Genomic DNA, 57,118 nt, shown 5'->3' with positions numbered 1-57,118 from the left:
TGGCCTCGGCGGCCAACCCCGGCTCCCGGCTGGTCCGAGACAGGGCCGAGTGGGTGGACACCGGTGTCGCGGCGACGGTGCGGGTCGTCGAGGGCCACTCGCTGACCTACCCCGGGCTGGAGAACGACCCCGTCCTCAACAGCCCGATGGGTCCGACGCCCGACCGCACCTGCGAGGTCCTGCTGCTCACCGCGGATCCGGTCACCATCGTCTTCCGCGTCTTCCACGGCGTGATGGACGGCATGGGCATGCGCATGTGGGTGGACGACGTGTTCCGCGCGCTGCGCGGCGTCGAGCCGTTCGGTGCGCCCGACCCGGTCGCGGACGCGGAACTGGTCGCGCGCGTCGGCGCCCCAGGCAAGCCCTCGGTCCTGCTGCCGATCTATCCCTCCGCGGCCGGCCGTGGCAAACAGGATCCGGCGGAGTCGCCTTGGTTGCTGCGGCACCGCACGGTCGCGGCGACCGGCCGGGGCATCGTCGCGCGGGTCGCCGCCGTGCTGGCCGACGCCGCACAGGCCAAGTCGCGCTTCATGATTCCGGTCGACCTGCGCAGGCACGACCCCGCGCTGCGGTCCACCGCCAACCTGGCGCTTCCGCTGTTCCTCGACGTCGCCCCCGGTGACACCTGGGAATCGGTGAACGACCAGCTGCGCGCGGGCCTGAAGGAGAACCGCGAACTCAACCAGATGGACAACGGCGGGCTCACCGCGTTCCCGCCCGCGGTGGTGCGGGCCGTACTGCGCGCGGGCAACTGGGTCGGCGCGCGGCTCGGCCGGAACCTGGTGTCCGCCACCGTGTCCCACATGGGCATCTTCGATCTGCCCGAGATGGCGGTGCCCGGTTTCACCCCGGTGAGCGTCCGGGTGCTTCCGCAGCACAGCGGGATGATGCCGCTGCTGTTCGGCATCGTGGAATCGGCGGGGCGGCTGGAGATCACGGTGTCGTGCCGCAACGGCGAGGGGGTCGAGGCGCGGCTCGAGGCGCTGCTGGATCGCATCGCGTCCACGTTGGAACGCGAACTCGCCGCGTCCCCCACACGCTGACACGGCATTCCCGGCACAACCACTGCGGCACAGGAGTTTCCGATGATCGATCCGGCCACCTCGGGGGACGACCGTTCGGCGGGTCCGCGATGATCGCGTGGGCTCGGTTCGTGATGGCGCGGCCGCGCACGGTGCTCGGCGTCGCGGTCCTCGTCATGGGCTTGTGCGGGTTGTTCGGTGCGGGGGCCGCCGAGCAGCTCAGCGCGGGCGGGTTCATCGATCCGAACAGTGAGTCGGCGCTGGTCGACCGGCTCGTCACCGAGCACTTCGGCCCGCAGAATCCCGACGTGGTGGCGATCTACACGGCACCGGAGGGTCAGACGCTTGCCGATATCGGGCCGCGGGTGCGCGCGGCGATCGCCGCCATCGATCCCGCGCTGCTGGCGCGGCCGGTCGAAAGCTATTGGAACAGCGTCCCGCCGCGCACCACTTTCCTGCGCTCGCCCGACGAGCGGCAGGCGCTCGCGGTGGTGTTCACCGCGGGCGACGACACCGAGCGCGTCGCCGCCTATCCGAAACTCGAAGCGGCGCTACGCGTTCCCGGCATCGACACCGAACTGTCCGGCTACAGCGCGGTGTCCACCGGGATCACCGCCCAGTCGCAGCGGGATCTGCTGGTGGCGGAATCGATCTCGCTGCCGGTGACGCTGCTGGTGCTTGTCCTGGTGTTCGGCGGGGTCGCGGCGGCCTCGCTGCCCGTCGTGGTCGGCATGCTCGCGGTCGCCGGTGCGATGGGCGCGATCCGGGTCCTCAGCGAAGTGACCGAGGTGAGCACCTTCGCGGTCAACATCGCCTCGCTGCTCGGGCTCGGTATGGCGATCGACTACGGGTTGTTCCTGGTCAACCGATTCCGCGAGGAGATGGCCGACGGGCGTGACGTGCCGAGAGCGATCGAACGCACCTGCGCGACCGCCGGCCGCACCGTCGCGTTCTCCGCGCTGCTGCTGATCTGCGCCTTCGCGGGGACCTTCGTCTTCCCGCAGGCGGTGTTGCGCTCCTTGGGTTTCGGCGCCATCGCGGCCGTCGCGCTGGCCGCCGCGCTCTCGCTGACCGTGCTGCCCGCGATGCTCATGCTGTTCGGCCCCCGCATCGGTCGCGCGCGGACATCCGAACGCACCGAACGGTTCTGGGGTCGTGTCGTCGGGGTCGTGCTGCGCAGACCCGGCGTTGTCACGATCGCGGTGGGCGCGGTATTGCTCGCACTGGCCGCGCCGCTCAGCGGCATTCGGCTCGGCGACATCGATCACCGGGCGCTGCCCGACGGCCACCCGATGCGCGAGACGGTCGAACGACTCACCGCCGACTTCCCCGCCGCGAGCAGCGGTGTCACCGCGGTGCTGCGCGGGGTGGACGGCTCGGTGCCCAACGCGGCCGCGGTCGACGAGACGCTGCGCTCGCTCGGCGAGGTGCCCGGCGTGCGCTCGGTGCTGCAAGTGGGGCGGGCCGAGGATTTCGTCGTGCTGCACGTCTTCCTGACCGCCACCGACCGCAGCGAGGCCGCCACGGCCGCGGTGCTCGACATCCGAGCCATGGAACCACCGCCGGACACCGTGATTCGGGTCGGCGGCGACACCGCGGCCACCCGCGACAGCGTCGACTCCATCGTGGCGCGGATGCCGCTGATGGTGCTCGCCATGGTGTTGGCGACCATGGGCCTGTTGCTCGCCGCCTTCCGCTCGATCATGTTGCCGCTCAAGGCCGTCGGTATGGCGTTCCTCAGTCTCGCGGCGACCTTCGGCGTGCTCACCTGGATCTTCGCCGACGGCCACCTCGCCGGTCCGCTCGGCGTCAGCGTCGGGCCGATCGCCGCCGGCATGCTGGTGCTGATCATCGCGGTGGTCTTCGGACTGTCCACCGACTACGAGGTGTTCCTGCTCTCGCGGATGGTCGAGGCGCACAACGCGGGCGCGGACACCGCCGAGGCGGTGCGCGTCGGCACGATCAAGACCGCGCGCGTCATCACGGCGGCCGCCGTGCTGCTCGTCCTCGTCACCGGCGCGTTCACGCTCTCGCCGCTGACGCCGATGCGGTTCCTCGGTCTCGGCATGATCGTCGCCCTCGTCATCGACGCGACCTTGGTGCGGATGCTGCTCGTTCCCGCGCTCGTGCAGCTGATGGGCGAGGCCAACTGGTGGGTACCGGGTGCGAAGCGTCCGCGCCGCCACGTCGCCACCGTGCTGGAGAAGACCGAGGCGCCCGCGACCACGTCCATCTGAGCGCGAGCTTCCGACACCTGATCATCGACCGTCCCGCGCGGTATCGTCGCGGGAGGTGGCCCCGGCCCACCGCGGCTTTCTCGAAGTCAGGCGGACGAGAGGAGACGGTCCCATGGCCAGTCCTGCGGTCCTGGTGGGCGTGGACGGTTCCGCGGGGTCGACGGCGGCGGTGATCTGGGCGGCGCAGACGGCCGCGCGGCATCGTGCGCCGGTGCACCTGCTGCACATCGTCGACGTGGTCGCCGACTACGGTCCCGGCGCGGCGGAGCCGCTCACCGCGGTCGATTACGCGCGGCTCACCGAGCACGGCCGCGCGCTGCTCGACGCCGCCGCGAGGGAGGTGGAGAAGGCATCCGCGGAATTCGGTGGTGTCGAGCTGCGGGCCGAGCTGATGCAGGCGGTGACCACGCCGAGCCTGCTCGAGCGCACCGAAGGCGCACGGATGGTCGTCGTCGGCACCAGGTCGCGCGGGACCTTGCAGCGGGCGCTGCTCGGTTCGGTCAGCTCGGCGCTGGCCCGGCGCGCGCACTGCCCGGTCGCGGTCGTGCGCGAGGGCATCGAGTTCTCACCCGAGGTGCGGGCACGGCCGGTGATCGTCGGCGTGGACGGCACCGAGGTGAGCGAGCCCGCGATCGGCATCGCGCTTGCCGAGGCGGCGGCGCGGCAGGTCGACCTCGTCGCGTTGCACGTCTGGACCGGGGTCGAGCTGCCGGAACGCTACGGAGTCGACCCGGACGCGACCGCCGCCGACTTGCACTACGTGCTGGCCGAGAGCCTGGCGGGTTGGCAGGAGCGCTTTCCCGGCGTTCGCATCCACCGGGAGGTGGTCAAGGATCGACCGGAACGGGCGCTGCGCGAACGTTCCGAGGGGGCGCAGTTGCTCGTGGTCGGAACGCGGGGACGCGGCGGGTTCGCCAGTATGGTGTTCGGCTCGACCAGCCAGTCGCTGGTGCTCTCCGCGAACTGCCCGCTGATCATCGCCCACTGACGCGTTGTTTCGGACTCACCGAGGCGAATCCGTGTTTCGATGGAACCGGTTCCGGTGCCCGCGCGTCTGAATCATCGACGGAACCAGTGGAAGGGGCGACCGCTATGGCCGTGGCAAGCCCGTTCGGGGCATTCATCGAGAACGCCGAAGCCGGTGCGCTACAGGTGCGTCTGGAACCGCAGGTCTTCCTCGACCTGGACCGCGCCTGCCGGGAACTGGTCGACGCGCTGACGGCCGCGCGGCACGACGCACGGGCGCTCGGCGAACTCGGCGGCTGGGGGCTCGGCGAGGACGATCCGCGGCTCTGGTCGGCGATCGAGCTGGTGAAGCTGTTCCGGGAGAAAGCTTTCGGCGGACCGGGCAGCGCCTACGACACGCTCGGCGAATACATCGCGGTGGTCGGTGAGATCCAGACGTTGTTCGGCGTCATCCGCGAGACCTTCGAGCGCACCGACGCGGAGTTCGCCGCGCGTATCCGGGAGCTCACCGGATAGGGACGCCAGCCCGGCCAACGGGTGCCCGCCGCCTCCGCTGGGATCCGACGGCAAGCCCCTGCCTCCGCCGCTGGGTCCCGACGGTACGCCGCGGCCGCCGCCGCTCGATGCCGAGGGCAAGCCGTGCCCGCCGCCGGTTGGTCCCGACGGCAAGCCGCTCCGCCGCAGGGCACCACTGATTTCGTCGCGCTCAGGCGGAATTCGGTGCCGAGGTCGTTCTCGCCTCGGCACCGCTTCTCACGCCGCGGCGACGGTGAACCTGGCGCCGCCGTGCGCGGGGCGCTCCACCTCGTCCAGCAGCGCGACGGCGAAGTCCTCCATGGAGATTCGGGAGACGCCGTTCGCATCGCTGAGCAGTTCGTCGCCGCCGAGGCGGTATTCGCCGGTCCGCTCGCCGGGCAGCAGCTCGGCGGGCGGGCTCAGGTAGGCCCAGTTCACGGTCGACGCCGCGCGGCACACGGCGAGCTGCTCCTCGCACGCCCGGGCGATCGGGCGCAATTCCGCTGGGAAATCGGGCATCTCGTGCAAGGTCATCCCGTCGGCGCCGGGAACGATCAATGTCGCCGCGCCGCCGACCACCAACAGTCGCGCCCCGGTCCGCGCCACGCCCGCGAGGATCGCCGCCGTCACCTCCGGCAGCTCGGCTTCCCGGCCGGGCGCGGGGCGGGTGGCGGTGATCACCAGATCCTGTCCCGCGCTGAGGGATTCGACATCGTCCACGTTGGCGGCGTCACCCGTGCGGACCTCGACTTCAGCGGGCAGATTTGTCGCCCGTTCCGGGTTGCGCACCACCGCCGTCACCTCGTGGCCGCGGGCGAGCGCCTCGGCAACGACCCGGCGGCCCACTTCGCCCGCCGCTCCGAACACCGTGATCCGCATCGTCAGAACCTCCTCGTCGCAAGAATCTCTTAGCGCTAAGTAATTTATCTCAACGCTAAACTATTCCGCCACTCGGCCGGGCGATCCTGCTCGAAGAGTCAGCCGCTTCCCGTAACAACAAGGCGGGCACCGGATTTCGGTGCCCGCCTCGGTTTGTCAGGACTACTGCGCGGTGGTCTGCCGCTTGGGCAGCTTCCAGCCGGGACGCGGGAAGTGGCAGGTGTAACCGTCCGGGTAGCGCTCCAGGTAGTCCTGGTGCTCCGGCTCCGCCTCCCAGAACTCGCTCGCCTGCGTCACCTCGGTGACGACCTTGCCCGGCCACAGCCCGGAGTCGTCGACGTCGAGGATGGTCTCCAGCGCCGTCCGCCTCTGATCCTCGTCCAAATAGAAGATGGCCGACCGGTAGCTGGTGCCGATGTCGTTGCCCTGCCGATCCTTCGTCGTCGGATCGTGGATCTGGAAGAAGAACTCCAGCAGCGCCCGATAGTCGGTCCGCTCCGGGTCGTAGACGATCTCCACCGCCTCCGCGTGTCCGGGATGATTGCGGTACGTGGGGTGATCGTTGCGCCCACCGGTGTAGCCGACCCGCGTCGACAGCACCCCTGGCTGCTTGCGAATCAGATCCTGCATGCCCCAGAAGCATCCGCCGGCCAGAATCGCCTTCCGCGTGTCGGTCACGCAACCTCCTCAGCAGGTCGTACTTCCCGAAAGCCATTATCGGCCCAACGTACAACCCACACCACCGCCGGAAAAGTCCCCGCCTCGCCGGTCGGCGTGGCCGTCGCGCACCGGATGCACGAAGGCTCAGCTCGAATCCGATCGCACGTTCGACCGAGCTGTGCACGCTCACCGCGCACCGAGCCGCACGAGCGGGTGGACGCGGCGATCAGGCCATTTGCGAACCCACCGCGCCGCCGATGAGCCCACCGACCGCGGCGGCGGGGATACCGAGCGCGGCCGCACCGACCGCGGCGCCGACCGCGCCACCCGCGGCCGTCCCTACGCCGCAGGCCGCGAATCCGACACCGGCGCCGATCAGCCCGCCGCCGACACCGCCGACCACTGCCGCGGGGACGCCGGCGATCGCCGCGCCGACCAGCGCGCCGCCCGCGATGTTGCCCGCCCGGCGCGAGTCAACGCCGAAGCCCTGCGACGCCGCCGCCACCTGGGCCTCGAACTCCGCGACACCGTGGTTCACTCCGGCGAGCACGTCGGCGGGCACCTCGTGCGGAACCGGTGTGCTGAACGAGCCGACCTTCAGCGTGGGCGCGGGCGCGACCTCGGGCGCCTGCGGCGCTTCCGGCTCGATCGCCGCGCTCTGCGGAACCGGCTCGGGCTCCTCGACCGGGTCGGCGTACTCGAGTCCGGGTTCGGTCTCCGGCTCGGGGGACGGCTGCTCCGGCGCGGGCGGCACGACCGGTTGGACCGGTTCGGTGGTGACACCGGGCTGGATGGGCGTCCCCGGCGCGACCGCGGGTTGCACCGGCTGCTCGGATTGGGTGATTCCCGGCGAGGTCGGCGCGCCGGTCGGGTCGGCGGTCGCAGTCCCGGCGCAGACCACGGCTAGCGCGATCGGCACCGCGCCGACCATCGGTCGGACCGCATTGCGCGCGCCGGAGTTCTGTACCCGTCGATGCCGACCTGCCACGGCAAATACTCCCACTGCTCGAGATGAACCACTCGGAGAGCGCTGTTCGCTACCGCGATCGAACGCTGTTCCCGGGCAGTAAGTTACAGCACAATCGCCCCGGCCGACATCCCACCGGAAAGACACTTGGTACCCGCCGTTAAACGCCTGGTAGAAGCGTCGATGCCAGCCCCAGGCAGTCGAACCTCGCCGCCGACGACGTGGGGCTGGTCTAGGGTGGGGTGCGCGGCGAGGCCCGCACAGTCAGTGATGCGTGAACAGCGGTACGTTCCGTGGTTTTTCTCCACCGAATCGAAAGGCGCTGCATGGCAAGGAACTTGACGCAACTCGAACTTCTGATGGAACTCGAACCGGTGGTCGCGGCCAATATCGACCGGCATCTGGCGACGGCCAAGGAATGGTGTCCGCACGACTACGTTCCGTGGGACGAGGGCCGCAACTTCGCGGCCATGGGCGGCGAGGATTGGGATCCCGGGCAGTCCCGGCTCTCGGAGGTCGCCAAGGTCGCGATGATCACGAACCTGCTCACCGAAGACAATCTGCCCTCCTACCACCGCGTGATCTCCGAGAACTTCGCGCGCGACGGCGCGTGGGGCACCTGGATCGGCCGCTGGACCGCCGAGGAGAACCGGCACGCCATCGCCATGCGCGACTACCTCGTCTGCACCCGCGCTGTCGATCCCGTCGCCTTGGAGAACGACCGAATGGTGCATCTGACCCGCGGTGTGCACACGCCGCCGGGCTTCGGCGGTGTGTGCGATCAGATCGCGTACGTGACGTTTCAGGAGTTGGCCACCCGGGTCAGCCACCGCACTACCGGACAAGTCTGCGACGACCCCGTCGCCGACCGGATGTTGCAGCGCATCGCGGCCGACGAGAACTTGCACATGATGTTCTACCGCAACGTCGCCGGTGCCGCGTTCGACATCGATCCGGATCAGGCCATGGAATCGGTGACCATGGTCGTGAAGAACTTTGCCATGCCGGGCGCAGGAATGCCGAACTGGCGGCGCAACGGTGTGTTGATGGTCAAGCACGGGATCTACGATCTGCGCCAGCACCTGGACGAGGTCGTGATGCCGGTCCTGCGCGTCTGGAAAGTCTTCAAGCGCGAGGACTTCACCGCACGTGGTGAACGCAGCCGCGAAGAACTCGGCGAGTACCTCGACAAACTCGCCCGCGATGTCGTCCGGTTCGAAGAACAACGCGAGCGCATTCTCGCTCGCGAAGCGGCGCGGGTCGGCTGAACAGCGGAGCGCGCCAACGGGTTCCGCCTCAGCGGGTCGTCCGCGCGAGCCGGGCGAGGACCGCGTCGAGCGCGAGATCCATCGCGTAGTCGTACTCCGCCTGGCTGTCGAACCGCGCGAGGTACGGTGCGGCCTCGGCGACGGCGGGAAGTCCCGACTGCTCGAGCGCGGCCCGGCGCGCGGCGATCCCCGCCGCGTCGTCGGTGCCGTAGGTCGGGCCCGCGTTCACCTCGCGCAGCAGGGTTCCGATGAGTGCGGCGAGCACGGTCCGCAGCATGTGGACGGCTTCCTCGGGGTGACAGCCCGCGGCGCGCAGTATCGCCAAGACGGATTGGATCGGCGCCAGGCCCTCGAACGAGGCGAGTTGCCGGGTGAGCACCAGGGCGGCGGCTTCCGGGTGCAGTAGGGCGCGGTCGCGGAACGCGTCGGCGATCGCGCGCAAATCCGCTCGGTGGTCACCGGTGCGGGCGGGCAGCTCGATCGAACCCAGGAGGTGCTCGGCGACCGCGTCGAGCAGTCCGTCCTTGCCGTCGACGTGGTTGTACAGGCTCTTGGGGTCGACGCCGAGCACCCTGGCGACCGCCCGCATGCCCACCGCGCCGACACCCTCTTCGTCGATGACTTCGAGGGTCGCGTCGACGATCGCCGCTCGGGTGAGCTGACTGGCGCCTTTGGGCGGTCGTCCGCGGCGGGCGGTGGGGGCTTGGGCCATGGCGTCATTCTTCCGCACCCTCTTGCATTAATCCACACCGTGGGTATAAATTCGCGGCAGCAGTTAAACCCACAGCGTGGATTTTGGAGTTCCGAATGCGTTTTCCGTGGGGCGACGTCGCCGACCTTCCGAGCGTCGGGGACCGCATCGACACGTTCGCCGACATCCGCGACGAGCTCGCCGCCGTGGCCGAACTGCATCCGCTGCAAAAGCCGTGGTATCAGCCCGCGGCGTACCGCGACGTCCCCGCCGAGGCGTTCCTGCCAATCGAGGGTTCGATCGTGCTCGGCCCCGGCGTCGCCGTCGTCAAGACGCCCGGCCACGTGTTCGGCAACCAGAGCCTGGTGATCAACCACATCACCCACGCATCGAGCCTTTGAGGAGGACCCTGTGCTGTCACGATTCCACCTGCCGCCCGAAGATGTCTTGCGGGCCCGCGAGAAACTCGTCCTCGATCATTTCCACGACGAGGTCCGCCAGGATTGGGACGCGACCTTGTCGACGTTCCCGCACCCGCACTACGAGCTGATCGCGCAGCTGCTCGTCCACGACGGCGACCGCGAAGTCCGCGACTACTACCGCGACACCCGCCTCGCCTTCCCGGACCAGGACCACGAGATCATCGCGTTCCGGCACAGCCACGACGCCGTCGTCGTCGAATTCTGGCTGCTCGGAACACATCTCGGACCACTCGGCAAGATCCCACCCACCGGTTCCGAGCACCGCACCAGGATGACGGCGTACTTCGTCTTCGACGAACACGAGAACCTCGTCACCGAGCGCATCTACTTCGACCAGCTCACCATCCTGAAACAGCTGCTCGGCGGAATCGACAAACGCAGTCCCCGTGGACTTCTGACACTCGCCCGAGCCATTGCCGGAGCACTCGCCATGACCGGATCCGAACCCGACCCCCGCCTACTCTCCCCCACCCCACCCGACCTCACCGATTGACCGCACCACCGGCAACGGATCCGCCCCGCACCTACGACGACGGCCTCATACACTGCCCGGGTGATGGAGAGCAGCGAACGCCCGTGGGGCGCCTACCGGGTACTTTCCGACGAGACGACGTTCAAGGTCAAGACGATCACCGTCCGGCCGGGCCACCGGCTGAGCTATCAGCGCCACTCCCGGCGCGCCGAGCACTGGTTCGTGGTGGCCGGTGAGGGTGTCGTGACCATCGACGGCCAGGATCGCCCGGTTCGCGCAGGCGACAGCGTCGACATTCCGGTGGAGACGGCACACCGCGTCGCCGCCGAGGGGCGCGAGGATCTCGTCTTCGTCGAGGTCCAGACCGGCACCTACTTCGGCGAGGACGACATCGTCCGGCTGGACGACGACTACGGTCGCGAGAGCTGATCTCCCGAAACACCCGGAGGGGCGGAGCGAAACTAGTCGCCGGTGGTGTCGAAGGCGTCGAGGATTTCCTCGGCGGCCAACGCCGCGGTCAGCGTGCCGTCGCGCACCTGCTTTTCCACTTGGGCGCGAATGGCTTTCACGTTCGGGTTGTCGGCCAACCTGCGCAGCAACTGGTCGTGCACCATGGTCCAGGTCCAGTCGACCTGCTGGCGGCGGCGCTTCTCGTCGAACTCGCCCGCGTCGGTGAGCACCCGCCGGTGCTTCAGCACGGTGTCCCAGAACTTGTCCAGGCCAAGGCCTTCCAGACCGCTCATGGTGAGCACCGGTGGCCGCCAGAGCGCGTCGTGCGGGTGGATGAGGCGCAGCGCACCGGCCAGCTCGCGCGCGGCCGCCTTGGCCTCCACCTCGTGCTTGCCGTCGGCCTTGTTCACCGCGACGAGGTCGGCGAGCTCGAGCACGCCTTTCTTGATGCCCTGCAACTGATCTCCGGTGCGGGCCAAGGTCAGGAAGCAGAACACGTCGACCATGTTGGCGACCGTCACCTCGGACTGGCCGACGCCGACGGTCTCCACCAGGATCACGTCGTAACCCGCCGCTTCCAGCAGCACGATGGTCTCGCGGGTCGCCTTGGCGACGCCGCCGAGCGTGCCCGCCGTGGGCGAGGGTCGGATATAGGCGTCGCGCTCCACCGAGAGTCGCGCCATCCGCGTCTTGTCGCCGAGGATGGAACCGCCGGTGCGGGTCGAGGACGGATCGACGGCGAGCACCGCGACCCGATGCCCCTTGCCGATCAGGTACATCCCGAGCGCGTCGATGAACGTCGACTTGCCGACGCCGGGAACGCCGGTGATGCCCACCCGATTCGACAGCACCGCACTCGCCGAACCCTGCGCCTCCGGCGTCAGCTTCAGCAGCAGCTGCTGAGCCAGCGCCCGGTGGTCGGCCCTTGTCGACTCGACGAGAGTGATGGCCCGCGCCAGGGCGGCCCGCTCGTTGTTGCGGACCGCCGTGGCGAGTGCGTCGACATCGATGGTGCGGCGCGCCGCTCCCCCACGCGGAGAACCTGCGTCACTCATTCGGCGGCGGACTCCGTAGCGCCGCTGCCGATTTCGTGACCGAGCTCGGCCGCGAGCTTCTTCAGCAGATCGATCGCTGCGTCGGCGATGACGGTGCCGGGCGGGAAGATCGCGGCGGCGCCTGCCTGGTAGAGCTCGTCGAAATCACCGGGCGGGATGACACCGCCGACGATGACCATGATGTCGGGGCGTCCGACATCGGCCAGCGCCTGCCGCAGGGCGGGCACCAGCGTGAGGTGGCCTGCCGCCAGCGAGGACACACCGACGACGTGCACGTCGTTGTCGGCCGCCTGCTGCGCCACCTCCTCGGGGGTCTGGAACAGCGGGCCCACGTCGACGTCGAAGCCGAGGTCGGCGAAGGCGGTGGCGATCACCTTCTGTCCTCGGTCGTGCCCGTCCTGACCCATCTTGGCGACGAGGATGCGCGGCCGACGACCTTCGGCCTCGGCGAATTCCTCGACGAGTTCGCTAGCCGTGGTGATGTTGGTGACCTTCCCTGCCTCGTCGCGGTAGACGCCGGAGAGGGTGCGGATCTCGGCCTGGTGGCGGCCGTACACCTTCTCCAGCGCGTCGGAGATCTCGCCGACGGTGGCCTTGGCGCGCGCGGCATTGATGGCGAGCGCCAGCAGGTTGTTCTCCATGCCGCCTTCGGAAGACGCTGCGGCGCGGGTCAATTCGTTCAGCGCCCGCTCGACCGCGTCGGGGTCGCGGTCGGCGCGCAGCTGCCGCAGTTTCTCGATCTGCTCGGCGCGCACCCGCGAGTTCTCGACCTTGAGGACCTCGACCTCGTGGTCCTCCTCCACCTGGTACTTGTTGACGCCGATCACCGGCTGCTGCCCGGTGTCGATGCGCGCCTGGGTGCGGGCGGCGGCCTCCTCGATGCGCAGCTTCGGGATGCCCTCCGAAATCGCCTGCGCCATACCGCCGTGCGCCTCCACCTCGGCGATGTGCGCGCGGGCGCGGTTGGCCAGCTGGTGGGTCAGCCACTCGACGTAGTACGAGCCGCCCCACGGGTCGATGGGCCGGGTGGTGTTGGACTCCTGCTGGATCAGCAGCTGGGTGTTGCGGGCGATGCGGGCGGAGAAGTCCGTCGGCAGCGCCAGCGCCTCGTCGAGGGCGTTGGTGTGCAGCGACTGGGTGTGGCCCTGGGTCGCGGCCATCGCCTCGATGCAGGTGCGCGCCACGTTGTTGTAGGCGTCCTGCGCGGTCAGCGACCAGCCCGAGGTCTGCGAATGGGTGCGCAGGGACAGCGATTTCGCGCTCTTGGGCTCGAACTTGGCGACCAGCTCGCTCCAGAGCAGCCGTCCCGCACGGAGTTTGGCGACCTCCATGAAGAAGTTCATGCCGATGGCCCAGAAGAACGACAGCCGCGGCGCGAACTTGTCGACCTCCATGCCCGCGTCGATGCCTGCCCGGATGTACTCCACGCCGTCGGCGAGGGTGTAGGCGAGCTCCAGATCGGCCGTGGCTCCGGCCTCCTGGATGTGGTAGCCGGAGATGGAGATCGAGTTGAACTTCGGCATCTTCGAGCTGGTGTAGGCGAAGATGTCGGAGATGATCCGCATCGAGGGCTTGGGCGGGTAGATGTAGGTGTTGCGGACCATGAACTCCTTCAGAATGTCGTTCTGAATGGTTCCGGCCAGCTGCTCGGGCGCGACGCCCTGCTCCTCCGCCGCGACGACGTAGAGCGCCAGGATCGGCAGCACCGCGCCGTTCATCGTCATCGACACACTCACCTGATCGAGGGGAATGTGGTCGAAGAGCTGGCGCATGTCCAGGATGGAGTCGATGGCGACGCCAGCCATGCCGACATCGCCCTGCACGCGCGGGTGATCGGAGTCGTAGCCGCGGTGCGTCGCCAGGTCGAACGCGACCGACAAGCCCTTCTGGCCCGCCTGCAGGTTGCGGCGGTAGAAGGCGTTCGAGTCGGCGGCGGTGGAGAAGCCCGCGTACTGGCGGATGGTCCACGGCTGGTTGACGTACATGGTCGGGTACGGACCGCGCACGAACGGCGCGACGCCGGGCACGCTGTCGAGCGGATAACCCTCCGCGGCGACGGCGTCCCGATCGGCCTTGGTGAACACCGGCGGCACGTCGATGCCCTCGGGGGTCGACCACACCAGCTGCTCGGGCGTGTAGTTGTTGGCCGCCGCCGCGCCCGCCACATACGCCTCGACCTGCGCGGCGTCGACCGCGGCAGGCTCGGGCGCGTGCTCGTCGAGCGGCACCTCGGCGAAATTGCCGATCACGTGCTTGATCTCACGCGTAGTCATCAGGCTCCCACCTTCTCCAGCAGGCCGGACAGCGCCGCCACCGCGTCGATCTTCGCGGCGAGGAATCCGTCCGGGCGCCGCGTGCCGCTCAGTTCGGCGACGGCCTTCGCCGCACCCGCCAGCAGCACCGTTTCCACACCCGCCGCGCGCAGCGCCTCGACCGCGGCGCCCGCCTCCGCGCCGTAGCGCGCGTCCGAACCACACAGCACCGCGATGCGGGCGTCGGCTTCTTGTGCGGCGGAAGCTATTCCGGCCACGTCCAGCGGGCCGGGGTTGATCGACTCGATACCGCCGGAGGCCAGCAGGTTCGCGATGAAGGTGACCCGCACGTTGTGCTCGGCCACCGTGCCGAGCGGCACAAGCAGCGCCTTCGGCCGGGACCCGTTGGCCGCCAGATACACATCCGAGCGGTCGCGCAGCGCCTCGAAGGCCGCGCCGTAGCGGGCGACCCGGCTCGGCGTGCGCGCTGCCGCCGAGAGCGGCCGCTCGGCCAGGTTCGGGAACTCGTTGACACCTGTCACCGCGGTCTTGCGGTGCGCGACGTCGGAATCGCGGGCGGCCTTGGTGGCGGCGATGCGTTCGGCGAGCAGACCCGAGTCCAGCGCGGCGAGGTAGCCGCCCTCGGCTTCCAGCTCCTGCATGAAAGCCCAAGCCTTGGCGGCCAATTCGGCGGTCAGGTCCTCGACGTACCAGGAGCCGGCGCCCGGATCCTGGACATGGCCGAGGTGCGACTCCTCCAGCAGCAGCAGCTGGGTGTTGCGGGCCATGCGATCCGCGAACGACTTCGAGACGCCCAGCTCACCGGCGGGCAGCGCCGAGTCGAACGGCAGCACGGTGACGGTGTCCGCGCCACCCACGCCCGCACCGAAGGCGGCGAGCGTGGTGCGCAGCATGTTCACCCAGGGGTCGCGCTGGCTCATCATGGCCGCGGAGGTGACCGCGTACTGCGGTGCGCCGCCGAAGTCCGGGGCGCCGCAGGCGTGCGCGACGCGGGCCCAGAGCTTGCGCGCGGCACGGAATTTCGCGATCGTCGCGAACTGGTCGTCGGTGGCGGCGAACCGGAATTCCAGCTGGCCGAGCGCGTCCGCGATGTCTTGGCCCTCGGTCAGCGCGCGCAGGTACTCGAGGCCCGCGGCCACCGCCGCGCCGAGCTCCTGCGCGTCCGAGGCGCCCGCGTCGTGGAAGACGGTGCCGTCCACGGTGATCGCGCGCACCGTCTCCGCACGGGCGACGGACTGGGCGGCCAGCGCGACGGTCTCCGACAGCTCCGCGTCCGCGACGCCCGCGAAACGGCTGGTGAGCGGCGCAGCGCCGAGAGAAAGCCGAATATCCGCGCGCTGCGGCGCCTGGTAGCCGTCGAGCACCGTGAAAAGCGCCGCGGCGGCGGACGACACCTGCGCGCCGGCGTCGAGGGTCAGCGGCGCCAGCTCGAAGAGCAGGCCGTCCAGCGCCGCGGGCAGCTCGGCCAGCGGAACGCCCCGCTCGCCGACCCCGAGCCAGACCGCGCTGATGCCGTTCTCCAGTCCGGCCAGGATCTCGCGCTTGGCCGCGGCGCCGTCGCCGGGACCGACGAAGGCGCTGACATACCAGCCGCGGTGCACGTCGCGCGCGGCGTCGCGGCCCCGCACGAAGGGGAAGGCGCCGGGCAGCGGCAGCTCGGGCCGCTCGTCGCGACGGGTGTAGAGCGGGGCGACGGTGAGCCCGTCGTAGGTGGTCTGCGCGAGCAGCTGCTCCGGCTCGTCCGGCAACTCGGCGATGTCGACCCTGCGCGCCTTGGCGAGCACACCCGCGACGCCCTTACGCCAGGCGCCGTACTGGGGAACCGGGTCCGTGTCCTCGGGACGCTCCGCGAGCCCGGCGCCCGGAGGCGGATCTGAAGCAATCGGCATAGCTGCTCTTCCTCTTCCACTCGACCACTGGGCGCACCCGAGGCGTGCGCCCGAACCGTCGCATTCGCCCAGCTCAGCGAGCACTTCGGTTAACGAGCATTCATCCCGTTTCCCTCGATGCTAGCGGCAGCGAAAGCGTCGGTTGACCCTGGCCGCCACTACCAACCGGTAACCTGTCGCGGATGACCAGGCTGCTCCGTAACCCGCGTATCCTCGCCCTCCTCGTCGGTGTGGGTGCGCTGTTCGTCGCGGCGCTGCTCGTCCCGCTGCCCGGTCCGACGCAGATCCAGCAGTGGGCGGACTCGGTCGGCCCGTGGTTCCCGCTGCTGTTCTTCGGGGTCTACTCGATTCTCGCAGTGGCTCCGCTGCCGCGCACGGTGCTGACCGTCAGCTGCGGTGTGCTTTTCGGAGCATTGCTCGGCACCGCGGTGGCGCTCTCGGCCACCGCCGTCGCCGCGGGGATGGCGCTCGTCCTGGTGCGCACCCTGGACCGCACCAGGGTGGCGTCCCGGCTCACCCATCCCGCCGTGCGCGCCATCGACGATCGGCTGGAGCGGCGCGGCTGGCTGGCCGTCGGTTCGCTGCGGCTGATCTCCTTCGCGCCGTTCTCGGTGGTCAACTACTGCTGCGGGCTCTCCTCGATTCGCTTCTGGCCGTACCTCGCCGCCACCTTCGTCGGTTCCGCGCCGGGCACCATCGCCACCGTCGTCCTCGCCGACGCGCTGACCGGCGGCTCCCATCCCGCGATGCTGGTGGTCTCGGGCGTCTGCCTGGCCATCGGCCTGCTCGGGCTCGTCGTCGACGCCCGCTGGCGGCCCGAGATCCCGGCCGTGCCCTCCGAAGAACCGCTCGTCGAGGCGCTCGCCGCCCGCGACTGACCCGGTCGGCTCCGAGTCAGACCTTCGGGTCGGGGCTGCTTGCCGCCGGGCGCGGCGACCGTCAGTCGACGGTCAACTCGCTCGGCAGGGCGATCACGTCGACCATCGCACCGTTGCGCAGCACGGTGACCGGAACGGGCTTGCCGATGGCGTCGGCGAACAGCTGACGCTGGATGCCCTGGGCGTCGCGGACTTCGGCGCGCGCGACGCTGAGCACCAAATCGCCCCTGCGCAATCCGGCGGCCTCGGCGGGTGCGCCGCGCACCACCTCGACGATGCGCACACCTGCCCGCTGACCGGTCCGCTCGGCCACGTCGGACGGCAGCGGCGCCGGGACGCCGACCAGCCCGAGGTAGGCGCGGCGGACCCGACCCTCGGCGCGCAGGGTGGCGATGATGCGGCGGGTGGTGGCGTTGATCGGAATGGCCAGTCCCAGGCCGATTCCCGCGACGGCGGTGTTGATGCCCACCACCCGTCCCGCCGAATCGGCCAGCGCCCCACCGGAATTGCCGGGATTCAACGCCGCGTCGGTCTGGATGACGTCCTCGATCACCCGGCCCGCGCGGCGCGAGGCGACCGGCACCGCGCGGCCGAGCGCGCTCACCACGCCCGCGGTCACCGAGCCCGCCAAACCGAGCGGGCTGCCCACCGCGACCACGAGCTGCCCGACGACGAGCTTGTCCGCGTCGCCGAGCACCGCCGCGCCAGGGCCGCCGCCGCGGGCGCGCAGCACGGCGAGATCGGAAAGCGGGTCGACGCCGACCACGTCGAACCGGGACTCCACGCCGTCGGCGAACACCACCTCCCCGTGCGACGCCGCGCCGATGACGTGCGCGTTGGTCAGCAGGGATCCGTCGTCGGTGAACACGACCGCCGAACCGGTCCCCCGCCGCGTCCGCACGCTTGCCACGTGCGGCGTGACCGATTCGGCCACCGACACCACCGTTCGCGAGTACGCGTCCATCGCATCGTCCACATCGACCACCCTCTCGCCGTCGGCAACAGCACCTCCCAGGATGCCCCCGCCGAACGCGGCGCGCACCGTCTTCGCGGGCAACGCGCGCCGCGACCGAAGTGCTCAGTCGCCCAAGAGATTTCCCGATACTGCCCGTTCGCCGTGCCACGACCCGATCGAACCAGCTATGAAATAGCCCGCGAAAGGTGGCGCGCGGTCAGTTTTCGTCCGCGAAACCGAAGTGAATTCCGGGCGTTACCGCGTTCCGATCGACGACCGCCGGGTACCTCCAGCCTGGGGCAGCACCGAATCGCGATCATCGATCCGGCGTCGATCGGGTCCGTTAAACTCCCCGTGTGGCGGAATGTGCCCATCCGGCCGAATGCCGCACGCCTCGATCATCTGCTTCACCAACGATTCCGAACAAGGAGTAATGCGAAGTGGATTACGCTGGATCGTCCGAGGATCGGATAATACGCGCGCGTTGCCTCGTCGTACCGCCCGATCGCACGGGCGTACCGCGCCAGGTGATCAGAACACTGGATGCCGTCGACCCACGGGGTCCGCTTGTCCGCACCCTGGAGGTGGGTGTCTGCGGGACCGACATCCAAATCGTGGCGGGAACCGAGGGAATACTTCCGGCGGCCGCCGGCGAAATGATCTTGGGACACGAGGTGCTCGGGCGCGTGGTGCACAGTTCGACGCCCGAGGTGGGAACCGGTCAGTTGGTCACCTGCGTCGTCCGTGATCCGGACCCGGTGCCCTGCGGCCAATGCCGCCGCGGCAGGCCGGACCTGTGTAGCAACGGCTCGTGGAAAGAGCGCGGGATTCGCGAACTCGACGGCTTCATGGCGGAATACTGGCGCGCACCCGTGGACAAGCTGGTTCCCGTTCCGGAAGAACTCATCCACCTCGGCGTTCTGGTGGAGCCCGCTTCCATCGTGGTCAAGGCGCTGGACACGCTGCGGCAGATGGACGAGCGATTGGGGACATCGGATCCGTCCGGCAACGCCTTGGTGATCGGCTGCGGCATCATCGGCCTGCTCACCACCGCGTTTCTGCGCTTGGCAGGGCACAAGGTCACCGTCGTGGATCCGGCCCCGCCGAGTTCCCTCGCCGCCCAGGCGGCCGCCTCCTTCGGCGCCGAATACCAATCCCACCAGTTGGTTCCCGGCGACATGGTGACCGAGCAAGCGATCTCGGCGCACCGCGTCGTCATCGACGCGGCGGGCGTGGCGTTCCTGCCGCAACTGCTGGCGACGCACGGCGCGGAAAACGCGTCCTGCTGCGTCGTCGGTCTGCCGAGCGGCCAGCAGGCCACGGTGGACGGCGCCGCGCTGCTGGGCACCATGGTCAAGCGCAACCAGGTGCTCTTCGGCGTCGTCAATTCCTCGCGGGTGCATTTCGAGCACGCGATCGAACTCCTGCGCGAGGTCGACGCCGCGTGGCCGGGAGTCATCGGCGGAACAACGACCCGAATTCCCTTCGACCGTTTTCGCGAGGCATTCGTTCCGCACGCGCGGGTCGGCGCGAAAGATATTCTCGTCTTCTGAACGCGATAGAGGTATGGCGGCGAACGCCGCTATACCTCCTCGTATCCGATGATTCGAATATTGCTGTATTCGAGGCCATTCAATTCGCAGTGCACGACGACCAGAAAATCCTTCTTGTCGCGGATCGAATTCCAGATATCGTTTCCCTTCACCACCCGATCCAGCAGCGCGAGGGTGGCGATCAGCGTGCCGAAAGCCCACACGCCGAACAGCGCCACGCACCGTTTGCCGGTCGGCGTTCGACTGACCGCGATGAATCCGTAGTCCTCGAGCAGCGAGCCGTTCTCGTCCGTGGTCACGTCGTAACTGATCGAGCCATAGGACGCCACGTGCTCGGGATACTTGATCTGGAATTTCGGGAAGCACCGCCTGAGCAGGTTTCCGGTCAACCGGTTGACGCTCGGCCCGCCGATGAGAATCGTCAGGCCGTGGGTGTCCTGGTAGGCGTCCTGGGTGCTGATACTGATCCGGTTGCGCTTGCCGAGTCCGCGCCAGGCAAGGACCGCCTCGGCGATGGCGCCGCCCTCCGCCATCGGCATCACCCGGACGTTCGGCGGCATCTCCGCCTTCTCCTCGGTGCCGTAGATCGACAGCCAGCCCGCGTGGAAATCGGGGATCACTATCTGAATGTCCTGCCCCTCGGCCAGGACGTTCAGGTGTCCCGATTTGCGCCGTAGCCGCGTCGCATCGTAGAACCTCGTCACCCCGAACGTTGTGATCGCGACGATCAATCCCGACACGATGCTGAGTAGCCACGTAATCATCGAGCGTCGAATCCTGTCTCCAAGGGCCGCCATTCGGATGGTGCCAGTTCCCGTCCCGCGGTGTCCTCGGATTCGCGGACTCGCACCGAAGTGGTCCGCGCCGCAGCGGCATCCACTAGGGTGCGCCATGCGGTCGCCGCGGAAGTGCGGACAGCCACGCGTCGAGAAAGCACAGCGCCCAGAGGATTCCGCTCTTGTCCGCTATTCCGCGCTCGTGCGAGTCGACAAGTGTGCGAACGAGTTTCGGGTCCAAGAGGTCGGTCGCCACCGGACTGGAGAGCAAGCTGTCGTGCAGGTGATCGCGCAGCGGGCCGCGGAACCATTCGGCGAACGGGATCCAGAATTTGTGCTTCTTGCGCTTCAATATCCGGTCGGGCAGATGCGGCGCGATACCGGCGCGCAGCATGGCCTTGCCATCGAGGGCCCGATACCGCTGGCCCGCGGGCATTTCCGCGACGAAGCGCATGACGCGCGGATCCGCGAACGGCAGCACACCGGTCGGTCCGGCGGCGCGGAAGACGTGATGGTCCTTGCGGTACACCCCCTCGGTCAACCAGGTCCGCCACTGGCCGAACAGCAATCGGTCCAGCGCGGAATGCGCACGGTGTTCCTCGTACAGTTCCCTCAGGATGTCGACGGCGAGTTCTTCCGGCACGCCAAGCGTCCGGTGCACGAGCGCACGGTCCTCCGCGCTGCCCAGTGCGATTTGGCCAAGGTAGAACCGCGCCAACTCCCGCGAGTTCTGGGGCAGGTCGACGAGGTGGATGTCGTCGTTCGGCGACATCGGGAACCCCATCACTTCGTCGCCGCCTTCGCCGGTGACGATGTGCGTGCACGACAGCTGCGCGGCCCGTTCGGCGATCACCTGCGTGGCGACGATCGCCTGGTCGGCGTTCGGGCTGTCGAAGCCGCGCACCAGATCCGGCAGGCGTTCGACGGTCTCGGGACCGACCGGCACCACTACGTGCTCGAAGCCGAACCGCTCGGCCACGAGCGCGGCGTATTCGGATTCGTCGTATCCGGCCTCGCGGAACGAGGCCGTGAAAGCTCGCGGCCGACAGCCAAGCCTGGTCGCGAGCACGGTGGCGTTCGTGCTGGTGTCGATACCGCCGCTGAGCATCATGCCCAGCCGCTCGTGCGGCGCGGCGTGGCGGGCCAGCGACTCGGTGAGCAGGTCGAGCACCCTGGCCGCCAACTCCTCGGGCGCGGCAGCGCCCTCGGTCGACGGATCGGCCGGGCTGGGAAACGAGGTCTGCTGCCGCACCTGGCAGCCGGTTGCGCGCCTGGTGACCACCGCGCCCGGTGGCACCCGCCGCACTCCTTCGAAGATCGAGTAGGGAACGGGGACGTATTGGAACGTCAGATAGAGCGCCAAGCCTTCGCTGGACAACGTTGCGGTCCCCAGGTCGTAGGGGCGCGAGCCGTACCCGAAACCCGAGGCGCGGTAGCACGCGTTCCCGAACCCGCCGGGGTCGGCCACCAGGTGTGTCTCGCCGCGCGAACGATCGTGCACTACGGCGACGTACTGTCCGTCCTGCGCGGCCACGGCCGACATGCCGCGCTCGCGATACAGCGCGAGCAGCTCGGTCGCGCCGCCGCCCGAGCAGAGCCAGCCGTCGAGAACGCACACCGCTTCGTCGGTCTCGTGCACGGTGTATTCCGCACCGTCGGCCGAGAGCACGATGTCGTCGACCTCGCGTCGCCAGCCGCCGTAGCCGCCGCCCTCGGAACGCGGTCGGACCAGAATCCCCATGGCGACATCCCTTCTACTTCACCTCGACGCCGTGTTCCGGCGCCCCTCGACCACCGGCCCGTCCGACCCCGCGGTAGCGCAATCCCGCCGCCGCGACCACGGACGGTTCGAGGGCGTTCTTGGCGTCGACGACAAGACAATCCGGCCGCGCCAGCTGCGCCACCGCGGTCCAGTCGAGGGCGAGAACCTCCGGGAACTCGGTCAGCACGATGACGACGGCGGCGTCCAGCACCGCTTCCTTGAGGCCGATGGTCCGCCGGACTCCTGGGAACAGCTCGGCGAAAGCCGCCGCGCTCAAGATCGGATCCCAGACCCGGACGTCCGCCGCGACGGCCGCCAGCGCGGGTACCACGGTCCGGCTCGGCGCTTCGCGCATATCGTCACTGCCGGGTTCGTAGAGCAGTCCGAGGACGGCGACCTCCGGCGGCGACGCGGCCGCCGCCGTCTCGCGTGCGACGATCTCGACCGGCAACCGCAGCTGTCGGTCGTTGACCTCGGCGACCGATTCGAGCAGCGTCATGGGCCGGCCGGAACGCCGGGCGAAACGTGTCAGCGCGGTGGTGTCCTTGGCGAGGCAGGAATCCCCGTAGCCGACGCCAGGACGCCAAAACCCTTGTCCCATGCGCGGATCCAGCGATACGCCGTCGATCACCGCGTCCACGTCGATGCCGTGGTCATCGCAGAAGTTGGCGATCTCGTTGGCGAAGCTGATCTTCGTCGCGAGGAAGGCGTTGCTGGCGTACTTCACCGCTTCGGCCTCGGTCGGGCCGACGACCAGCCGCGGCGCCGTCTTGTCGTGGTACAGCGCTCCGAGCAGGGGCAGCAGTTCCCGGTTCCACAGGCCGAGCACGATGCGGTCGGGCGCGTGCCAATCGGCAAGGGCGCGACCCTGGTTCAGGAATTCGGGATTGTGCGCGTAGCGGGGGCGCAGCGCGGGAAACCGCGTCACCCATCGCTCGCTGGTTCCCGGCGGGATCGTGCTCTTCACGACGACGAGGTCGGGAAGCGTCCTGGCCGCCAGCGTTTCCGCGAGCACGGCCTCCACGTGGCGCAGATCGATCGCGCCGCTGTGGTCCAGCGGCGCGGAGACCGCGATGATCACGGCTCGCACCGGAACGTCGAGCGCTTGCCGGAACGTCGCAGTCGTGGTGAGCAGGGCTTCGGAGACGTCCGGCTCGTGGAACGGGCAGCGCCGGTCGCGCAACAGGGCAACGCGGCTCTCGTCGTGATCGATGCCGAGGACGTCGTGTCCCGACTCCGCCAGTCCGAGCGCCGCCGTCAGCCCGACGTAGCCCATGCCGACCACTGCCACCTGCATCAATCATCTCCTCGCGCGAGCGACGTTGTGCCGACACCACATTTCGAGCATCAAGGCCTTGAACGAGAACGGGGAGCCCGCGCCGGGTGGGAAGTCGGCGACCGACAGTCGACGGGCCGCCGCTTCGGTCAGGATGCCGCGGCGCACTAACTCGCCGCCGGGCAGCAGGTCACCGTAGCGTCGCAGGTACGCGGCGTGCCACTCGCGCAGCGGCGGCGAGAAGCCGCGCTTGGGTCGGTCGGCGACATGCGCGGGCAAGTACGCGTGCGCCACCTCCCTGAGCCGGTGCTTCGGCGGGTCCCGATCGTCCGGTCGAGTTCTGCGCAGGCCGACGACCGCCTCCACCAAACGGTGGTCCACGAAGGGCAGGCGCAACTCGACGGAGTTGGCCATGCTGAGCCGGTCGCACTGGGCGATTCCGTTCTCCCGCAAATAGGTTCCGACGATCAGCCGGGTCAGATCGATGTCGGTCCGGTCGCCGGACAGCGCGAAACCGGTTGGCGCCGCGTCGCGCATCGCTTCGCCGAAGTACCGCGGCGCCACCCGCTCGGCCTCCCGGAAATCCGGATCGAGTTCGTAGAACACCAGATTCCCGCACGCCTCGCTGCGCGCGACGGCTTCGCGCACCCACCCGTAACCCCAGAACAGCTCGTCGGCGCCTTGACCCTGCACCATCACCCGCACGCCCGCCTCGGCCGCCGCGCGCATCACCGCGTGGTAGCAGACGCCCGCGAAATCGGCGATCGGATCGTCAAGCGCCGCGACGACGAGCGGCAGATCGGCGGTCGCCCGCGCGGCGCCGATCTCGATCTCGTGGAACGGCATGCCCAGCGCGGCGGCCAGCTCCCTGGCGTGGTGTCGCTCGTCGTTCGCCGGTCGTCCCGCGTAACCCACCGAGAACGCCCGCACCGGTGCGGCGCAGAACTTGGCCGCGAGCGCGGCCGCGACGCTCGAATCCAGGCCGCCGCTGAGCGATATGCCCAGCGGCTGATCCGTTCTGGTGACCAGCGGAGCGAGCTCGGCCAGGATCGCGCCGAGGGTATCGGCGCTCGACCCCTCGATCGGCTCCGCGTCCTCGAGCCGCCAGTAGGCGCGCGACCGCACCCGCCAGGGACGGGCGTCCACGGTGACGACGTGTCCGGCCGGGACTTTCCGTACGTCGCGCAGCATGCTCCGCGGCTCCGGCACGTACTCGAGGCGGAAGTAGTCGGCGACGCTTCCGTGATCGAGTTCGACCGGCACGCCCGCGGCCGTCAGCGCCTTCGCCTCGGAGGCGAACAACAGTCCGTCCGGCCGTTCCGTGTAATAGAGCGGCTTCTCCCCCATCCGGTCGCGGGCCAGGGTGAGCCGACCGATCCGTCCGTCCCACAGGGCGAAGGCGAACATGCCGCGCAGGTGATCGACGGCGCGGTCGCCGTGCTCCTCGTAGAGGTGCAGGATGACTTCGCAATCACCGTCGGTGGTGAAGACATGACCGCGCCGCCGCAGGCCGTCGCGCAGCTCGGCGAAGTTGTAGATCTCCCCGTTCGCGATCAGGACCAGCTCGCCGTCGGCGCTGCGCAGCGGCTGCGCGGAGCCGCCGGGATCAATGATCGCCAGCCGGGTGCAGCCGAGAGTCACCGGGCCGTCGGCATACATCGCCGTGGCATCGGGTCCGCGATGGCGCAGCGCGCCTGTCATCGTCTCGACGAGGTCGGCGCGCGACGGGAAGCCCGATCTGGCCAGGTGGCCACTGATTCCACACATGGCCCGCTCCGTTCTTCCCACCCGCGGGTCTGTCGAATACTACCCGGAGGCGCGTCGGCCATGGCCGGATCACGTTTTCGATTCGGCTGCGAGAGTGGGTTTTTCGGGGGCGGGCGTCGGCGACCCGGTCAGGCGAGGGCAACGAGGTAGCAGAGCGCGAGCAGGGCCACGGAAAGGAGCGCGGCGGACAGGGCGAGGATCTTGACGGTTCGGGCTTGCCGCAACTCGAGGCGGATGAGCAGCGAGTGCTGGAGGTAGCGGGCCCGGTCGTGTTCGGCGACGGCGCGCTGGCGCACGTCCTCGATGTCGGCGAGCAGGTGGCCGATCGCGCCGCTCAGCTCCTCCGCGCGGTCGCCGTGCTCGGCGAGCAGGCGGCGGGTCGCGCGTGCGAGATCGCGCTGGGTCTCCCTGACCAGGGTGACGGCGTTCTCGGCGGCATCCAGGTCGGCGACCGCGGCGCGCAGGTCGGCGGCCTCGCGGACGCCGCCGTCGACGGCGGTGTCCAGCTCGCGAGCGAGACCGTCCAGCCCCGACCGCGCGCGGCCGAGCACGCCCTCGGCGGACTCGTTCAGCGAGCGCAGCAGAGCGTAGAGCACGCCGTGCGGGGAACCGGCGAGGACGGGTCGGCGGCCCATCTCGGCGACGGCGCGGTCGAACGGCGCGAACGGTTCGGCGGATTGAGAGGTGACCACGAAATCGCCGCCGAGCGCGAAGACGATCGTCTCGCGCCGCACCGCGTCGCCGCGCAGGTAGGTCGCCGCCACCGGAAGATAGACGAAATCGCCCGCCTCCCAAATCCGTTCGAGACTACGGGCGAAGTCGATGCCGAGGCGTTCGCGCAACACGGCCGCGGTGTCCTCGTCGGACGCCGACAGCGGGATCCAGTGCAGACCGAGCACTTCGGTGTCGAAGCGGTCGGTGGGCGTGCCGAGCGAGCTGGTCATCTCGCGCTCTCGATCGGCGTTCCGATAGTGGCATCCGGCATCCGCCGCTCACCCCGCTTCGCTCGTCAGGCTGCTGTGTGGCGCGAGACGCGCCACCGTCCATTAGTAACCCGCGTCTCGGGCCGCGTCAATCGAGGCGACTGTGCGGTTCCCCACGCTCCGGACGCGTATTCGCCGGGGCCGCACGTATTTTCGTGTTGTCCGCGATGGTCACCGATCCGGGTCGAGCAGCGGTCGCAGCGCCTCGGTGCGCACGGCCGCGCCGTCGAGGAACTGCGCCTGGGTGAGTTCCAGTCTGCCGGTGACCAAATCCATGGCCAGGCGCAGAACCTCGCGCTCGGTCGGCGCGACGACCTGCGACTGTTCGAGCCGCGAGCCCCGCTCGACCCGAACGCGGCAGCGCCATCCGGCACGGCCGGGGAACTGCACCGGACGGCCGATCACCACCGACACCCGCACGCCGTCCCGGTCGAACTCCTTCGTCGCGAGATCGTCGGCACGCAGTGCGGGCAATGACTCGGCTACAGGCCGGTTCTGCATTCCGATCTCCCGGTAAAAGCTCGTATCCATCAGAGGAATCGCGTGAACGACTGGCTGAACCGTAGCCCGGCGGGTCTATAACCGCAACTTTTCAGCAAACATTTTGAATCCGCGGGTGAGCCGCGCCCGACGACCGTCCGTACGACTCCGGGCGAGCAGGCGGTTCAGTGGCTCGGCACGTTCTCCTCGAGCGGCAGCGGCCACCGATCGATGTCCTGGCGCGGCGAAACACCGCACGCCAGGAGCGCTTGCGCCCGATAGTGATTCGCCGCCCGCGCGCCCGGATACAGCGCCTGGGCCTCGGCCAGCCAGCCGGTCGCCTGTTCGACCGCGTGGCCGGGTGGGAGGGCGGGGTCGTGGCCGAGCACGTCGTCGGCGCAGTGCGGATCGGCGATCACGGCGGCGGCGAGATGTTGGAGGCAGCGGGCGATTCCGTGATCGTCACGCAGCGCGCGGTACGCGGTGAGCGAGAGCCGCCAGCAGCGCAGCGCGCGGACGGCCTCGCCGCGGGCCCACCAGACGTGGCCGAGGATCTCGTGCATGTGGGCGCGGCCGTCCGGGTCGCGGCCCTGCCTGGTCAGCGCCTCGGCGAGCTCCAAGCGGTCCTGCGCGTCGTCGAGCAGACCTTGACGCAGCAGCACGACGCCGAGATTGATCAGTGCGCAGACCTCGCCGGGGATGTCCTCGCGCGGAAGCAGCCACCAGACCCGCTCGAGTCGCCCGCGCGCCTGCTCGAGGTCCGCGGCGGACGTCGCCGACGGATCCGCCAGCGTCTCTAGCGCCTTCGCGTGCTCGTAGCGCGCCGTCAGGTCGGCGTAGCGACCGCGGTCGCCGCTGCGGCGCGGTGGTGGGGCCTGCGGATCCGCGCGTAACAGGACCTGTGCTCCGTGGGCGCCGAGCGCGTCCAGATCGGGCAGCGCGGAGAGCTTCTCGGCGAGTTCGCTGTCGTGCCCGCCGGTCCGCGCGTGCCAGACGTCGAGCGCGTCACCGATGCGAATCAGGCTGGGCACCGCGGTTCTCGGCAGCCGAGCGCCGAGCGACGCGCATTCGGTCACCAATCGCCGCAGGAACGGTTCCTCGGCCTCGAACCAGCCGCGCCCCGCTGCGGCGAAACGCGGCGTCCCGAGCCCGATCGACCACCGTTCGGCACGGTCGGCGTGATGCCGTACGAGCGTGGTGATCGCGGCGCTCCACCGAAGTCGGGCCCTGGCGTCGGCCGCGCTGGACGTACCGGGCACCGCGACGACCCAGTACTGCTGCACTCCGGACCGCCGCGCCCCCGCCACTTCGACGAAGCGCTTCTCGATCAGCTCGGTGAGCAGCAATGGGGCGGTCGTCCGCGGCGGCGCTCCGTCGGACGGGTCGCGCGCAGGCGCGTCCAGGATCGCCGTGAGCACCGCCAGCAGCGCGGCCGCGCTGTATTCGCGCACCGGTAGCGCTCCGAGCACCGCCGCCTCCTCGTGGGTGGCGTCGGACACCGCCGTCAGCGGCGGCGCCGGTGCGGTCGGGTTGGCGCCGATCGGCGTCCGCGCGTCGTCGAAATCGCTGAGCAGTTCCAGTTCCCTTGCGGTGTGCGGGCTTTCGCGGAGCCTGCGCCGTTCGGCCCGCAGCCACCGGCCGACGAGAAGCAGCACGGCGAGCAGCGCGACCACCAGCAGACCCACGGAGAGCAGCACGCCGACACCGCGCTCCAGAAACAGGCTGGACACGATGTTGATGACCAGTCCGAGCAGCACGGCCGCGGCCAACGCGCCACCGCCGAACCGGAAACGCAGCAGGGCAGGTGGCGGCGCGGCGATCCCTGGCGAAGGCGGCGGCGCGCCGTCCGGTCCGATCATCGCAACGCTCCCCCGGTCAGCCCCGGCACCAGGAATCGACGCCAGGTCGCGAGCAACAACGCGACCGGGACGATGGCGAAGACCAGCGCTCCGGCGGCCAGCTGCGGCAGGTTCTCCTCGTACTGGCGGGCCTCGCCCCACAGCAGCAGCGACCACGGGCTCGCGCCCGCGCCGCTGATCATCAGGCTGACGAAGAAGTCGTTCCACACCAGAACGAACTCCAGCACCGCCGCGGTGACCACGGCGCGCCCCGCCCCGTCCCACAGTCGTCGCGCCACGGCGCCGGGCCTGGCCAGCCCGTGCAGCGGGGCCGAACCCGGGTTCTCCTCGGCCGCCCGCATCGCGCCGCGCAGGATCAGCACGCTGACCGGCAGCCCCGCGGCACCGTGGACCAGCATCAGCGGGTACTGCGTCGCCGACAGCTCCAGCGCTTCGCTCACCTCGTCGATCGGCCCGAGATACATCTGGGCGGGCAGCACGGCGAGCGCAACCAGCACGGCCATGACCAGACGAACGCGCACCGTGTCCGACGGCGTCGCCGCCAGCCACCGCGCGACCGGCAGCGCGGCCGAGACCGCAAGCACGGTCGCGACCGTCGCCACCAGAGCGGTCACTCCCAGAGTCGAGGGCAGACCGGCCTCCCAGACCCGGCCGATCGCGGGCCAGCCGAAACCATCCGGCCCTCGCATGGAGACCCAGGCCAGCATCAGTAGCGGCGCGACGGAGACGAAACCCATCAGCACCGCGAAACCGACGACGAGCCTGCCCGGCCGCCGTGCGGCCTGCGGTTCGTGCGAGCGCGGGCGCAGCGGCAAGCGAAGCTCGCGCCGACCGCCGGTCTTGCCGAGCGCGAAGGCGCAGACGCCGACCAGGACGGCCAACGGCACCGAGTAGATCGCGACCTCGGCCGCGGTGCTGTCGGTGGTCGCCAGCCGCCACCAGCGCACCGTCGCGCTGTCGGTGTCGTACTGGTAGGCGGCGGGAATGCCGATGAGGATGACATCGAACACCCTGGCCGCCGCGACCACCGCGGCGATTCCGGCGATCAGCACCACCGGGTGCACCAGGCGCACTCCGCGCCAGGCCATCCACACGAAACGGAAGCGACCGGTGGGTCCGTTGAGATAGCCCCAGCGCACGGAATCGGTCTCGATCGCCCGAAGGCCAGCGGAGAACATGCCGGTGAGGAAGCCGAACCAAGTCCACCAGAACGCCATCAGCGGCATCCAGCGGTAACCGGTCTGGAACGTGGCGACATCGCTCTCGGGGACCGCCGCTTCGAACATGACCCGGAACGCCAGGCCCGAGACGAAGGCAGCGACGCCGAACGGCAAGACCAGCGGCAGCCACAGCCACCGCACGCCGCGACTCCACCACGCGGTGAACAGCGCGGCCGCCATGAGCGCGAATCCGCCGAGCACGAAGAGCATCGTCCGTCCGTAGACGGCCAGGGTGTCCGCGCTCGCGGCGGCCACGAACAGCAGCGGTCCGGACAACAGCAGAACAACGGCGACGACTATCGCGACGACCCGCGGCGTCCCGGACGGGAACAGTCGCGCCGCGATCAGGACCGTGGCACCGACGAGGACGAGCGACAGCGGCGCACCGACCCGCATCCCGGCGGTCGCCACCGTCCAGCCCGAGGCGAGCAGCAACAGCGCCGCGAGCAGCCACGCGGGCGCCACCCGCGCCCATCCCCAGCCGCGCCACGGCTGGCGTCCGCCGATCAACGCACCGCGCATGCGCCGGGTGGCGAGCTCGAGACGCAGTCCGTGGCTGAGGAATCCGGGTGGCGTCGTCATCGAGTTCTCGCCAGGTCGGCCAGCGCCGAGACCGCGTCGTTCACCGCGGGACCGATGCCGAACGGGTCACCGTCGACAGCGATAAGGAACTCGGTGAGTATGCGCCACAACCCGTTTCGTCCGCCGAGCGCTCCGATCTGGTCCGACAGGTCGAACACCACTTGGTCGCGCGGGCCGAATATCGCGGTGTCGCCGAGCCGTTCGGCCGACGGCCGCAGAAACGGCGAATACGCGGCGTCGGTCCGCGTGTTCGGCGCGAGGAAACCGTGGAAGCCGTTGATCCACGGCAGCGGAGCCGAGGGCGCGGCCAGCGCGGCGAGTACCCGTTTCGCGCCGTCGTCCGCCGACGGGGTGAGCACGAGGACGTCGCCGCCGAGGATGCGCGGGCGCGGTCCGCCGGGCGCGAGACCGGGAAACGCCGCCACCCCGACCACCTTCGCGGGGTTGCGTCCCGATCGCACGACGGCCTTGCGCACGACCGGCTCGGCGAAATCGGGCGCGACCACCATCACCGCTCGCCTGCGCTCGAACACCTCCCGAACGGCGTCGGAGAACTGCATGGTCAGGGCGGTGCCGAGCCCGCCTGCGAAGGCCGCTGGGTTCGCCGCCCACGAGCCGAGCAGGTGCAGGGCGGCACGCACCGCGTCCTTCTCCCACACCGCCGTCGCGCCGTGCGCGGCAAGCGCCGCATAGGTTTCCGGGTCGTGCGCGTACAGCAGGTTCTCGAACAGATCGGTCAGCGCCCACCCGTCCGCCGCGGCCAGCGCCAGCAGCCGCCGGTCCTTCCCGGCGAGGAACTCGATGCGGTCGAGCCAGAAATCCAGCGTCCACAGCGCCGGGGTGCCGACCTCGCACTCGAGCGCCGACTCCCGATCGAACCAGATCATCGACTTGTCGGCCGCCTTGAACGGCACCCCGTACGGACGTCCGTCGTGATAGAGCAGTTCCGCCCAGACCCCCGAATAGCAAGGCTTCTCGACCTCGTCGAGCCACAGCGATTCGGGAACGTCGCGCAGTATGCCGTCCTCGGCAAGCTCGCGCACTCGCCCCGCCTGCGGCAGCATGACCAGTTCCGGTGCCGACCGTCCACCGGTCAGCGCCGTCTCGATCTCGTCGCCGAGCGGGATCACGTCGACCGAGCCCGACAGGTGCAGCGCGTCGAGCACCGCGCGGAAGGCCGCGAGCTCGGAACCGCTCCAGGACACGGCGATACGCGCCGCGCCCGGTGTGCCGAGCACACCCGTGCCACAGCCCGCCAGCGGCGCGACCAACACCGCCCGCAGCAACGCCTTCCGTGTCAGCATGGTCCCCCGGATGTCCGTCCGCACACAGGCACGCACCGATTATCCGTGGCGCCGGACGTTTTCGGCCGAACACGCCGAAACCCGCACTGCCCCCGATTCCTTGGGCACTCGCATCACGCGAACCGCCCCGCCGCTCGATGGTGAGCGGCGGGGCGGGGCCGCAACGATCTACTGCCGGTAGTTCTCCGGCGGCTGCCACGGGCGGCCGTGCGGGTCGTCCGGGCGGTAGGCCGGGGGTTGCGGCGGCTGCTGTTGCGCGGGAACGGACTCGGTGGGCGGAACGACCTGCTGGTGCGGCGAGGGCTCGACAGAACGCTGCGGCGGGGTGGGCGTCAGGCCCTCGACGGGCTGGCGCGCGGTGGCCTCCGCCGCGCGGACGGCTCGTTCGATGGTGGGATCCGAGGCGGTGTCGAACCAGTCGGCGACATCGGAATCGTCCTCGACCTTGGGCGGCGCCGAGTCGTCGGCGGGCGGCTCGTAGCGGAAGACGCCGTCCTCGCCCTGCGAGCCGAAGCTCTTGGCGAAACCTTCCAGCGCCTTGCCGAAATCGCTCGGCACCAGCCACACCTTGTTGGCGTCGCCGCGGGCCACCATCGGCAGCGTCTGCATGTACTGGTAGGCAAGCAGTTCCGGCGTCGGCTTGCCGGATTTGATTGCGGCGAAGACCTTTTCGATCGCCTTCGCCTGGCCCTGGGCTTGCAGGTAGGCGGCGGCGCGCTCACCCTGGGCGCGCAGGATGCGGCTCTGCCGTTCACCTTCGGCACCGAGGATGGCGGACTGCTTGGCGCCCTCGGCGGCCAGGATCTGCGCCTGCTTGGCGCCCTCGGCCGTCTTGATCTGCGACTCGCGGGTGCCTTCCGCGGTGAGAATCATCGCGCGCTTCTCGCGGTCGGCCTTCATCTGCTTCTCCATCGACTCCTGAATCGACGGCGGCGGATCGATGGCCTTGAGCTCGACGCGCGCCACGCGCAGGCCCCAGCGTCCGGTGGCCTCGTCGAGCACACCGCGCAGCTGGCTGTTGATCTGGTCGCGGGAGGTCAGCGTCTCCTCCAGCGTCATGCCGCCGACCACGTTGCGCAGCGTGGTGACGGTGAGCTGCTCGACAGCGGCGATGTAGTTGCTGATCTCGTAGACCGCGGCCTGCGGGCTGGTGACCTGGAAATACACCACCGAGTCGATCTGCAACGTCAGGTTGTCCTGGGTGATCACCGGCTGCGGCGGGAAGGAAACCACCCGCTCGCGCAGGTCCACCTTGGCCCGGATCCGGTCGGCGAACGGCACCAGGAACGTCAGCTGACCGGACACCGTCCGCGAGTACCTGCCGAGCCGTTCGATGACCGCCGCCTCGGCCTGCGGCACCAGCGCGATCGATTTGAACACCACCACCACGACCAAGAGGACGAGCACGGCGGCGACGATCAGTACAGCCATTACGGCCCCTTCCAGACGACGGCCGTCGCGCCGTCGATCTTCATGACGTACACGGTCGCGCCCGGCTCGTACACCTCGTCCGGGTTCATCGGCCGCGCGGTCCACACTTCGCCACCCAGCTTCACCCGGCCGGAATGGGCGGCGACTTCCTCCAGCACCAGGGCCGACTTCCCCGGCAGCGCATCGACATTCGTCGGAATCGGCGGCGGCGTGCCGAACCTGCGGCGCAGCACCGGCCGCACCCCGAGCATCAGCACCGCGGTGATCACCGCGAAGACCACCGCGTCCACCACCAGCGAGGTGTCCGCCGCGACGCTCACCCCCGCCGTACCGAGGGCCGCGACGCCGATCATCAGCAGCGTGAGGTCCCCGGTGAGCATCTCTGCGGCCACGAGCAGGATGCCCGCGACCAGCCAAGCTATTGCGGCCACGCAACCCACTCTAACCGCAAGATCGGTTCGAGACCCGGTAGTTTCGGGCGAGTGGGTACGCGCGACAGGTACGGCGACATCTTCGCCGGGCACGAGAGAACCAAGAAGCGGGCGGTGCCGAAGGTGACCGCCGACCGCGACCTCGTGGTGGAGGACGCGGCCAGCGGATTCTGCGGCGCCGTGGTCGGATTCGATCGCAGCTACGACGGCGAGTTCGTCAAGCTGGAGGACGCGCGCGGTGCGGTGCGGCTGTTCGCGATGCGGGAGGCGGCCTTCCTCATCGACGGTGAGCCGGTCACCCTGGTGCGCCCCGCGGTCGCCGCGCCGAAGCAGCCGACCAGGTCCGCCTCCGGCTCCACACGGGTGGCGGGCTTGCGCGCCCAGGTCGCCAAGGCCAGCCGGATCTGGGTGGAAGGTGTGCACGACGCCGCCCTGGTGGAGCGGGTGTGGGGGCACGATCTGCGGGTCGAGGGCGTGGTGGTCGAGCACCTGGAAGGACTGGACAATCTTGCCGCGCGGCTGGCCGAGTTCGAGCCCGGTCCCGGCCGCCGGGTCGGCGTGCTGGTCGACCACCTGGTCACCGGCTCCAAGGAAACCCAGCTCACCACCGGTCTCGGCCCGCACGTGCTGGTGACAGGGCACCCGTTCATCGATGTGTGGCAGGCCGTGCGGCCCGCGGCGGTGCGCATCGACGCCTGGCCCGAGGTGCCGCGCGGCGAGGATTGGAAGACCGGTGTCTGCCGTCGCCTCGGCTGGGGCACCCCGCAGGACGGGTGGCGCAGGGTCTACGACGCGGTCGAGTCCTTCCGCGATCTGGAGGCGCCGCTCATCGGCGCGGTCGAACGCCTGATCGACTTCGTCACCGGACCGGAGTAGCCCCTCCACCCGCCGCGCGACCGGTGGATGCGGCGCCGTCCCGCGGCGCCGAATCGGCGGGTGCGCGCAGCTCACGAGGGCTCGTGCGCCGATGCCCGCCGGTAGCCCGAAGCGTTTATGCTCGATAATTATGTGCTCTCCTAGTGCCACGCTGACGGTGTGGGCCGGCTCCTGGCTGGCCGGGTGCAGTGCGCCCGACGACGTCTTGGAGGCGCTGCACGCGTGGGCGCCGCGGCACACCATCGCGGCGGGCGACCCGATGACCGGCGCGCGCACCGACCTGCCGTGGTCCTCGCGCACCACGCTGCCCGGATCCGGTGTCATGGCGCTGCTCAAGGTCATTCGCGAGGCCATGGCCCAGCCAGGCGCGCAGCTGCGCCTCGTGCTTCCTGTCCCCGGCGACGTGCGCGGACTACCGCCCGGCACCGTGTTCAGCGCCGACGCCATCGAGGCCGAGGAGGGCTTGCTCGTCGGCGTGCCGGGTACCGAGGGCACCGGGCTGATCCCGCGGTGGCCCGACGACGACACGTTGCAATGGACGCTCTACAGCACCCCGATCCCGCCCGCCCCCGGCCCGGACATGTCGCTCGGCGAGGCCGAATACGCCATGCGCGAGGCCGTTCGCGACGCCGCCGACGCGCTCATGCAGCTGCACACCACCGCAGTCGACGCCGGTGATTCCGATCCGCGCGAACTCATCGAGGCCGAGCTCGCCGACTACGCCAGGCACGACTACCCGGACTCGATCCCGCTGCGCGCCAAGCGCATTCTCGACACCGCCGACCACGTGGCCGCGATACTGACGGTGGCGCAACGGGAACCGGCGTCCGCACCGACCTCCGCGAGCGCCATCGGCGCGCAGGAGACGCTGCTGCGCCCGCTGTGGGACGCGATCCGCGCGGCCCGGCTCGTCGCGGTGCACGCGGCCGCGCGCGGGAACTAGTTCGCGCCGCCCCCACGAAACACGGTCGATCTCAGCGCCCTTTCGCAGCGCCGCACACCCCGCGGTGAACAGGCCTTTTCGGACGCGCGTTACTTCCGTGTGCTAACCAATTTTCGCCACATCGACAGATGACCTCACACCCAACTGCTAACGTGGGCGAGTTGTCGAGTTCTGGACGCTTGGTCAGAGCTTGTCCGGATCGACGGTGGTCGCAGCCCAGATCGCCTGTCCGGCAGGCACTGTGCGGTGGCCCTGGTGAATCACGGTACGCCCCAGCCGAGTTCCGGCCCTCGACGCGGAGCTCATGTCCCTCGTCTGGAGTACCGTCTTTTGACCACGTCACAGTCCGCGGTCACCGCGCCGCACGCCACCGCCCCCGGAGTCTGCCCGGTCCAGCACGGATCCCCGATCGGCACCGACGGCCCCCGGATCCCGTTGCACGCGCCGGAATTCGCCGCCGACCCGCACGGCGCCTACGACGACATGCGCCGCAAGTACGGTTCGGTGGTCCCCATCGAACTGGCGCCGAACGTACCCGCGACGCTGATCGTCGGGTACAGCACCGCACTGCGCATCCTCAACGACCCGGACCACTTCCCCGCCGACCCGCGGATGTGGCAGAAGGACATTCCGGACGACTGCCCCGTCAAACCGATGATGGAGTGGTACCCGAACGCGCTGCGCAACGCCGGTGCGGTGCACGCGCGCTACCGGCAGGCCTACGTCGCGAGCATCGACGGCATCGACCTACACGCGCTGCACGCCACCGTCGAGCAGATCGCCATCCCGCTGATCAACACCTTCTGCGAGGCGGGCTCGGCCGATCTGGTCACCCAGTACGCCTTCCCGCTCGTGTTCGAGGTGCTGAACCAGATGGTCGGCTGCTCGGCCGAGCTGGGCCAGCGCGTGGCGACCGGTATGGCGATGCTCTTCGACACCGTCGAGGCCGCGCGCGGCATGGAGATGCTCAGCGCCGCGCTGATGGAGCTGATCACGCTGCGGCGCGCGGAGCCGGGCGACGACGTCACCTCGCGACTGGCGCACCATCCCGCCAAGCTCGACGACGAGGAGATGCTCTGTCAGCTGATCAGCTTCTACGGCGCGGGAATCGAACCGCAGCAGAACCTGATCACCAACACGCTGCTGCTGATGCTCACCGACGACCGGTTCGGCGGACACGTGCTCGGCGGCAGTCTGTCCACCCGGGACGCGCTGGACGAGGTGCTGTTCAACGACCCGCCGATGGCGAACTTCTCCATCACCTACCCGCGCCAGCCGATCCTGATCGACAACACCTGGCTGCCCGCGCACCAGCCGGTCCTGATCAGCCTCGCCGGGAGCAACAACGATCCCGCCGTGCGCGGCGGTGACCGCACGGGCAACCGATCGCACCTGGCGTGGGGCGCCGGACCGCATGCCTGCCCGGCGCGGTCGGTGGCGTACCTCGTGGTGCAGGACGCCATCGATCAGCTGCTCGACGCGCTGCCCGAGCTGGAGCTCGCCGTGCCTGCCACCGAATTGACCTGGCGGCCAGGGCCTTTCCACCGCGCCATGACGGCGCTACCGGTCGTCTTTCCCCCATCCCCTCCGTTGAATCTGGTGTAAGGAGCCACCGATGGAGTACGAACCGATAGTCCTGGATCTGACCGGCGCCGATATCCAGGGCGAGTCCGCACGGATCCGCGAGCGCGGTCCCGCCGCGCTGGTGGAGCTGCCCGGCGGCGTGCCCGCGTGGTCGGTGACCGACGCCGCCGTGCTCGAGAGCCTGCTGGCCGACCCTCGGGTCTCGAAGGACGCGCGGCAGCACTGGTCCGCGTTCATCAACGGCGAGATCACCGAGGCGTGGCCGCTGCATCCGTGGGTGGCCGTCGACAACATGTTCACCGCCTACGGCCCGGACCACCGCCGGCTGCGCAAACTGGTCGCGCCCGCGTTCACCCATCGGCGCACCGCGGCCCTGCGACCGCGGATCGAGGAGATCACCACCCAGCTGCTCGACGCCCTCGCCGCCACCCCGCGCGGCGAATCCGCCGATCTGCGTGAGGGTTTCGCCTACCCGGTGCCGATTCAGGTGATCACCGAGCTGCTCGGGGTTCCGGAGTTCCTCGGCCCCGGGCTGCGCAAGTGCGTCGACGGATTCTTCGACACCTCGCTCGGTCCCGACGAAGGTGTGGCGAACTACATGGAGATGTACGGGCTCGTCAGCCAGCTGGTGGCGCACCGGAGGGACAACCCCGGTGACGACGTCACCAGCGTGCTGATCGCCACCCGCGACGAGGACGGCTCCCAGCTCACCGAGAAGGAGCTCGTCGACACCCTGATGCTGGTGATCAACGCCGGGCACGAGACCACGGTCAACCTGCTCGACCAGGCGATCTTCGCACTGCTCACGCACGAGAGCCAGCGCGCGGACGTCGTCGCGGGCCGGGTGCCGTGGTCGGACGTGGTGGAGGAGACGCTGCGCTACGAGTCGCCCGTCGCGCATCTGCCGTTGCGTTACGCGGTGGAGGACATCGAGATCGGCGACATCCGCATCCCGAAGGGTGAGGCGATCCTGGCGTCCTACGCCGCGGCGAGCCGCGACCCGAAGGTGCACGGCGCGACCACGAACGAGTTCGACGTGCGCCGAGCGAACAAGGAACACCTCGCGTTCGGCCACGGCGCGCACCACTGTCTCGGCGCTCCCCTTGCCCGGCTGGAAGCGGAGATCGCGCTGCCCGCGATCTTCCAGCGCTTCCCGGACATGCGGCTGGCCGTCGATCCGGCGGAGCTGCTGCCGGTGGGCAGCTTCGTCTCCAACGGGCATCGCACGCTGCCGGTGTATCTGGAAGCGGCGCAGTAGATTTCGACCCGCTCGGGGTGGATTGGATTCACCCACCCCGAGCGCGGGACTGCTCCCCCATCGAGAGGCGGGTTCCGAACGGACCCGCGAACCGCGAATCCTCTTGCCGGGCAGTCACATCGGACACCGATGAGCACGGCGTCACCGGCGCAGTCGCGCCGATTCCCTGTCAGTAGCGCGGTGGGTACTGCTGCTGGGCGTACTGCTGCTGCGGGTACGGCTGCTGCGGGTACTGCGGCGGATAATGCGGCTGCTGCTGCGGGTACGGCGCCTGCTGATGCTGCTGCGCGTAGGGCGCCTGCCCGTAGGGCTGCTGGTGCCCGTACTGCTGCTGCGGATACTGCGGCAGCTGCTGCGGTGGTGGCGGCGGGGTTTCGGAGCCCTTCTTGCTGAAGTAGCGGATCACCAGCACCAGAACGACGATCACCACGATCGCGAGGATGATCCACATGACGTATTCGGAGACTTCGACATCGACGTCGCCGCCACTGCTGCCGCCCCCGCCGCGACGGGCTTCCAAGGAATCCGCCGCCGACATCCACACGGCGCCGTCCGCCTGGAGATGGGCGTTGGCGAGCAGATCTAGATACACGAAAGGGCCTCCCCGATACGAGTTACGGTCGGCCCTCCTCCCGAAGGCCGGGCTCCGATGCTACCGCAGGGGCTGGGCCGCTCCGAAACCGGTGTGGGCCAGAGCCGTTCGCCGTCGCCGCCGCTCTAGGAAGACGCCTCGCACCCCCATCGCGCACCCGAATGCGGCCGCGTACAACGCATTGTCGCCAGCGATCGAAACTCAGTTCCGCGCGGGCCGCCCGCCGCGGGCCGGTGCGCAGCAACCGACGGCGCACGGCTCCCCGTTGCGGGTGCAGCCGTAACCCGGCACCGCACCGAGCCGGCGCGGTGCGACGCCGCCGATGTGCTCACCGATCAGCTCCACCACCAGTCGCGCGAATCGCGGGTCGGTGCCGGGGGTGGCGGCGCGGGCGAAGGCCATGCCGAGTTCGGCGGCCTTGGCCTTGGCTTCGTTGTCGAGATCCCAGATGACCTCGAGGTGATCCGACACGAAACCGACGGGACAGACCACCACCGCCGCTACGCCCTTGCCGAACAGCTCCTCGAGGTGGTCGACGATGTCGGGCTCCAGCCACGGCACCTGCGGCGGGCCCGAGCGCGACTGCCAGACCAGGTCGTAGTCGCCGAATCCGGTTGCGGCCGCGCACAACCGGGCCGCTTCCGCGACCTGGCGGCTGTACAGTCCGCCGCCCTCAGCGGGCGGGCCCGCGGTGGCGTCGGCGGATACCGGGATCGAGTGCGCGGTGAACACCAAGCGGACCTCGTCGCGGCGCTCGGCGGGGATCTCGGCCACCGCGGCGCGGATCGCGTCGGCGAACGCCTCGATCAGCAGCGGGTGGTCGAAGTACTGGCGCAGCTTCACCAGTTCCGGCGCGTCGTCGCCGAATGCCGTTCGCGCCCTGACGATGTCCTCGTGGTACTGGAGGCAGCCGGAGTAGCCGCCCCAGGCGGAGGTCGGGAACACCAGCGCGGTGCGGACACCGTCGGCGGCCATCCGCGCGACGGTGTCCTCGACCATGGGATGCCAGTTGCGGTTGCCGAAGTACACCGGCAGTTCCGTTCCGGCGGCGGCGAATTCGCGCTGGACCGCGGCGATGATGTCGCGGTTGAGCGCGTTGATCGGCGACACCCCGCCGAAGTGCAGGTAGTGCTGCGCGACCTCTTCGAGTCGCTCGCGCGGCACCCCGCGGCCCCGAGTGACGTTCTCCAGGAACGGCATCACGTCCTCGGGCCGCTCCGGGCCGCCGAAGGACAGCAGCAGCAGTGCGTCGACGGCCGGTGCCACGGCATCTCCTCCGTTACGAACTCAGTTGACGGGCATGTTCTCCGGGAACCAGGTGTTGTGGCTTGCGCCGCCGTCGACGTAGATGATCGAGCCGGTGGTGCCGGGCAGCCAGTCCGAGAGCAGCGCGACGATCGACTTGGCGACCACGGTCGGGTCGTCGACGTCCCAGCCGATCGGCGACGCGCCGTCCCAGTAGGTGTTGAGCTGGTTCAGCTTGGCCGCGTCGTCGGTGGCGGTACCCGCGATGGCCTTGGCGGCCAGGGTCTTGATCGGGCCCGCGGCGATCAGGTTGGAGCGGACCCGCTTGGCGACGCCGACCTCGCGGGCGACGTAGCGGTTCACCGACTCCAGCGCCGCCTTGGCCACGCCCATCCAGTTGTAGTACGGCATCGCGGTGCGCGGGTCGAAGTCCATGCCGACGATGGAGCCGCCTTCGTTCATGACGGGCAGCACCGCGCGGGCCAGCGAGGCGTAGCTCCACGCGGAGATCTCGAACGCCTTGGCGGCGTCGGGGCCGGGACCGTCCAGGAACGGACGGGCCTCCGGACCCATCAGGGTGCGCGGCGCGAACGCGATCGAGTGCAGCACGCCGTCGATGCCCTCCGGCGCCAGCTCGCGCAGCTTGTCGGCCAGCCCGGCCAGATCCTCTTCGCTGGTGACGTCGAGCCCGATGGCGGGCGGGACCTCCTTGGGCAGCCGCTTCGCGATCCGGTCGATCAGCCGCAGCCGCTCCGGGATGCCGGTGATGACGACCTTCGCGCCCTGCTCCTGCGCGACCGCGGCCGCGTGGAACGCGATCGACGCGTCGGTGATGATGCCGGTGACCAGGATGGTCTTGCCTTCGAGCAGTCCGCCCATGAGTTCTCGGTTCTCCTGAAGTTGAAAGTCGAGTTGTCGCCCCGCCGCGCGCGGGACATCGTCCCGGCGCGCGGCGCCGCGGTGTTCGGGGCAGCGTGCCCGGGAACGAAAGTACTAGTGGCCCATGCCCATGCCGCCGTCGACCGGGATGACCGCGCCGTTGATGTAGGAGGCGTCGTCGGAGGCGAGGAAGCTGATCGCCGCGGCGACCTCTTCGGGCTGGCCAGGACGGCCTGCGGGCACGCCGTACTTCAGGACCACCTCGCGCATCTCCTCGGTGACCTCCTCGCGCGTCATGTCGGTCTCGATGAAGCCGGGGGCGACCACGTTGGAGGTGATGTTGCGGGAACCGATCTCGCGGGTGATCGAACGCGCCATGCCGATCAGGCCGGACTTGGAGGCCGCGTAGTTGACCTGGCCCGGACCACCGCCGAGGCCGACCACCGAACCGAGGAAGATGATCCGGCCGAACTTGGCCCGCAGCATGGCGCGGTTGGCGCGCTTGGCGCAGCGCCACGCGCCGGTCAGGTTGGCGTCGATGACGCGGGTGAACTGCTCCTCGCTCATCCGCATGAGCAGCGTGTTGTCGACGATGCCCGCGTTGGCGACGAGCACCTCGACGGCGCCCTGATGCGCCTCGACCTCGGCGAACGCGGCGTCGACCGACGCGCTGTCGGTGACATCGCACTTCACGCCGAACAGTCCGTCCGGCGCCCCCGATCCGCGATGAGTGACGGCCACCTTGTGGCCGTCGGCTGCCAGGCGCTGCGCGACAGCGAGTCCGATGCCACGGTTGCCACCGGTCACCAGGACCGACCGGGATGTGATGTTCGACATAAGCATCAACCTATCTGTTCGGGTTCGTACGCCGGGCTCCGGGCACCGCAACCCTGTGCGATGCCACAGCGAGCGCGGCGCTACGGCAGGCGTTGACGATAGAGCAAGCCGGTAACGATGCCCGCGGCGACGACCAGCATGCCGAGCAGGAGCCACGGCCTGCTCGCGTCGCCGCGGGTCGTCTCGTAGCCGATCTGCTCTTCGAGGGTGTCGTAGACGGCGGTGAGTTCTTCGAGGCTGGAGGCGGTGTAGAACTCGCCGCCGGACAGCTGGGCGATCTCGCGCAACGAGTCGTTGTCGACGGGCACCTTGACCCGCTGCGAGCCCTGACCGTCCTGGTCCGGGATCTCCACCGAACCCCATTCGGTGCCGAAGGAGATCGTCGACACCGGAATGCCCTCGTTCTTGGCGAGGCGGGCGGCGGTGAACGCGTGCCTCGGATTGTCGACGTCCTTGTCGTCTGGCACGGTCTGCTTGCCGTCCGACATCAGCACGACCCGCGCGGGCGGCGGGGTCTCCGCTCCGCCGAGCACGGTGGCCAGGGTGTCGATGGATTGCAGGGCCGTCAGGATGCCCTCGCCGGTCGCGGTGCGCTCGGCCAGCTTGATGTTGTCGATGGCGGCCTTGACCGATTCCCGGTTGGTCGTCGGCGACACCATGACCGAGGCGGTGCCCGCGAAGGTGACGAAGCCGAGGTTGATGCCCTGAGTCAGGCCGTCGACAAATTCCTTGCCCGCTTCCTGGGCCACCTGGAGCCTGGTCGGCGGCACGTCGGTGGCCTCCATGGACAGCGAAACGTCCATTACCAGAACGACGGTCGCGCGGTTGCGCGGCACCTTCTTGACCGCCGTCGGCCCGGCCGCGGCGACGGTCAGGAACATCAGGCCGACCAACATCAGCGCGATCGGCACGTGCCGGATCGGACTCGGCCGCGCAGGCGCGACCTTCTCCAGCAGTTCCATGTTGGTGAAGCGCAGCATCTGGCGGTGCCTGCTGCGCTGCACCAGCACGTAGCCGAGCGCGATCAGCACGACGACCGCGAGGAAACCGAGCCAGATCAGTGCGGTGAAATGCGAAATACTCACTGGCGCGGCACCCGCCCGGTCGGGGCGCCGAAGCTGTGACGCCGGGTGGAAACGAAACGGACCACGTCGGCGATCCAGTCCCGGTCGGTCCGCAGGGTGAGCACCGGCGCGCCGCAGCTGCGCAGCGCCTGCTCGACCTGCTCGCGGTGTCGCTGGGCGGCGGCCGCGAAATCGGTCCGCAGCGTGGGCGTCACGCTGAACTCGCGGGTGCGGCCGGTCTCCGGATCGTGCAGCACCACGTCGCCGACGTCGGGCAGCTCCAGATCGCGCGGGTCGAGCACCTCGACCGCGAGCAGATCGTGCCGCGCGGAGATCGCGCGCAGCGAACGCTGCCAATCGATCTCGCCGAGGAAGTCGGAGATGATCACCGCGAGACCGCGTTTGCGCTGCGGGCGGCGCAGCGACTCGATGGCGCCGCGCAGATCGCCGCGCACACCGTCGCGGGCGTGCGGGGTGGTCGCCACGCCGCGCAGCAGCGACTGGGCGTGAATCCGCCCGCTGCGCGCGGGAATTCGCACCAGCTGCTCGCCGGTGGCGACGACGGCGCCAATCCGGTTGCCGCCGCCGCTGGTGAGGTGGGTGATCGCCGCGGCGGCCGCGATCGCCAGATCGCGTTTCTGGCAGGCCGCCGTGCCGAAGTCGAGGCTGGCCGAGAGGTCGACGACCATCCAGGTCTCCAGCTCGCGATCGGCGATCATCTGCCGCACGTGCGGATGCGTGGTGCGGGCGGTGACCGACCAATCCATCTGGCGCACATCGTCACCCGGCTGGTACATCCGGGATTCGCCGGGCTCGGAGCCCGGTCCGGGGATCAGGCCGAGGTGGTCGCCGTGCAGCACGCCGTCCAGGCGCCTGCGCACGGTCAGCTCCAGGGTTCTCAGCGCCGCCGAGAGCCGCGGGTCGGTCAGTTCTCCGGCCCGGAACGACGGCGGTGCGTGCGATGACGTTGTCACTCGGGAAACCTCGGGCGCGGCCGACGCGGCCGTCACTTGGTCTGGTGGTTGCCGGCGGCCGGGGCCATCTGCGGCTGGCCCTGCTGCGGCGGCTGCGGAATCTGCTGCTGGTGCGGGGGCTGCGGCGCGGCGGGCGCGGACTGGGCGCCGGAGTGCACCGCCTGCGGCGCGACCTGCGGCAGGCCGACGGTCTGCAGCACCCGCTTGATGACGTCCTCCGGGCTGATCTCGTCGGCCAGCGCGTCGTAGGACAGCACGAGACGGTGGCGCAGCACGTCCGGGATCACCTCGACCACGTCCTGCGGCACCACGTAGTCGCGGCCGCGGATCAGCGCCACCGCGCGGGCCGCGGCGATGATGCCGAGGCTGGCGCGCGGCGAGGCGCCGTAGGCGATCCAGTTCGCCACGTCGGGCATGCCGAAGTCGAGCGGCTTGCGGGTCGCCGCGATCACCCGGACCACGTAGTCGACCAGCGCGTGGTGCACGAAGGTGTTGGCCGCGACCTTCTGCAGCCGGATCAGGTCCTCCGGGCCGAGCACCTGCCTGGCCTCCGGCGGCGTGACGCCCATCCGGTAGATGATCTCGCGCTCCTCCTCGACGGAGGGGTAGTCGACGACGACCTTGAACAGGAAGCGGTCGCGCTGCGCCTCGGGCAGCGGGTAGACGCCCTCGCTCTCGATCGGGTTCTGAGTTGCCATGACCAGGAACGGATCCGGCATCGGGTAGGTCTTGCCGCCGATCGACACGTGCCGTTCGGCCATCACCTCGAGCAGCGCGGACTGCACTTTGGCAGGCGCGCGGTTGATCTCGTCGGCGAGCACGAAATTGGCAACCACCGGGCCGAGTTCGGTGTCGAACTCCTCGCGGCCCTGGCGGTAGATGCGGGTACCGATCAGGTCGGTCGGCACCAGGTCGGGGGTGAACTGGACGCGGGCGAACGAGCCGCCGACCACCCTGGCGAAAGTCTCGACGGCCAGGGTCTTCGCGATGCCGGGCACGCCCTCGAGCAGCACGTGGCCGCGCGCGAGGACGCCGACGAGCAGCCGTTCGACGAGCCGATCCTGGCCCACGATGACCCGCTTGACCTCGTAGATCGCCTTCTCCAGGGTCTGAACGTCACGCTCCAGGGTGCCCGACGCGGGCTCCGGCGCACCTTTCGCCAGATCCGCCCCGCTCACGCTGTCCGTCGAAGTCACCAACATCCCCGCTTTCGCCTTGGTCTCGTGCGTGCTCGCCCCAACTATTCCAGGTATTCGCGCAGCATGCCGCAACCGGCTCCGGTATCAGTGGAATTCGCGCCGGATCGATGGCCGATTCTCAGGAGACGATGCGCACCGCGTAGGGCATGATGCCGCTTTCCCTGACCGGCGAAACCTTCACCACGTCGCCGGACTGCGGCGCCTCGACCATCTTTCCGTCGCCGAGGTAGAGCGCGACGTGCTGGCTGCCGCTCGGCCCCCAGAACAGCATGTCGCCGCGGGCTCGCTCGTCCACCGGAACGCGGGTGCCCGCGTTGTATTGATAGCCGCTGTAGTGCGGCAGCGAGACGCCGATGCCCGCGAAGGCGTAGATCATCAGGCCCGAGCAGTCGAAGCCGACCTTGTTGTAATCGCCGTGGCTGTCGGCAACGCCGCCGTCGCGAATGCCGAGCGTCGGGCCGTTCTCGTCGCCGCCGCCCCAGGCGTACTGCACGCCCAATTGCGAAAGCGCCCGGTCCACCACGATTTCCACCGCCTGCGAGCCGCGTGCCGTCGGCCCGCTCGGTCGCGGCGTGCTCTGTCTCGGTGCGGGGGCGTTCTCGAGCTGGGTGTGCGGGCGCCTGCCGTCGCCCGCTTGGGCGGCCCGGTCGCGCGCGGCCTGGTCGGCGGCGGCGCGGGCGGCCGCGGCCGAGGCGGCGGCGCGAATCGCGGCCTCTTCGGCGCGGCGCTGTTCGTCCCAGGCCAGGAACGCCTCGCGCTGGCCCTGTAGCCCGGCGACGTTGGCGCGGGCGATGTCGAGCCTGCCCTGCGCGGCGTCGCGCTCGCGCAGCAGGGTGTCGCGCCGCACCGTGTGTTGATCGAGTTCGGCCTTGGCCGCGGTGACCGCGTGCTCGGCGTCGTCCTTCTTCTGCTCGGCCACCGCGGCGGCCGCGTCGGCCTCCGATTTGGCTTGGCGCGCGGTGGAATTCCGGTTGCCCTGTTCGATCTGGGCGCGGCGCAGCGCGTCGAGCACCTGCTGCTGGTTCTTCGTCACCAGGCCGAGCACCTGGGAGCGGTCGATCGCGCCGCCGGGCGACGAGGCCGCCAGATAGGTGACCATCGAGCCGGAGGAAGGTCGGGTGTAGGCCTGGGTCGCGAACTCGTCGAAATTGCGCCGCGCCTGCGCGACCTTGGTCCCCGCGTCGGAGAGGTCGGCCTGGGTCCGTACGACAGCGGCGGCGGCCGCGTCGGCCGCCTCCCGCGCGTTCTGCAAGTCGACGAGCGCCTTGTTCACTTCCTCGCGCTTGCGGGCCACCGCGTCGTCGAGTTCCTGCAACTGCTGATTCACCGTGCCGACCTCGTTGATCAGCGCGCCGACCTCGGTGACGCCCGCGTCGACGCGGGCGCCCGCCGCGGCGATCTCACCGTCGCTCGGATTGGGCGGCGCGGGCGGCACGGCGGCGGTCGGCCCCGCGGTCAGCACCACGGCTACGGAGACGAGCAACCCCAGAGCGACCGATAGTCGGCGCGACCGACCGGTCGGACCTTTTTTGTGCATAGCACCTCCCAAGGACTCGAACGCGGCTTCGCCTCACGAGCCCCAACCGCACCATCGAGCTCATTGGGCGGCGGGTAACGCTCTACAACACTGGTTCCCCATCGGTAACCACTTGAACCGTACGACACTTCTTTCACCAAGAAAACACCAGCAACATAATGACATGCACGTAATTTGCGCATTGCCAAGAATTAGCCGGATTGCCGATCGGAGTTAGGGGGAGAAAGCAAACCGATCGTTATGAAATGTGGCGAAAGGGAGACCGTTTATCGAGCGGGAGTGCCGAGCGCGTCGCGCTCAGGGGCCGCGACGGCGGCGGATTCGGCCGCGGAACGCCGGGATTTCACCCAGTACAGGCCGGCGACGACGATCGCGGTACCGGCCAGCAACACGCTGGTGATCGCGGTCCAGGAGAAGGTCTCCGGCTCTTCGAGACGGCCGACGAAGATCCGCGCGGCCTCGACCGAGTTGCCCTGCTTACTCTTGGCGGCGTCCTCGGCCCACTCCAGCTTCACCCGGCTGATGGAATCGCTGTGGGTGCCGACCCAGTCGTCGCTGAACACCGCGACGGTGCCCTGCTCGGTCTTGCCGATCTCGATGGCCAGGTCCCGTAGATTGGAGTCGTGGCCGGGATTGCCGGGAATGACCACGATCGTGAGCGGGATACCGTGGGATCGCGCCTCGGCCACGATCGTCTCGAGTTCCGCCTGATCCTTCCCCTTCGGCGTCGCGACGTGATTGTCGGCGACATCAGCCTTGATGGTCCGCAACGCGCTGTCGTTGATGGTGGGCGGCAGTTCCGCGGCCATGGGGGAGAACACCGAGGTGTACGAGGGGGCCATCATCCATCCGGTCTGTCCAGCCGCGTCAGCGGGCGCTGCGACGGGCATCCAACACTGCAGGGTGAGCTAGCTACTACCCCGGCTAGCTCGAAAGCACAGTACGCGACCCGATGTTCGGCCAGTGCCACCCGCCACGCCGACCGGCCCCCGCGTGTTTCACAGGACAAGCGTACTGTTAGAGTCGTGGCGCGAGGAACCGGCGCTCTCCCAGGCGCAGGAGCCCCTCCAAAGACTCGAGTCGCCGGCACAGCCCCGCCGGTGGCCAACCCTCACAGACGAGTGGAGCTGACGTGACGACAAGTATCGATACTTTCGGCGCCAAGGGCACCCTCGAGGTCGGAAGCAACTCCTACGAGATCTTCCGTCTCTCGGCCGTGCCCGGCACCGAGAAACTCCCCTACGCACTGAAGGTCCTCGCGGAGAACCTGCTCCGCACCGAGGACGGCGCGAACATCACCGCCGACCACATCCGCGCCATCGCGAACTGGGATCCGTCGGCCGAGCCCGACACCGAGATCCAGTTCACCCCGGCCCGCGTGATCATGCAGGACTTCACCGGCGTGCCCTGTGTCGTCGACCTCGCCACCATGCGTGAGGCCGTCACCGCCCTCGGCGGCGACCCGAACAAGGTCAACCCGCTCTCCCCCGCCGACATGGTCATCGACCACTCGGTCATCCTGGACGTCTTCGGTCGCGCCGACGCGCTGGAGCGCAACGTCGAGCTCGAGTACGAGCGCAACGGCGAGCGCTACCAGTTCCTGCGCTGGGGCCAGGGCGCCTTCGACGACTTCCGCGTCGTCCCGCCGGGCATGGGCATCGTGCACCAGGTCAACATCGAGTACCTGGCGCCCACCGTCATGGTCCGCAACGGCCAGGCCTACCCCGACACCTGCGTCGGCACCGACTCGCACACCACCATGGTCAACGGCCTCGGCGTGCTCGGCTGGGGCGTCGGCGGCATCGAGGCCGAGGCCGCCATGCTCGGCCAGCCGGTCTCCATGCTGATCCCGCGCGTCGTCGGCTTCAAGCTGACCGGTGAGATCCAGCCGGGCGTGACCGCCACCGACGTCGTGCTCACCGTCACCGACATGCTGCGCAAGCACGGTGTGGTCGGCAAGTTCGTCGAGTTCTACGGCAAGGGCGTCGCCGAGGTGCCGCTGGCCAACCGCGCCACCCTCGGCAACATGAGCCCCGAATTCGGCTCCACCGCGGCGATCTTCCCGATCGACGCGGAGACCATCAACTACCTGCGCCTCACCGGCCGCACCGACGAGCAGCTCGCGCTCGTCGAGGCGTACGCCAAGGAGCAGGGCATGTGGCACGACGCCGACCGCGAGCCCGCCTACTCGGAGTACCTGGAGCTGGACCTGAGCACCGTGGTGCCGTCCATCGCGGGCCCGAAGCGCCCGCAGGACCGAATCCTGCTGTCGGAGAGCAAGATCGCCTTCCGCAAGGACATCTACAACTACGTCACCGAGGGTGACACCGCGCCGCACACCCAGCTGGACGAGGCCGTCGAGGAGTCCTTCCCGGCCAGCGATCCGGCCGTGCTGTCCTTCGCCGAGGACGACGCCGTGCTGCCGACCGCCGCCAACGGCGCCGAAGGTCGCCCCAGCAAGCCGGTCAAGGTCTCCGACCCCGAGCGTGGCGACTTCGTGCTCGACCACGGCGCCGTCGTGGTCGCGGGCATCACCTCCTGCACCAACACCTCCAACCCGTCGGTCATGCTCGGCGCCGCCCTGCTTGCCCGCAACGCGGTGGAGAAGGGCCTGTCCTCCAAGCCGTGGGTCAAGACCAACATGGCCCCCGGTTCGCAGGTCGTCGCCGACTACTACGAGAAGGCCGGCCTGTGGCCGTACCTGGAGAAGCTCGGCTTCTACGTGGGTGGTTTCGGCTGCACCACCTGCATCGGCAACACCGGCCCGCTGCCGGAGGAGATCTCCAAGGCGATCAACGACAACGACCTCTCGGTCACCGCGGTGCTCTCCGGTAACCGCAACTTCGAGGGTCGTATCTCGCCCGACGTGAAGATGAACTACCTGGCCTCGCCGCCGCTGGTCATCGCCTACGCGCTCGCGGGCACCATGGACTTCGACTTCGAGACCGACGCGCTCGGCAAGGACACCGAGGGCAACGACGTCTACCTGCGCGACATCTGGCCGTCCCCGCAGGAGATCGACGACACCATCAAGTCGGCGATCAACCGCGACATGTTCACCAAGTCCTACGCCGACGTCTTCAAGGGCGACGAGCGCTGGCAGAACCTGTCCACCCCGGAGGGCGACACCTTCGCGTGGGACGAGAACTCGACCTACGTCCGCAAGGCGCCGTACTTCGACGGTATGGAGCTGGAGCCGTCGCCGGTCGCCGACATCAAGGGCGCTCGCGTCCTCGCGCTGCTGGGCGACTCGGTCACCACCGACCACATCAGCCCGGCCGGTCCGATCAAGCCAGGCACCCCGGCCGCGCAGTACCTCGACGCGCACGGCGTGGAGCGCAAGGACTACAACTCCCTCGGCTCGCGTCGCGGTAACCACGAGGTGATGATCCGCGGCACCTTCGCCAACATCCGGCTGCGCAACCAGCTGCTGGACGACGTCTCGGGCGGTTACACCCGCGACTTCACCCAGGAGGGCGGCCCGCAGGCCTTCATCTACGACGCCTCGCAGAACTACCAGGCCGCTGGCATCCCGCTGGTCGTGCTGGGCGGCAAGGAGTACGGCTCGGGTTCGTCGCGCGACTGGGCGGCCAAGGGCACCCGTCTGCTCGGCGTGAAGGCGGTCATCACCGAGTCGTTCGAGCGCATCCACCGCTCCAACCTCATCGGTATGGGCGTCATCCCGCTGCAGTTCCCGGCCGGTGAGAGCGCCAAGTCGCTGGGCCTGGACGGCACCGAGGTCTTCGACATCGAGGGCATCACCAAGCTGAACGAGGGTGTGACTCCGAAGACCCTGAAGGTGACCGCCACCAAGGAGAGCGGTGAGAAGGTCACCTTCGACGCGGTGGTCCGGATCGACACCCCCGGTGAGGCCGACTACTACCGCAACGGCGGCATCCTGCAGTACGTGCTGCGGAACATGCTCAGGGGCTGAGAACGGCCTCCCCGCGCATGCGGGGATGAGCCCTGTCGCCAGTGCGGAAGGTCCGCGCATCGCCACGGCGGTGCGCGGACCTCTCCGCATCCCGCAGCGTCACCCTTTCAGAGGAGCCACGCTCATGCCCAAGGTCAGCGATGACCACCTCGCCGCCCGGCGCAGCCAGATCCTCGACGGGGCGCGGCGCTGCTTTGCCGAATACGGTTACGACGGCGCCACCGTGCGCCGCTTGGAAGAGGCCATCGGACTGTCTCGCGGCGCCATCTTCCACCACTTCCGCGACAAGGACGCGCTGTTCCTCGCGCTCGCGCAGGAGGACGCCGAGCGCATGGCCGACGTCGCGGCCAACCAGGGCATCGTGCAGGTGATGCGCGACATGCTCGCCCACCCCGAGCAATTCAATTGGCTCGGCACCCGTTTGGAGATCGCGCGCAGGCTGCGCACCGATCCCGAGTTCCGCGCGGGCTGGACCCAGCGCTCCGCCGAGCTGACCGCCGCGACACTGGCCCGCCTGGAGCGGCGCAAGGCCGCGGGCGCGCTGCGCGACGACGTCCCCACCGACGTCCTGCTCGGCTATCTCGACCTGGTCCTCGACGGCCTCATCGCCCGGATCGCCTCCGGCCACACCAACGAGAACCTCTCCGCGGTCCTGGATCTCGTCGAAGCCTCGGTCCGCCGCAAGGAATGACCCGCGTCAGTGGTTGGCGTTGAGATAGTCGGCCGCGTGGGTGGTCCACAGGACGTTCGTGCCCGGCATGTTGTGGCCGGAATACAGGACGTGCTGGCCGTCGGGCCACGGGGTGAGGTAGCCGATGACGCCCTGCACGGCCTTGGTGTAGCGGTCCAGATTGGCAAGCGGGTTCTGCAACAGGAAGCGCAGCAGTTCCTCGAAGATCAGCGGAGCCACGTTGCCGAAGCGAGCGCCCTCGACGAACGAGAACGGGGAGATGCCGACGTCGATCATGCGCAGCGGGGAATCCGGCGGCGAGGAAGTGATGATGTCGCCGGGATTGGCGTATTCCTTGACATCGAGGCTGGGCCACGCGCCGCGCTGGCCGTGCAGTCCGTAGGTGGACGGCGGGCACAGATTCCCCACGGACTGACCCGCTTTGCGCATCGGGTTGGCGATGTTGACCACGAACGCGATCTCCAGCGGCGAGCCGTCGAAGTTCTTGTACCTACCCGATCGCACACCTTCCAGAATGCGACTCGCACAAATCCCGCCGAGCGAATAACTCAGCAGCCCACAGACATTCGGCGAATCCTGAATGGCGCGCACGCCTGCGGCGACGCCGAGCCGGACCGAGGTCTCCAGCGAGGGACCCCACACCTCCGGCGCGGGTCCGACCGAGGCGGGCCAGTTCGGCTCGAACGCGGTGAACTTCTCCGGGTCTAGCAGTTTGGTGACGTCGCGCAGCATGCCCGCGGGCGCGCCATCCGGATTGCGGGGCTCGCCGGTGCCCCGGAGGGTGATGATGTCGATCATCGTTTCTCCTTGCCCGCCTGAAGTTCTGGAAAGAGCACTACGATACGGCCGTCCGCCGTCCGGCACACGAGTAGCGCACTACTCGATTTCGCGCGACGGTTTTCCCGACGCGCCCGGCCGCGCCGCAGGACCACACAGAATCGGACGAACTGTTCTACGCGGTGGTGGGCCGAGCGAACCGCCAACCGGCGGTGATGCGTTCGCGCACCGGAGTGTGGCGCACGCGTCAGCGCGAACGGGAACAACAACGGACGGCGACGGGTTCGCCATGACATGACCTTTTCCGTCCCCGTCGTCGTCCGCGGATACGAGCTCGACACCCAGGGCCACCTGAATCAGGCGGTGTACCTCCAGTACGCCGAGCACGCCCGCTGGGAGCTGCTGCGCGCCGCCGGGGTCGCCCAGGAGAAGCTCATCGAGTCCGGCGTCGGGCCGGTGGTCCTGGAGACGAACATCAAGTACTCGCGTGAACTGCGCGGTGGCGACGAGGTGACGATCAGCTGCGAATTCGCTTGGACCGAAGGCAAGGTCTTCCGGATGCGGCAGCTGATCCGCAAGCTGGACGGCACGGTGTCGGCTGAAGTCGCCGTCGTCGGCGGCCTGCTCGACCTGACCGAGCGCAAGCTGGTCGCCGATCCGGGCGAGCGTTTCCGAGCTCTCGCCGAGCGACCCGATCTGCTCGGCCTGTAGCGTGACCCGGCGGCCGACATGGCCGCCAATCTTGGGCAATACCCGTCCGCTACCCCCACTCGGAAGTAGCTGAAAGATTGCGGTAGGGCTATTTTCGGACTGCCGAAAATCTTTCGGCGCTAGCGCCTTCCGTGTCCGGATCCGGTTTGCCAACGGCCGTGAAATCTTTCGATCCGGGCCGGGGCCGACCCCTTCCGCGTTATGATCCAGTTCACGCTCGGGGGTCCTGGCAAATCGCGAGCAGATCGGAGAGCAGACCATGGCCGACGCAATCCACCGACCCGGTGTCACGTCGACGGAAGACCGCGTACCCGCACTGCAAGGCCTTTTGGTGGCCGAGTCGGAACGCGAGATCACCGTCCGTGTCGCCGAGGGCACGTGGACCTTCCGTCGTGACGATGTGCTCCGCATGCTCGACAACGTCGCCGACGACCAAGCGGGCGACGGCCGACCGGTCCTGGTGGACATCCGCCCCGGCGCCACCGCCGACTTCACCCAGCGGCTGCGCATCGACCTCGTCGACCGGCCGATGACCATCGCCGCCGCGCCCTCGGAAGCGCTGGGTGACGAACTGCTGCAACAACTCACGGCCACCTGGGCCGACCGGCTGCGGTTGGTGGACTACCCGGCGGGCAGCGGCGCGACCTATACCTACTGCCAGACGAAATCGTTCGCGACTAGTGACGACGGCATCAACTGCGACAGCCTCGACTGAGCGGACCTGCCCATGGTGAGCCGGCTCCCAGGCTCGGTCCTGATCGTGTCCGAATCCGATGATCTGCACGCCACCGCGATGGCGGCCACGTTGCGAGAACACCACGGGCTCAGTCCGATACACCTCGACCTGCGCGACTTCCCGCGCGAGTCGGGCAGTTTCCGGCTGGACCGGCTCGGCACCACGCGCTCGCTCTCGCATGTCATCGGGCTCGATACCGTCCGTTCGGTGTGGTGGCGGCGACCGCACCCGTGCCAGGTGCCCGGCGGCGTACGAGCCTCGGACGACGCCTACCGCCAGGCCGAGTGCGACGGGTTCATCCAGGGCCTGCTGTGGTCGATCCCGGCGTTCTGGATCAACGATCCCGGCGCCGACCGCACCGCGGGACGCAAGATCGTCCAGCTGGAGACGGCGCAGCGCGCCGGGTTCGCGATCCCGGAGACGCTGATCACCAACGATCCGGACGAGGCGCGCAGCTTCGTCGAATCACGGCCCGGCCCAGTGGTTTACAAGCGCACCGGCACCGGACGCGCGGAATTCGCCGAGACCAGGATCATCACCGCCGCCGATTTCGGCAAGCTGGCGGGCATTCGGTCGGCGCCGACCACCTTCCAGGACTACATCGAGGCCGAGTGCGACCTGCGGGTGGTGTGGGTGGACGGCATCGCCTGGACGGTGCGCATCGACTCCCAGGCGGGCGTCGGCCGGGTCGACTCCCGGCTGGACACCTCCGTCGAGTTCACCCGCGACCAGCTGCCCGCCTCGGTGAGCAAATCCCTGGCCACGCTCATGGGCGCGCTCGGGCTCAGCTTCGGGGTCCTCGACCTGCGACTCGGCTTGGACGGCGAGTACTACTTCCTGGAGGTCAACCCCCAGGGGCAGTTCGCCTACCTGGAGATCAAGACCGGCCTGCCGATCTTCCAGAGCCTGTCCAACCTGCTCGTGCACAGCGACGGCATGGTTCCCGGATACTGACCGTCGGCACGCGTCCCCCGCTCCTCCTCTCGTCGGCACCGTCCGGCCGAGGGACGGCGCCGACGCGAAGAACTTCCCGCGGTGGCGGCGAAAGACCTTGTGTCGCCACCGGATTCGAGCGGGCGCGGGACGTTACTTGCCGGGGCTCTTACGGCGGTTCGCGCCACCCCGGCTGCGGAGCTGCACGTGCGACTCCACCAGCACGTTGTGGATGAAACCGTAGGAGCGTCCGGTCGACCTCGCCAGCGAACGAATGCTGGCGCCCGCCTCGTATTGCTTCTTCAGCTGCGATTGCAGACGGTCACGCGATTTCCCCGTGACGCGTGTGCCCTTACCCAATGTGGCCTTGCTTTGTGTGGCCCTGTCGCTCATGGCTTCCTCCGAGTCGCCGAGCAGCGCGTCTTTCCAGGCTAAGCACTGAGCAGGCCGTGATCAACGGGTTCGTGTGATGAAACTCACGCGAGCTGAATCAGTTCCAAATATTCCGCGGACCAGTGGTCCTCGGTGCCATCGGGGAGGAGAATGACCCGCTCCGGCGACAAGGCCTCCGCGGCGCCCGGATCGTGGGTCACCAGGACGACCGCTCCCGCGTACGTGCGCAGCGCGTCGAGCACCTGCTCGCGGGACACCGGGTCCAGGTTGTTGGTCGGCTCGTCGAGCAGCAGCACGTTGGCCGCCGAGGACACCAGACCGGCCAGCGCCAAGCGGGTCTTCTCGCCGCCGGAGAGGGTGCCCGCGGGCTGGTCGAGCTGCGGACCGGTGAACATGAACGCGCCGAGCAGGCCGCGCAGGTCCTGTTCACCCGCGTCCGGCGCCGCGTGCCGGATGTTCTCCCACACCGTGGCCTCGTCGTCGAGGGTGTCGTGCTCCTGGGCGAAGTAACCGATCTTCAGACCGTGCCCCGGCACCAGACCGCCCGCCGTCGGCTGCTCCACCCCGGCGAGCAGCCGCAGCAGCGTGGTCTTGCCCGCGCCGTTGAGGCCGAGCACCACGACCCGGCTGCCGCGGTCGATCGCCAGGTCGACGCCGGTGAAGATCTCCAGCGAGCCGTACATCTTGGTCAGGTTCTCGGCCATCAGCGGCGTCTTGCCGCAGGCGGCGGGCTCGGGGAACTTGATCCTGGCCACCTTGTCGGCGACGCGCACCTCGTCCAGCTCGTTGAGCAGTCGCTCGGCGCGCTTGACCATGTTCTGTGCCGCAACGGCTTTCGTCGCCTTGGCGCCGAGCTTGGCGGCCTGCGCCTTGAGCGCGGAGGCCTTCTTCTCGGCGTTGGCGCGCTCGCGGCGGCGGCGCTGTTCGTCGGTGGCGCGGGCGTCGAGGTACTTCTTCCAGCCCATGTTGTAGACGTCGGCCTCGCCGCGCACGGCGTCGAGGAACCACACCTTGTTCACCACCGCGTCGAGCAGTTCGACGTCGTGGCTGATCACGATCAGGCCGCCGTCGTGGTTCTGCAGGAACCCGCGCAGCCAGGTGATCGAGTCGGCGTCGAGGTGGTTGGTCGGCTCGTCGAGCAGCAGGATGCGATCCGAGCGGCCGCCGCTGCCGTCGGAGGCGGAGAACAGGATGCGCGCCAGTTCGATTCGGCGGCGCTGACCGCCGGACAGGGTGCGCAGCGGTTGGCCGAGTACCCGGTCGGGCAGGCCGAGGCTGTGGCAGATCCGGGCGGCCTCGCTCTCGGCGACGTAGCCGCCGAGCGCCGAGAAACGCTCCTCGAGCCTGCCGTACTTGCGGACCGCCTTCTCGCGCTCCTTCTCGTCGGCCACCTCGGCCATCAGCGCCTGCTGCTTCTCCATGTCGCGGATCAGCGTGTCCAGGCCGCGCGCGGAGAGCACCCGGTCGCGCGCGAGCACGTCCAGGTTGCCTTCCTTGGGATCCTGCGGCAGATAGCCGATCTCGCTGGAGCGCAGGATCTTTCCGGCGTACGGCTCGCCTTCGCCCGCGAGGATGCGCAGCGTGGTGGTCTTGCCTGCGCCGTTGCGCCCGACCAGTCCGATGCGGTCACCGGCTTGCACCCGCAGCGCGGGGCCTGGCGCCGACAGCAGGGTCCGGACTCCGGCCCGAACCTCGAGGTCGGTCGCGGTGATCACAGATGGGCTCCTCACGGATGGTGGTGGTCGTGGCGCGGCGGGGCCGGGCAGTCGCTGCTCGATTGTGCGCCCCTCGAGGCACAAGAACCACCGATTTTACCTGTGCCCGCGAGCGGTCTCGCAGCCGAGGAAGCCGGTGTGACCGCGATAACGGCGGTCGGTCCGGCTTCGGTAGCGTGCGATGCCATGAGTACCGATCTGTTGGGCAAGAGCGCGCTGGTCAGCGGGGCCAGCCGGGGCATCGGCAAGGCCGTGGCGGCCGAGCTGCTGCGCCGAGGGGCGAACGTGGTGATCACCGCGCGGAAACCGGAACCGCTGGAGGAGGCGGCCGCCGAGCTGCGAGCACTTGGCCATCAGGGCCAGGTCGTCGCGCTGGCGGGCAACTCCGGCGACCTGGAGAGTCGCGCAGCGGCGGTCGAGCGCGCGGTCTCGGAGTTCGGTTCGCTCGACATCCTGATCAACAACACCGGCATCAACCCGATCTACGGCGCGCTGATGGACGCGGACCTGGACGCGGTGCGCAAGATCTTCGACGTCAACGTGGTCGCCGCGCTCGGCTACATCCAGGAGGCGTACAAGGCCTGGATGCGTGACAACGGCGGCGCGATCGTCAACGTCGCCAGCGTCGCGGGCCTGCGGTCCAGCGGCGTGATCGCCGCCTACGGCTCCTCCAAGGCCGCGCTCATCCACCTCACCGGCGAGCTGGCCTGGCAGCTCGGCCCGAAGATCCGGGTGAACGCGGTGGCGCCAGGCGTGGTCAAGACCAAATTCGCCGACGCGCTCTACTCCGCCGACGAGGAGCGGGCCGCGGCCGCGTATCCGATGAAGCGGCTGGGCGCCCCCGAGGACGTCGCGCGGCTGATCGCGTTCCTGGTTTCGGACGAGGCCGCGTGGATCACCGGCGAGACCGTGCGCGTCGACGGCGGCCTGCTCTCCACCGGCGGCATCTGATCGACGGCGAGCGACGGCCCGTCGGCATCGGGCGGCGGTTGATCGTCATCGCACGACAGCGGCCGCTGGGCATCGGGCGACCGCAGCCGAGCGACATCGCGCCACAACGACCGTTGGGCGCCAGGCGACGGCGACCGCTGGGCACCGCACGACAGCGACCGCTGGGCACCGCACGACAGCGACCGCTGGGCACCGCACGACAGCG

51 protein-coding genes (1 of these 51 cut by a window edge) are annotated in these 57,118 nt (G+C 69.4%); 20 read left to right on the top strand and 31 right to left on the bottom strand.

Features of this window, described 5'->3' with window-relative positions:
- The 4 genes from NAM01S_RS06665 to NAM01S_RS06650 all read left to right on the top strand — a co-directional run.
- Positions 1–1,043: the 3' portion of a peptide synthetase gene (locus tag NAM01S_RS06665; protein WP_067780974.1), read on the top strand. 151 nt of this gene lie to the left of the window's left edge; the window shows 1,043 of its 1,194 coding nt (coding positions 152–1,194); its start codon lies off the left edge, out of view; it ends in the stop codon at positions 1,041–1,043.
- Between the two features lie 89 nt (positions 1,044–1,132).
- Positions 1,133–3,259 (top strand): MMPL family transporter, encoded by a 2,127-nt coding sequence (locus tag NAM01S_RS06660; protein WP_067780971.1) that lies wholly within the window; start codon positions 1,133–1,135, stop codon positions 3,257–3,259.
- A gap of 112 nt (positions 3,260–3,371) precedes the next feature.
- Positions 3,372–4,247, top strand: a complete 876-nt coding sequence (locus tag NAM01S_RS06655) for a universal stress protein (protein ID WP_067780969.1) — start codon at positions 3,372–3,374, stop codon at positions 4,245–4,247.
- Positions 4,248–4,351: 104 nt separating this feature from the next.
- On the top strand, positions 4,352–4,741 hold the full coding sequence (locus NAM01S_RS06650) for a hypothetical protein (RefSeq protein ID WP_067780966.1): 390 nt from the start codon (positions 4,352–4,354) through the stop codon (positions 4,739–4,741).
- Positions 4,742–4,978: 237 nt separating this feature from the next.
- Here the strand turns inward: NAM01S_RS06650 and NAM01S_RS06645 are convergent, their stop codons facing one another.
- The 3 genes from NAM01S_RS06645 to NAM01S_RS06635 all read right to left on the bottom strand — a co-directional run bounded on the left by NAM01S_RS06645 (position 4,979) and on the right by NAM01S_RS06635 (position 7,199).
- Complete coding sequence (locus tag NAM01S_RS06645) at positions 4,979–5,620, bottom strand: NAD(P)-dependent oxidoreductase (protein WP_067780963.1); 642 nt, start codon at positions 5,618–5,620, stop codon at positions 4,979–4,981.
- Between the two features lie 162 nt (positions 5,621–5,782).
- The gene (msrA, locus tag NAM01S_RS06640; protein WP_067780960.1) at positions 5,783–6,298 is read right to left on the bottom strand and encodes a peptide-methionine (S)-S-oxide reductase MsrA; all 516 of its coding nucleotides are present in this window, start codon (positions 6,296–6,298) and stop codon (positions 5,783–5,785) included.
- Between the two features lie 208 nt (positions 6,299–6,506).
- Positions 6,507–7,199 (bottom strand): hypothetical protein, encoded by a 693-nt coding sequence (locus NAM01S_RS06635; RefSeq protein ID WP_253798220.1) that lies wholly within the window; start codon positions 7,197–7,199, stop codon positions 6,507–6,509.
- A 374-nt stretch (positions 7,200–7,573) separates the two neighbouring features.
- On the opposite strand from NAM01S_RS06635, the gene NAM01S_RS06630 reads away from it, so the two are divergent.
- On the top strand, positions 7,574–8,515 hold the full coding sequence (locus NAM01S_RS06630; RefSeq protein WP_067780954.1) for an acyl-ACP desaturase: 942 nt from the start codon (positions 7,574–7,576) through the stop codon (positions 8,513–8,515).
- A gap of 28 nt (positions 8,516–8,543) precedes the next feature.
- Here the strand turns inward: NAM01S_RS06630 and NAM01S_RS06625 are convergent, their stop codons facing one another.
- Positions 8,544–9,227, bottom strand: a complete 684-nt coding sequence (locus NAM01S_RS06625) for a TetR/AcrR family transcriptional regulator (RefSeq protein WP_067780951.1) — start codon at positions 9,225–9,227, stop codon at positions 8,544–8,546.
- Between the two features lie 95 nt (positions 9,228–9,322).
- Between NAM01S_RS06625 and NAM01S_RS33775 the strand changes: the two genes are divergently transcribed.
- The 3 genes from NAM01S_RS33775 to NAM01S_RS06610 all read left to right on the top strand — a co-directional run bounded on the left by NAM01S_RS33775 (position 9,323) and on the right by NAM01S_RS06610 (position 10,589).
- Positions 9,323–9,607 carry an MBL fold metallo-hydrolase gene (locus NAM01S_RS33775; protein ID WP_218018347.1) on the top strand — a complete coding sequence of 95 codons (285 nt, stop codon included), beginning with the start codon at positions 9,323–9,325 and terminating at the stop codon, positions 9,605–9,607.
- 10 nt (positions 9,608–9,617) lie between these two features.
- Positions 9,618–10,181 carry an ester cyclase gene (locus tag NAM01S_RS06615; protein WP_218018346.1) on the top strand — a complete coding sequence of 188 codons (564 nt, stop codon included), beginning with the start codon at positions 9,618–9,620 and terminating at the stop codon, positions 10,179–10,181.
- A 63-nt stretch (positions 10,182–10,244) separates the two neighbouring features.
- A complete protein-coding gene (locus NAM01S_RS06610; protein WP_174554781.1) occupies positions 10,245–10,589 on the top strand; it encodes a phosphomannose isomerase type II C-terminal cupin domain in 345 nt (114 codons plus the stop codon).
- 32 nt (positions 10,590–10,621) lie between these two features.
- On the opposite strand, the gene meaB is transcribed toward NAM01S_RS06610, so the two are convergent.
- The 3 genes from meaB to NAM01S_RS06595 are packed head-to-tail and all read right to left on the bottom strand — an operon-like array spanning position 10,622 to position 15,827.
- Positions 10,622–11,665: a methylmalonyl Co-A mutase-associated GTPase MeaB gene (gene meaB, locus NAM01S_RS06605; protein ID WP_067780942.1), complete on the bottom strand. Its 1,044-nt coding sequence runs from the start codon at positions 11,663–11,665 to the stop codon at positions 10,622–10,624.
- The gene (scpA, locus tag NAM01S_RS06600; RefSeq protein ID WP_067780939.1) at positions 11,662–13,938 is read right to left on the bottom strand and encodes a methylmalonyl-CoA mutase; all 2,277 of its coding nucleotides are present in this window, start codon (positions 13,936–13,938) and stop codon (positions 11,662–11,664) included. Before scpA ends, meaB begins: the two co-directional genes overlap by 4 nt.
- Positions 13,938–15,827, bottom strand: a complete 1,890-nt coding sequence (locus tag NAM01S_RS06595; RefSeq protein WP_084482556.1) for a methylmalonyl-CoA mutase family protein — start codon at positions 15,825–15,827, stop codon at positions 13,938–13,940. The genes scpA and NAM01S_RS06595 overlap by 1 nt, the downstream gene beginning before the upstream one ends.
- Before the next feature lie 182 nt (positions 15,828–16,009).
- Here NAM01S_RS06595 and NAM01S_RS06590 point away from each other — a divergent pair, with 182 nt between their 5' ends.
- Positions 16,010–16,705 carry a TVP38/TMEM64 family protein gene (locus tag NAM01S_RS06590; protein WP_067780936.1) on the top strand — a complete coding sequence of 232 codons (696 nt, stop codon included), beginning with the start codon at positions 16,010–16,012 and terminating at the stop codon, positions 16,703–16,705.
- 61 nt (positions 16,706–16,766) lie between these two features.
- Here the strand turns inward: NAM01S_RS06590 and NAM01S_RS06585 are convergent, their stop codons facing one another.
- The gene (locus NAM01S_RS06585) at positions 16,767–17,669 is read right to left on the bottom strand and encodes a S1C family serine protease (protein ID WP_174554780.1); all 903 of its coding nucleotides are present in this window, start codon (positions 17,667–17,669) and stop codon (positions 16,767–16,769) included.
- 431 nt (positions 17,670–18,100) lie between these two features.
- On the opposite strand from NAM01S_RS06585, the gene NAM01S_RS06580 reads away from it, so the two are divergent.
- A complete protein-coding gene (locus tag NAM01S_RS06580) occupies positions 18,101–19,213 on the top strand; it encodes an alcohol dehydrogenase catalytic domain-containing protein (RefSeq protein WP_084482555.1) in 1,113 nt (370 codons plus the stop codon).
- 29 nt (positions 19,214–19,242) lie between these two features.
- On the opposite strand, the gene NAM01S_RS06575 is transcribed toward NAM01S_RS06580, so the two are convergent.
- From NAM01S_RS06575 to NAM01S_RS06525, 11 genes are all read right to left on the bottom strand, one after another.
- Positions 19,243–19,977 (bottom strand): hypothetical protein, encoded by a 735-nt coding sequence (locus NAM01S_RS06575; protein WP_157107621.1) that lies wholly within the window; start codon positions 19,975–19,977, stop codon positions 19,243–19,245.
- Positions 19,978–20,092: 115 nt separating this feature from the next.
- Positions 20,093–21,730 (bottom strand): asparagine synthetase B family protein, encoded by a 1,638-nt coding sequence (locus NAM01S_RS06570; protein WP_067780926.1) that lies wholly within the window; start codon positions 21,728–21,730, stop codon positions 20,093–20,095.
- A gap of 13 nt (positions 21,731–21,743) precedes the next feature.
- Entirely contained in the window at positions 21,744–23,048 is a 1,305-nt protein-coding gene (locus NAM01S_RS06565; RefSeq protein WP_067781253.1) for a nucleotide sugar dehydrogenase, read from the bottom strand.
- Between the two features lie 3 nt (positions 23,049–23,051).
- The gene (asnB, locus tag NAM01S_RS06560) at positions 23,052–24,794 is read right to left on the bottom strand and encodes an asparagine synthase (glutamine-hydrolyzing) (RefSeq protein WP_067780923.1); all 1,743 of its coding nucleotides are present in this window, start codon (positions 24,792–24,794) and stop codon (positions 23,052–23,054) included.
- Between the two features lie 128 nt (positions 24,795–24,922).
- Positions 24,923–25,738: a CorA family divalent cation transporter gene (locus tag NAM01S_RS06555; protein ID WP_067780920.1), complete on the bottom strand. Its 816-nt coding sequence runs from the start codon at positions 25,736–25,738 to the stop codon at positions 24,923–24,925.
- Between the two features lie 210 nt (positions 25,739–25,948).
- Positions 25,949–26,308: a hypothetical protein gene (locus NAM01S_RS06550; RefSeq protein WP_245909964.1), complete on the bottom strand. Its 360-nt coding sequence runs from the start codon at positions 26,306–26,308 to the stop codon at positions 25,949–25,951.
- 134 nt (positions 26,309–26,442) lie between these two features.
- Complete coding sequence (locus NAM01S_RS06545) at positions 26,443–28,116, bottom strand: tetratricopeptide repeat protein (RefSeq protein WP_067780914.1); 1,674 nt, start codon at positions 28,114–28,116, stop codon at positions 26,443–26,445.
- Positions 28,113–29,918, bottom strand: a complete 1,806-nt coding sequence (locus tag NAM01S_RS06540; protein WP_067780911.1) for an ABC transporter permease family protein — start codon at positions 29,916–29,918, stop codon at positions 28,113–28,115. The genes NAM01S_RS06545 and NAM01S_RS06540 overlap by 4 nt, the downstream gene beginning before the upstream one ends.
- Positions 29,915–31,222 (bottom strand): ABC transporter substrate-binding protein, encoded by a 1,308-nt coding sequence (locus NAM01S_RS06535; RefSeq protein ID WP_067780908.1) that lies wholly within the window; start codon positions 31,220–31,222, stop codon positions 29,915–29,917. Before NAM01S_RS06535 ends, NAM01S_RS06540 begins: the two co-directional genes overlap by 4 nt.
- Before the next feature lie 168 nt (positions 31,223–31,390).
- A complete protein-coding gene (locus tag NAM01S_RS06530; RefSeq protein WP_067780906.1) occupies positions 31,391–32,653 on the bottom strand; it encodes an SPFH domain-containing protein in 1,263 nt (420 codons plus the stop codon).
- Complete coding sequence (locus NAM01S_RS06525) at positions 32,653–33,084, bottom strand: NfeD family protein (protein WP_067780904.1); 432 nt, start codon at positions 33,082–33,084, stop codon at positions 32,653–32,655. Before NAM01S_RS06525 ends, NAM01S_RS06530 begins: the two co-directional genes overlap by 1 nt.
- Before the next feature lie 51 nt (positions 33,085–33,135).
- Between NAM01S_RS06525 and NAM01S_RS06520 the strand changes: the two genes are divergently transcribed.
- The 4 genes from NAM01S_RS06520 to NAM01S_RS06505 all read left to right on the top strand — a co-directional run bounded on the left by NAM01S_RS06520 (position 33,136) and on the right by NAM01S_RS06505 (position 37,745).
- Positions 33,136–33,960 carry a DUF3097 domain-containing protein gene (locus NAM01S_RS06520; protein ID WP_067780901.1) on the top strand — a complete coding sequence of 275 codons (825 nt, stop codon included), beginning with the start codon at positions 33,136–33,138 and terminating at the stop codon, positions 33,958–33,960.
- 130 nt (positions 33,961–34,090) lie between these two features.
- Positions 34,091–34,903 (top strand): Rv1486c family protein, encoded by an 813-nt coding sequence (locus NAM01S_RS06515; protein ID WP_067780898.1) that lies wholly within the window; start codon positions 34,091–34,093, stop codon positions 34,901–34,903.
- Between the two features lie 330 nt (positions 34,904–35,233).
- Entirely contained in the window at positions 35,234–36,508 is a 1,275-nt protein-coding gene (locus NAM01S_RS06510) for a cytochrome P450 (RefSeq protein ID WP_067780895.1), read from the top strand.
- Between the two features lie 10 nt (positions 36,509–36,518).
- The gene (locus NAM01S_RS06505) at positions 36,519–37,745 is read left to right on the top strand and encodes a cytochrome P450 family protein (RefSeq protein WP_067780892.1); all 1,227 of its coding nucleotides are present in this window, start codon (positions 36,519–36,521) and stop codon (positions 37,743–37,745) included.
- Positions 37,746–37,914: 169 nt separating this feature from the next.
- Here NAM01S_RS06505 and NAM01S_RS35920 read toward each other — a convergent pair whose 3' ends face one another.
- The 9 genes from NAM01S_RS35920 to NAM01S_RS06460 all read right to left on the bottom strand — a co-directional run bounded on the left by NAM01S_RS35920 (position 37,915) and on the right by NAM01S_RS06460 (position 46,917).
- The gene (locus NAM01S_RS35920) at positions 37,915–38,337 is read right to left on the bottom strand and encodes a hypothetical protein (protein WP_067780889.1); all 423 of its coding nucleotides are present in this window, start codon (positions 38,335–38,337) and stop codon (positions 37,915–37,917) included.
- A 201-nt stretch (positions 38,338–38,538) separates the two neighbouring features.
- Positions 38,539–39,603 (bottom strand): ferrochelatase, encoded by a 1,065-nt coding sequence (locus tag NAM01S_RS06495; protein ID WP_067780886.1) that lies wholly within the window; start codon positions 39,601–39,603, stop codon positions 38,539–38,541.
- Positions 39,604–39,624: 21 nt separating this feature from the next.
- Positions 39,625–40,461, bottom strand: coding sequence for an NADH-dependent enoyl-ACP reductase InhA (gene inhA / locus NAM01S_RS06490; protein ID WP_067780885.1), 837 nt, complete (start codon positions 40,459–40,461; stop codon positions 39,625–39,627).
- A 114-nt stretch (positions 40,462–40,575) separates the two neighbouring features.
- Positions 40,576–41,298: a 3-oxoacyl-ACP reductase FabG1 gene (fabG1, locus tag NAM01S_RS06485; RefSeq protein ID WP_084482554.1), complete on the bottom strand. Its 723-nt coding sequence runs from the start codon at positions 41,296–41,298 to the stop codon at positions 40,576–40,578.
- Positions 41,299–41,378: 80 nt separating this feature from the next.
- Positions 41,379–42,383, bottom strand: a complete 1,005-nt coding sequence (locus NAM01S_RS06480; RefSeq protein WP_067780879.1) for a VWA domain-containing protein — start codon at positions 42,381–42,383, stop codon at positions 41,379–41,381.
- Complete coding sequence (locus tag NAM01S_RS06475) at positions 42,380–43,336, bottom strand: DUF58 domain-containing protein (RefSeq protein WP_097244340.1); 957 nt, start codon at positions 43,334–43,336, stop codon at positions 42,380–42,382. Before NAM01S_RS06475 ends, NAM01S_RS06480 begins: the two co-directional genes overlap by 4 nt.
- Positions 43,337–43,368: 32 nt before the next feature.
- Entirely contained in the window at positions 43,369–44,538 is a 1,170-nt protein-coding gene (locus NAM01S_RS06470) for an AAA family ATPase (RefSeq protein WP_174554777.1), read from the bottom strand.
- A gap of 115 nt (positions 44,539–44,653) precedes the next feature.
- Complete coding sequence (locus NAM01S_RS06465; protein WP_067780872.1) at positions 44,654–46,072, bottom strand: NlpC/P60 family protein; 1,419 nt, start codon at positions 46,070–46,072, stop codon at positions 44,654–44,656.
- Positions 46,073–46,338: 266 nt separating this feature from the next.
- Positions 46,339–46,917: an Rv1476 family membrane protein gene (locus tag NAM01S_RS06460; protein ID WP_067780870.1), complete on the bottom strand. Its 579-nt coding sequence runs from the start codon at positions 46,915–46,917 to the stop codon at positions 46,339–46,341.
- A gap of 287 nt (positions 46,918–47,204) precedes the next feature.
- Here NAM01S_RS06460 and acnA point away from each other — a divergent pair, with 287 nt between their 5' ends.
- Together acnA and NAM01S_RS06450 are read left to right on the top strand one after the other, a co-directional pair.
- Positions 47,205–50,006 (top strand): aconitate hydratase AcnA, encoded by a 2,802-nt coding sequence (gene acnA, locus NAM01S_RS06455; RefSeq protein WP_067780867.1) that lies wholly within the window; start codon positions 47,205–47,207, stop codon positions 50,004–50,006.
- A gap of 124 nt (positions 50,007–50,130) precedes the next feature.
- Positions 50,131–50,697, top strand: coding sequence for a TetR/AcrR family transcriptional regulator (locus NAM01S_RS06450; protein ID WP_067780864.1), 567 nt, complete (start codon positions 50,131–50,133; stop codon positions 50,695–50,697).
- A gap of 6 nt (positions 50,698–50,703) precedes the next feature.
- Here the strand turns inward: NAM01S_RS06450 and NAM01S_RS06445 are convergent, their stop codons facing one another.
- Positions 50,704–51,495: a hypothetical protein gene (locus NAM01S_RS06445; RefSeq protein WP_067780861.1), complete on the bottom strand. Its 792-nt coding sequence runs from the start codon at positions 51,493–51,495 to the stop codon at positions 50,704–50,706.
- A gap of 273 nt (positions 51,496–51,768) precedes the next feature.
- Between NAM01S_RS06445 and NAM01S_RS06440 the strand changes: the two genes are divergently transcribed.
- The 3 genes from NAM01S_RS06440 (at position 51,769) to NAM01S_RS06430 (ending at position 53,875) form a co-directional block, all read left to right on the top strand.
- Positions 51,769–52,185, top strand: coding sequence for an acyl-CoA thioesterase (locus NAM01S_RS06440; protein WP_067780858.1), 417 nt, complete (start codon positions 51,769–51,771; stop codon positions 52,183–52,185).
- Between the two features lie 259 nt (positions 52,186–52,444).
- Positions 52,445–52,900, top strand: a complete 456-nt coding sequence (locus NAM01S_RS06435) for a hypothetical protein (protein ID WP_067780855.1) — start codon at positions 52,445–52,447, stop codon at positions 52,898–52,900.
- 45 nt (positions 52,901–52,945) lie between these two features.
- Positions 52,946–53,875 (top strand): MvdC/MvdD family ATP grasp protein, encoded by a 930-nt coding sequence (locus NAM01S_RS06430; RefSeq protein ID WP_245909965.1) that lies wholly within the window; start codon positions 52,946–52,948, stop codon positions 53,873–53,875.
- 132 nt (positions 53,876–54,007) lie between these two features.
- Here the strand turns inward: NAM01S_RS06430 and NAM01S_RS06425 are convergent, their stop codons facing one another.
- Both NAM01S_RS06425 and NAM01S_RS06420 read right to left on the bottom strand, forming a co-directional pair.
- On the bottom strand, positions 54,008–54,247 hold the full coding sequence (locus NAM01S_RS06425; RefSeq protein WP_067780848.1) for a helix-turn-helix domain-containing protein: 240 nt from the start codon (positions 54,245–54,247) through the stop codon (positions 54,008–54,010).
- A gap of 83 nt (positions 54,248–54,330) precedes the next feature.
- A complete protein-coding gene (locus NAM01S_RS06420; protein ID WP_067780845.1) occupies positions 54,331–55,962 on the bottom strand; it encodes an ABC-F family ATP-binding cassette domain-containing protein in 1,632 nt (543 codons plus the stop codon).
- 186 nt (positions 55,963–56,148) lie between these two features.
- On the opposite strand from NAM01S_RS06420, the gene NAM01S_RS06415 reads away from it, so the two are divergent.
- Positions 56,149–56,913 (top strand): SDR family oxidoreductase, encoded by a 765-nt coding sequence (locus tag NAM01S_RS06415; RefSeq protein ID WP_067780842.1) that lies wholly within the window; start codon positions 56,149–56,151, stop codon positions 56,911–56,913.
- The last annotated feature ends 205 nt before the right edge of the window (positions 56,914–57,118 follow it).

The organism is Nocardia amikacinitolerans NBRC 108937, assembly GCF_001612615.1.
GTDB classification, from domain to species: Bacteria; Actinomycetota; Actinomycetes; order Mycobacteriales; family Mycobacteriaceae; genus Nocardia; species Nocardia amikacinitolerans.
Note: the sequence above shows the minus strand (reverse complement) of the source record. Positions and strands in the feature narration are given on the sequence as shown.

Excerpts from the sequence above, each read along its gene's own strand:
- NAM01S_RS06555 (WP_067780920.1), bottom strand. The coding sequence starts at position 25,738 with ATGACCAGCTCGCTCGGCACGCCCACCGACCGCTTCGACACCGAAGTG.
- NAM01S_RS06505 (WP_067780892.1), top strand. The coding sequence starts at position 36,519 with ATGGAGTACGAACCGATAGTCCTGGATCTGACCGGCGCCGATATCCAG.
- NAM01S_RS06535 (WP_067780908.1), bottom strand. The coding sequence starts at position 31,222 with ATGCTGACACGGAAGGCGTTGCTGCGGGCGGTGTTGGTCGCGCCGCTG.
- NAM01S_RS06435 (WP_067780855.1), top strand. The coding sequence starts at position 52,445 with ATGGCCGACGCAATCCACCGACCCGGTGTCACGTCGACGGAAGACCGC.
- scpA (WP_067780939.1), bottom strand. The coding sequence starts at position 13,938 with ATGACTACGCGTGAGATCAAGCACGTGATCGGCAATTTCGCCGAGGTG.
- NAM01S_RS06655 (WP_067780969.1), top strand. The coding sequence starts at position 3,372 with ATGGCCAGTCCTGCGGTCCTGGTGGGCGTGGACGGTTCCGCGGGGTCG.
- NAM01S_RS06625 (WP_067780951.1), bottom strand. The coding sequence starts at position 9,227 with ATGGCCCAAGCCCCCACCGCCCGCCGCGGACGACCGCCCAAAGGCGCC.
- NAM01S_RS06465 (WP_067780872.1), bottom strand. The coding sequence starts at position 46,072 with ATGCACAAAAAAGGTCCGACCGGTCGGTCGCGCCGACTATCGGTCGCT.
- NAM01S_RS06660 (WP_067780971.1), top strand. The coding sequence starts at position 1,133 with ATGATCGCGTGGGCTCGGTTCGTGATGGCGCGGCCGCGCACGGTGCTC.
- NAM01S_RS06630 (WP_067780954.1), top strand. The coding sequence starts at position 7,574 with ATGGCAAGGAACTTGACGCAACTCGAACTTCTGATGGAACTCGAACCG.
- NAM01S_RS06595 (WP_084482556.1), bottom strand. The coding sequence starts at position 15,827 with ATGCCGATTGCTTCAGATCCGCCTCCGGGCGCCGGGCTCGCGGAGCGT.
- NAM01S_RS06575 (WP_157107621.1), bottom strand. The coding sequence starts at position 19,977 with ATGATTACGTGGCTACTCAGCATCGTGTCGGGATTGATCGTCGCGATC.
- NAM01S_RS06460 (WP_067780870.1), bottom strand. The coding sequence starts at position 46,917 with ATGATGGCCCCCTCGTACACCTCGGTGTTCTCCCCCATGGCCGCGGAA.
- NAM01S_RS06445 (WP_067780861.1), bottom strand. The coding sequence starts at position 51,495 with ATGATCGACATCATCACCCTCCGGGGCACCGGCGAGCCCCGCAATCCG.
- NAM01S_RS06585 (WP_174554780.1), bottom strand. The coding sequence starts at position 17,669 with ATGGACGCGTACTCGCGAACGGTGGTGTCGGTGGCCGAATCGGTCACG.
- NAM01S_RS06540 (WP_067780911.1), bottom strand. The coding sequence starts at position 29,918 with ATGACGACGCCACCCGGATTCCTCAGCCACGGACTGCGTCTCGAGCTC.
- NAM01S_RS06650 (WP_067780966.1), top strand. The coding sequence starts at position 4,352 with ATGGCCGTGGCAAGCCCGTTCGGGGCATTCATCGAGAACGCCGAAGCC.
- meaB (WP_067780942.1), bottom strand. The coding sequence starts at position 11,665 with ATGAGTGACGCAGGTTCTCCGCGTGGGGGAGCGGCGCGCCGCACCATC.
- NAM01S_RS06590 (WP_067780936.1), top strand. The coding sequence starts at position 16,010 with ATGACCAGGCTGCTCCGTAACCCGCGTATCCTCGCCCTCCTCGTCGGT.
- NAM01S_RS06565 (WP_067781253.1), bottom strand. The coding sequence starts at position 23,048 with ATGCAGGTGGCAGTGGTCGGCATGGGCTACGTCGGGCTGACGGCGGCG.
- NAM01S_RS06545 (WP_067780914.1), bottom strand. The coding sequence starts at position 28,116 with ATGATCGGACCGGACGGCGCGCCGCCGCCTTCGCCAGGGATCGCCGCG.
- NAM01S_RS06550 (WP_245909964.1), bottom strand. The coding sequence starts at position 26,308 with ATGGATACGAGCTTTTACCGGGAGATCGGAATGCAGAACCGGCCTGTA.
- fabG1 (WP_084482554.1), bottom strand. The coding sequence starts at position 41,298 with ATGTCGAACATCACATCCCGGTCGGTCCTGGTGACCGGTGGCAACCGT.
- NAM01S_RS06450 (WP_067780864.1), top strand. The coding sequence starts at position 50,131 with ATGCCCAAGGTCAGCGATGACCACCTCGCCGCCCGGCGCAGCCAGATC.
- NAM01S_RS06645 (WP_067780963.1), bottom strand. The coding sequence starts at position 5,620 with ATGCGGATCACGGTGTTCGGAGCGGCGGGCGAAGTGGGCCGCCGGGTC.
- NAM01S_RS06570 (WP_067780926.1), bottom strand. The coding sequence starts at position 21,730 with ATGGGGATTCTGGTCCGACCGCGTTCCGAGGGCGGCGGCTACGGCGGC.
- NAM01S_RS06440 (WP_067780858.1), top strand. The coding sequence starts at position 51,769 with ATGACCTTTTCCGTCCCCGTCGTCGTCCGCGGATACGAGCTCGACACC.
- NAM01S_RS06530 (WP_067780906.1), bottom strand. The coding sequence starts at position 32,653 with ATGGCTGTACTGATCGTCGCCGCCGTGCTCGTCCTCTTGGTCGTGGTG.
- inhA (WP_067780885.1), bottom strand. The coding sequence starts at position 40,461 with ATGGGCGGACTGCTCGAAGGCAAGACCATCCTGGTCACCGGCATCATC.
- NAM01S_RS06470 (WP_174554777.1), bottom strand. The coding sequence starts at position 44,538 with ATGTTGGTGACTTCGACGGACAGCGTGAGCGGGGCGGATCTGGCGAAA.
- NAM01S_RS06425 (WP_067780848.1), bottom strand. The coding sequence starts at position 54,247 with ATGAGCGACAGGGCCACACAAAGCAAGGCCACATTGGGTAAGGGCACA.
- NAM01S_RS06515 (WP_067780898.1), top strand. The coding sequence starts at position 34,091 with ATGTGCTCTCCTAGTGCCACGCTGACGGTGTGGGCCGGCTCCTGGCTG.
- NAM01S_RS33775 (WP_218018347.1), top strand. The coding sequence starts at position 9,323 with ATGCGTTTTCCGTGGGGCGACGTCGCCGACCTTCCGAGCGTCGGGGAC.
- asnB (WP_067780923.1), bottom strand. The coding sequence starts at position 24,794 with ATGTGTGGAATCAGTGGCCACCTGGCCAGATCGGGCTTCCCGTCGCGC.
- NAM01S_RS06610 (WP_174554781.1), top strand. The coding sequence starts at position 10,245 with ATGGAGAGCAGCGAACGCCCGTGGGGCGCCTACCGGGTACTTTCCGAC.
- NAM01S_RS06415 (WP_067780842.1), top strand. The coding sequence starts at position 56,149 with ATGAGTACCGATCTGTTGGGCAAGAGCGCGCTGGTCAGCGGGGCCAGC.